The 54,744-nt window shown below is 65.6% G+C and carries 56 protein-coding genes (2 of these 56 running past the window's edge); 36 read left to right on the top strand and 20 right to left on the bottom strand.

All coding sequences use genetic code 11. The annotated features are described in order from the left end of the window. The 3 genes in view from L0C59_RS01760 to L0C59_RS01750 are tightly spaced (at most 42 nt apart) and all read right to left on the bottom strand, a layout consistent with a single transcriptional unit that may run on beyond the window. On the bottom strand, window positions 1-848 hold the 5' portion of the coding sequence (locus L0C59_RS01760) for a menaquinone biosynthesis decarboxylase (protein ID WP_243089523.1). It extends 940 nt beyond the left edge of the window; the window shows 848 of its 1,788 coding nt (coding positions 1-848); the start codon lies at window positions 846-848; its stop codon lies off the left edge, out of view. Between the two features lie 42 nt (window positions 849-890). Further along, the gene (locus tag L0C59_RS01755; RefSeq protein ID WP_243089448.1) at window positions 891-1,220 is read right to left on the bottom strand and encodes a YraN family protein; all 330 of its coding nucleotides are present in this window, start codon (window positions 1,218-1,220) and stop codon (window positions 891-893) included. 24 nt (window positions 1,221-1,244) lie between these two features. After that, window positions 1,245-2,597, bottom strand: a complete 1,353-nt coding sequence (locus L0C59_RS01750; protein WP_243089446.1) for a PASTA domain-containing protein — start codon at window positions 2,595-2,597, stop codon at window positions 1,245-1,247. A 60-nt stretch (window positions 2,598-2,657) separates the two neighbouring features. Here L0C59_RS01750 and L0C59_RS01745 point away from each other — a divergent pair, with 60 nt between their 5' ends. Next, entirely contained in the window at window positions 2,658-3,200 is a 543-nt protein-coding gene (locus L0C59_RS01745) for an NAD(P)/FAD-dependent oxidoreductase (RefSeq protein ID WP_243089445.1), read from the top strand. Window positions 3,201-3,291: 91 nt separating this feature from the next. Here the strand turns inward: L0C59_RS01745 and L0C59_RS01740 are convergent, their stop codons facing one another. Together L0C59_RS01740 and L0C59_RS01735 are read right to left on the bottom strand one after the other, a co-directional pair. Beyond that, window positions 3,292-4,062, bottom strand: a complete 771-nt coding sequence (locus L0C59_RS01740) for an SDR family NAD(P)-dependent oxidoreductase (RefSeq protein WP_243089444.1) — start codon at window positions 4,060-4,062, stop codon at window positions 3,292-3,294. A 4-nt stretch (window positions 4,063-4,066) separates the two neighbouring features. Further along, window positions 4,067-5,194 (bottom strand): alanyl-tRNA editing protein, encoded by a 1,128-nt coding sequence (locus L0C59_RS01735; protein ID WP_243089443.1) that lies wholly within the window; start codon window positions 5,192-5,194, stop codon window positions 4,067-4,069. A gap of 19 nt (window positions 5,195-5,213) precedes the next feature. Here L0C59_RS01735 and L0C59_RS11085 point away from each other — a divergent pair, with 19 nt between their 5' ends. The 3 genes from L0C59_RS11085 to L0C59_RS01725 are packed head-to-tail and all read left to right on the top strand — an operon-like array spanning window position 5,214 to window position 7,216. Further along, window positions 5,214-5,339: a hypothetical protein gene (locus L0C59_RS11085; protein WP_279232400.1), complete on the top strand. Its 126-nt coding sequence runs from the start codon at window positions 5,214-5,216 to the stop codon at window positions 5,337-5,339. Next, on the top strand, window positions 5,336-6,067 hold the full coding sequence (locus L0C59_RS01730; protein WP_243089442.1) for a pseudouridine synthase: 732 nt from the start codon (window positions 5,336-5,338) through the stop codon (window positions 6,065-6,067). Before L0C59_RS11085 ends, L0C59_RS01730 begins: the two co-directional genes overlap by 4 nt. Before the next feature lie 9 nt (window positions 6,068-6,076). Then, the gene (locus tag L0C59_RS01725) at window positions 6,077-7,216 is read left to right on the top strand and encodes a VanW family protein (RefSeq protein ID WP_243089440.1); all 1,140 of its coding nucleotides are present in this window, start codon (window positions 6,077-6,079) and stop codon (window positions 7,214-7,216) included. On the opposite strand, the gene L0C59_RS01720 is transcribed toward L0C59_RS01725, so the two are convergent. From L0C59_RS01720 to L0C59_RS01705, 4 genes are all read right to left on the bottom strand, one after another. After that, window positions 7,158-7,418 (bottom strand): cupin domain-containing protein, encoded by a 261-nt coding sequence (locus L0C59_RS01720; protein ID WP_243089439.1) that lies wholly within the window; start codon window positions 7,416-7,418, stop codon window positions 7,158-7,160. The two genes, L0C59_RS01725 and L0C59_RS01720, sit on opposite strands and share 59 nt — an antisense overlap. After that, a complete protein-coding gene (topA, locus tag L0C59_RS01715; RefSeq protein ID WP_243089522.1) occupies window positions 7,418-9,919 on the bottom strand; it encodes a type I DNA topoisomerase in 2,502 nt (833 codons plus the stop codon). Before topA ends, L0C59_RS01720 begins: the two co-directional genes overlap by 1 nt. Before the next feature lie 297 nt (window positions 9,920-10,216). Next, window positions 10,217-11,527, bottom strand: coding sequence for an acetyl-CoA hydrolase/transferase family protein (locus L0C59_RS01710; RefSeq protein ID WP_243089436.1), 1,311 nt, complete (start codon window positions 11,525-11,527; stop codon window positions 10,217-10,219). Beyond that, window positions 11,524-12,582 (bottom strand): 3-hydroxyacyl-CoA dehydrogenase NAD-binding domain-containing protein, encoded by a 1,059-nt coding sequence (locus L0C59_RS01705; RefSeq protein WP_243089434.1) that lies wholly within the window; start codon window positions 12,580-12,582, stop codon window positions 11,524-11,526. Before L0C59_RS01705 ends, L0C59_RS01710 begins: the two co-directional genes overlap by 4 nt. A gap of 87 nt (window positions 12,583-12,669) precedes the next feature. Here L0C59_RS01705 and L0C59_RS01700 point away from each other — a divergent pair, with 87 nt between their 5' ends. From L0C59_RS01700 to L0C59_RS01685, 4 genes are read left to right on the top strand one after another with little or no spacing between them, the layout of a single operon-like run. Then, on the top strand, window positions 12,670-13,146 hold the full coding sequence (locus tag L0C59_RS01700; RefSeq protein ID WP_243089432.1) for a DUF456 family protein: 477 nt from the start codon (window positions 12,670-12,672) through the stop codon (window positions 13,144-13,146). A 44-nt stretch (window positions 13,147-13,190) separates the two neighbouring features. Then, on the top strand, window positions 13,191-13,445 hold the full coding sequence (locus L0C59_RS01695) for a glutaredoxin family protein (protein ID WP_243089431.1): 255 nt from the start codon (window positions 13,191-13,193) through the stop codon (window positions 13,443-13,445). 8 nt (window positions 13,446-13,453) lie between these two features. Then, complete coding sequence (gene lgt / locus L0C59_RS01690) at window positions 13,454-14,275, top strand: prolipoprotein diacylglyceryl transferase (RefSeq protein ID WP_243089521.1); 822 nt, start codon at window positions 13,454-13,456, stop codon at window positions 14,273-14,275. 9 nt (window positions 14,276-14,284) lie between these two features. Continuing rightward, a complete protein-coding gene (locus L0C59_RS01685) occupies window positions 14,285-15,355 on the top strand; it encodes a cystathionine beta-lyase (protein WP_243089430.1) in 1,071 nt (356 codons plus the stop codon). A 39-nt stretch (window positions 15,356-15,394) separates the two neighbouring features. Here the strand turns inward: L0C59_RS01685 and L0C59_RS01680 are convergent, their stop codons facing one another. Continuing rightward, a complete protein-coding gene (locus tag L0C59_RS01680) occupies window positions 15,395-15,859 on the bottom strand; it encodes an Hsp20/alpha crystallin family protein (protein WP_243089429.1) in 465 nt (154 codons plus the stop codon). Window positions 15,860-15,957: 98 nt separating this feature from the next. Here L0C59_RS01680 and L0C59_RS01675 point away from each other — a divergent pair, with 98 nt between their 5' ends. Genes L0C59_RS01675 through L0C59_RS01665 form a run of 3 tightly spaced genes read left to right on the top strand, consistent with a single transcriptional unit; the run spans window position 15,958 to window position 18,025 of the window. Beyond that, on the top strand, window positions 15,958-16,650 hold the full coding sequence (locus L0C59_RS01675) for a sulfurtransferase (RefSeq protein WP_243089428.1): 693 nt from the start codon (window positions 15,958-15,960) through the stop codon (window positions 16,648-16,650). Beyond that, on the top strand, window positions 16,647-17,282 hold the full coding sequence (locus L0C59_RS01670; RefSeq protein WP_243089427.1) for an MBL fold metallo-hydrolase: 636 nt from the start codon (window positions 16,647-16,649) through the stop codon (window positions 17,280-17,282). The genes L0C59_RS01675 and L0C59_RS01670 overlap by 4 nt, the downstream gene beginning before the upstream one ends. Then, entirely contained in the window at window positions 17,270-18,025 is a 756-nt protein-coding gene (locus tag L0C59_RS01665) for a zinc ribbon domain-containing protein (protein WP_243089426.1), read from the top strand. The genes L0C59_RS01670 and L0C59_RS01665 overlap by 13 nt, the downstream gene beginning before the upstream one ends. On the opposite strand, the gene L0C59_RS01660 is transcribed toward L0C59_RS01665, so the two are convergent. Further along, entirely contained in the window at window positions 18,022-18,450 is a 429-nt protein-coding gene (locus L0C59_RS01660) for an OsmC family protein (protein ID WP_243089424.1), read from the bottom strand. The genes L0C59_RS01665 and L0C59_RS01660 overlap by 4 nt on opposite strands. Before the next feature lie 116 nt (window positions 18,451-18,566). Here L0C59_RS01660 and L0C59_RS01655 point away from each other — a divergent pair, with 116 nt between their 5' ends. From L0C59_RS01655 to truA, 5 genes are all read left to right on the top strand, one after another. Further along, window positions 18,567-19,343, top strand: a complete 777-nt coding sequence (locus L0C59_RS01655) for an alkaline phosphatase family protein (protein WP_243089520.1) — start codon at window positions 18,567-18,569, stop codon at window positions 19,341-19,343. Window positions 19,344-19,427: 84 nt separating this feature from the next. Continuing rightward, window positions 19,428-20,423, top strand: a complete 996-nt coding sequence (locus L0C59_RS01650) for an iron ABC transporter substrate-binding protein (RefSeq protein ID WP_243089422.1) — start codon at window positions 19,428-19,430, stop codon at window positions 20,421-20,423. 48 nt (window positions 20,424-20,471) lie between these two features. After that, window positions 20,472-22,025, top strand: coding sequence for an ABC transporter permease (locus tag L0C59_RS01645; RefSeq protein ID WP_243089519.1), 1,554 nt, complete (start codon window positions 20,472-20,474; stop codon window positions 22,023-22,025). Then, window positions 22,004-23,056: an ABC transporter ATP-binding protein gene (locus L0C59_RS01640; RefSeq protein WP_243089420.1), complete on the top strand. Its 1,053-nt coding sequence runs from the start codon at window positions 22,004-22,006 to the stop codon at window positions 23,054-23,056. The genes L0C59_RS01645 and L0C59_RS01640 overlap by 22 nt, the downstream gene beginning before the upstream one ends. A 9-nt stretch (window positions 23,057-23,065) precedes the next feature. Continuing rightward, window positions 23,066-23,830, top strand: a complete 765-nt coding sequence (truA, locus tag L0C59_RS01635) for a tRNA pseudouridine(38-40) synthase TruA (protein WP_243089419.1) — start codon at window positions 23,066-23,068, stop codon at window positions 23,828-23,830. A 110-nt stretch (window positions 23,831-23,940) separates the two neighbouring features. Here the strand turns inward: truA and L0C59_RS01630 are convergent, their stop codons facing one another. The 4 genes from L0C59_RS01630 to erpA form a co-directional block, all read right to left on the bottom strand. Next, on the bottom strand, window positions 23,941-25,128 hold the full coding sequence (locus L0C59_RS01630; RefSeq protein WP_243089417.1) for an ABC transporter permease: 1,188 nt from the start codon (window positions 25,126-25,128) through the stop codon (window positions 23,941-23,943). 9 nt (window positions 25,129-25,137) lie between these two features. Beyond that, window positions 25,138-26,148, bottom strand: a complete 1,011-nt coding sequence (locus L0C59_RS01625) for an ABC transporter permease (protein ID WP_243089415.1) — start codon at window positions 26,146-26,148, stop codon at window positions 25,138-25,140. Between the two features lie 75 nt (window positions 26,149-26,223). Continuing rightward, the gene (locus tag L0C59_RS01620) at window positions 26,224-28,092 is read right to left on the bottom strand and encodes a peptide ABC transporter substrate-binding protein (RefSeq protein ID WP_243089413.1); all 1,869 of its coding nucleotides are present in this window, start codon (window positions 28,090-28,092) and stop codon (window positions 26,224-26,226) included. A gap of 132 nt (window positions 28,093-28,224) precedes the next feature. After that, entirely contained in the window at window positions 28,225-28,605 is a 381-nt protein-coding gene (erpA, locus tag L0C59_RS01615; protein WP_243089411.1) for an iron-sulfur cluster insertion protein ErpA, read from the bottom strand. An 81-nt stretch (window positions 28,606-28,686) separates the two neighbouring features. On the opposite strand from erpA, the gene L0C59_RS01610 reads away from it, so the two are divergent. From L0C59_RS01610 to L0C59_RS01585, 6 genes are all read left to right on the top strand, one after another. Then, on the top strand, window positions 28,687-29,817 hold the full coding sequence (locus tag L0C59_RS01610) for a M24 family metallopeptidase (protein WP_243089408.1): 1,131 nt from the start codon (window positions 28,687-28,689) through the stop codon (window positions 29,815-29,817). A gap of 83 nt (window positions 29,818-29,900) precedes the next feature. Continuing rightward, the gene (locus L0C59_RS01605; RefSeq protein ID WP_243089407.1) at window positions 29,901-30,833 is read left to right on the top strand and encodes a ribose-phosphate diphosphokinase; all 933 of its coding nucleotides are present in this window, start codon (window positions 29,901-29,903) and stop codon (window positions 30,831-30,833) included. Window positions 30,834-30,844: 11 nt separating this feature from the next. Further along, window positions 30,845-31,561 (top strand): alpha/beta hydrolase, encoded by a 717-nt coding sequence (locus tag L0C59_RS01600; protein ID WP_243089406.1) that lies wholly within the window; start codon window positions 30,845-30,847, stop codon window positions 31,559-31,561. Beyond that, entirely contained in the window at window positions 31,542-32,111 is a 570-nt protein-coding gene (locus L0C59_RS01595) for a DUF72 domain-containing protein (RefSeq protein ID WP_243089405.1), read from the top strand. The genes L0C59_RS01600 and L0C59_RS01595 overlap by 20 nt, the downstream gene beginning before the upstream one ends. After that, window positions 32,108-34,000 carry a biosynthetic arginine decarboxylase gene (speA, locus tag L0C59_RS01590; RefSeq protein ID WP_243089404.1) on the top strand — a complete coding sequence of 631 codons (1,893 nt, stop codon included), beginning with the start codon at window positions 32,108-32,110 and terminating at the stop codon, window positions 33,998-34,000. Before L0C59_RS01595 ends, speA begins: the two co-directional genes overlap by 4 nt. A 46-nt stretch (window positions 34,001-34,046) precedes the next feature. Further along, window positions 34,047-35,123, top strand: a complete 1,077-nt coding sequence (locus tag L0C59_RS01585) for a GGDEF domain-containing protein (RefSeq protein WP_243089403.1) — start codon at window positions 34,047-34,049, stop codon at window positions 35,121-35,123. Window positions 35,124-35,266: 143 nt separating this feature from the next. Here L0C59_RS01585 and metK read toward each other — a convergent pair whose 3' ends face one another. Continuing rightward, window positions 35,267-36,445: a methionine adenosyltransferase gene (metK, locus tag L0C59_RS01580; protein WP_243089518.1), complete on the bottom strand. Its 1,179-nt coding sequence runs from the start codon at window positions 36,443-36,445 to the stop codon at window positions 35,267-35,269. Window positions 36,446-36,530: 85 nt separating this feature from the next. On the opposite strand from metK, the gene murI reads away from it, so the two are divergent. From murI to L0C59_RS01530, 10 genes are all read left to right on the top strand, one after another. Continuing rightward, entirely contained in the window at window positions 36,531-37,304 is a 774-nt protein-coding gene (gene murI, locus L0C59_RS01575) for a glutamate racemase (protein WP_243089402.1), read from the top strand. Next, on the top strand, window positions 37,304-37,948 hold the full coding sequence (locus L0C59_RS01570; RefSeq protein ID WP_243089401.1) for an LOG family protein: 645 nt from the start codon (window positions 37,304-37,306) through the stop codon (window positions 37,946-37,948). Before murI ends, L0C59_RS01570 begins: the two co-directional genes overlap by 1 nt. A 5-nt stretch (window positions 37,949-37,953) precedes the next feature. After that, window positions 37,954-38,565, top strand: a complete 612-nt coding sequence (rdgB, locus tag L0C59_RS01565) for an RdgB/HAM1 family non-canonical purine NTP pyrophosphatase (protein ID WP_243089400.1) — start codon at window positions 37,954-37,956, stop codon at window positions 38,563-38,565. A 12-nt stretch (window positions 38,566-38,577) separates the two neighbouring features. Then, window positions 38,578-39,609: a hypothetical protein gene (locus L0C59_RS01560; RefSeq protein WP_243089399.1), complete on the top strand. Its 1,032-nt coding sequence runs from the start codon at window positions 38,578-38,580 to the stop codon at window positions 39,607-39,609. Window positions 39,610-39,707: 98 nt separating this feature from the next. After that, window positions 39,708-40,904: a sugar ABC transporter substrate-binding protein gene (locus L0C59_RS01555; RefSeq protein ID WP_243089398.1), complete on the top strand. Its 1,197-nt coding sequence runs from the start codon at window positions 39,708-39,710 to the stop codon at window positions 40,902-40,904. 144 nt (window positions 40,905-41,048) lie between these two features. Continuing rightward, window positions 41,049-42,377 (top strand): ABC transporter permease subunit, encoded by a 1,329-nt coding sequence (locus L0C59_RS01550; protein WP_243089397.1) that lies wholly within the window; start codon window positions 41,049-41,051, stop codon window positions 42,375-42,377. Window position 42,378: 1 nt separating this feature from the next. Then, on the top strand, window positions 42,379-43,698 hold the full coding sequence (locus L0C59_RS01545) for a sugar ABC transporter permease (protein ID WP_243089396.1): 1,320 nt from the start codon (window positions 42,379-42,381) through the stop codon (window positions 43,696-43,698). A gap of 4 nt (window positions 43,699-43,702) precedes the next feature. Then, a complete protein-coding gene (locus L0C59_RS01540; RefSeq protein WP_243089395.1) occupies window positions 43,703-45,415 on the top strand; it encodes a glycoside hydrolase family 13 protein in 1,713 nt (570 codons plus the stop codon). An 8-nt stretch (window positions 45,416-45,423) separates the two neighbouring features. Then, complete coding sequence (locus L0C59_RS01535) at window positions 45,424-45,777, top strand: hypothetical protein (protein WP_243089394.1); 354 nt, start codon at window positions 45,424-45,426, stop codon at window positions 45,775-45,777. A 25-nt stretch (window positions 45,778-45,802) separates the two neighbouring features. After that, window positions 45,803-48,043: an endonuclease MutS2 gene (locus tag L0C59_RS01530; RefSeq protein WP_243089393.1), complete on the top strand. Its 2,241-nt coding sequence runs from the start codon at window positions 45,803-45,805 to the stop codon at window positions 48,041-48,043. On the opposite strand, the gene L0C59_RS01525 is transcribed toward L0C59_RS01530, so the two are convergent. Continuing rightward, window positions 48,040-48,441: an acyl-CoA thioesterase gene (locus L0C59_RS01525; RefSeq protein WP_243089392.1), complete on the bottom strand. Its 402-nt coding sequence runs from the start codon at window positions 48,439-48,441 to the stop codon at window positions 48,040-48,042. The two genes, L0C59_RS01530 and L0C59_RS01525, sit on opposite strands and share 4 nt — an antisense overlap. A 49-nt stretch (window positions 48,442-48,490) precedes the next feature. Between L0C59_RS01525 and L0C59_RS01520 the strand changes: the two genes are divergently transcribed. Then, on the top strand, window positions 48,491-50,179 hold the full coding sequence (locus tag L0C59_RS01520) for a M3 family oligoendopeptidase (RefSeq protein WP_243089391.1): 1,689 nt from the start codon (window positions 48,491-48,493) through the stop codon (window positions 50,177-50,179). Window positions 50,180-50,237: 58 nt separating this feature from the next. After that, complete coding sequence (locus tag L0C59_RS01515) at window positions 50,238-50,690, top strand: arsenate reductase ArsC (protein ID WP_243089390.1); 453 nt, start codon at window positions 50,238-50,240, stop codon at window positions 50,688-50,690. Here L0C59_RS01515 and ubiE read toward each other — a convergent pair. Next, window positions 50,679-51,386: a bifunctional demethylmenaquinone methyltransferase/2-methoxy-6-polyprenyl-1,4-benzoquinol methylase UbiE gene (gene ubiE / locus L0C59_RS01510; protein WP_341474721.1), complete on the bottom strand. Its 708-nt coding sequence runs from the start codon at window positions 51,384-51,386 to the stop codon at window positions 50,679-50,681. The two genes, L0C59_RS01515 and ubiE, sit on opposite strands and share 12 nt — an antisense overlap. A gap of 60 nt (window positions 51,387-51,446) precedes the next feature. On the opposite strand from ubiE, the gene L0C59_RS01505 reads away from it, so the two are divergent. Continuing rightward, on the top strand, window positions 51,447-53,279 hold the full coding sequence (locus L0C59_RS01505; RefSeq protein WP_243089389.1) for an ABC transporter permease: 1,833 nt from the start codon (window positions 51,447-51,449) through the stop codon (window positions 53,277-53,279). Then, window positions 53,276-54,199 (top strand): ABC transporter permease, encoded by a 924-nt coding sequence (locus L0C59_RS01500; protein WP_243089388.1) that lies wholly within the window; start codon window positions 53,276-53,278, stop codon window positions 54,197-54,199. Before L0C59_RS01505 ends, L0C59_RS01500 begins: the two co-directional genes overlap by 4 nt. Here the strand turns inward: L0C59_RS01500 and L0C59_RS01495 are convergent. Together L0C59_RS01495 and L0C59_RS01490 are read right to left on the bottom strand one after the other, a co-directional pair. Further along, on the bottom strand, window positions 54,187-54,462 hold the full coding sequence (locus tag L0C59_RS01495; RefSeq protein WP_243089387.1) for a hypothetical protein: 276 nt from the start codon (window positions 54,460-54,462) through the stop codon (window positions 54,187-54,189). The two genes, L0C59_RS01500 and L0C59_RS01495, sit on opposite strands and share 13 nt — an antisense overlap. Window positions 54,463-54,466: 4 nt before the next feature. Continuing rightward, a protein-coding gene (locus L0C59_RS01490; protein ID WP_243089386.1) for a PSP1 domain-containing protein crosses the window boundary here: on the bottom strand, window positions 54,467-54,744 show its final stretch. It continues 511 nt past the right edge of the window; only the last 278 of its 789 coding nucleotides appear in the window; its start codon lies off the right edge, out of view; it ends in the stop codon at window positions 54,467-54,469.

Here is a 54,744-nt window from a genome sequence, read left to right as displayed (position 1 = left end):
AAGGGACCCTCCTCCACCAGGGGCTCCTCGGGGTCGATGTATCCCTCCAGTACGAACTCCGCCTCGGCGGGCACGGGAAGGTCCACGGTGACGCCCCGGACCAGCTCCACGGGAGCCCCCCGCAGGAACCCCGCCAAGTGGAACTCGCTCACCCCTGGAAGAGGGGGTAAGGGGGCGGTGGCGGCGTAGGTGAGGATGGGATCCCCCCCCAAGGCCACAGCCACCTCCAGCCTTTTCCCCAGCTTCCTGGCCTTTTCCAGGTGCTGGCGGCCCACCTTGTGGAGCTGCCAGTGCATGGCCGTGCTCCTTTTGTCCAGAACCTGCATGCGGTACATGCCCACATTGAGCTCCCCGGTCTCCGGGTCCTTGGTGACCACCAGGGGCAGGGTGAGGAAGGGCCCGCCGTCCAAGGGCCAGCACTTCAGCACGGGCAAGCGGGCGAGGTCCACCTCCTCCCCCTTCAGGACCACCTCCTGCACCCGGGCCCTCCCCACCCACCTGGGAAAGAACCCCCTAAGAAGGGGAAGCTTGGGAAGAAGGCCCATGAGGGCGGAGAACCCTCCCCTTCCCGGCTTCAACTCCAGCAAGCGGGCCACCTTCTCGGAAAGCTCGTCCAGGTCCCCAACCCCCAGGGCGAAGGCGGTACGCTCCCGGGTACCGAAGAGGCCGATGGCCACGGGGAAGTCCTTACCCACCACCCTTTCGAAAAGGAGGGCTGGACCCCCCGTCTTCACCATGCGGTCGGCGATCTCCGTGATCTCCAGCTCGCTGGAAACGGGTACCCTAATCCGCTTGAGCTCCCCTCGCCGCTCCAGGGCTTGGAGGTAGGCCTCGAGGTTCCTAAACACCCTCAAGCTTACCCAAAGGGCCAAAGGCGAGGGGATTTCCCCCTACACTTCCAACACCAGGTGCTCTATCCGGTGGACCCTGGGGGTCCCATGGACCAGGATGGCCTCGAGCCTCACCGGAAGATCGTCCCGGCCCAGGAGGTAACGGGCGCTTTGCAAAAGGCGCCCCACCTTTCTGGGGGTCAAGGCCTCCAAGGGGGTGCCGTAAGCCCCTGAGCTCCTTTGCTTGACCTCCACCAGCACGTAAACCCCGTCCTTTTCCAGAAATAGATCCACCTCCCCAAAGGGGGTGCGGCGGTTGCGGCCAAGAAGCCGGTAGCCCCGCCCAAGGAGATAGGCGAGCGCCAGTTCCTCAGCCCAGCCCCCCTTCACGCCCTCCCCCCAACCGGGAAAACCTCAGGGGGCCCACTCCTGGAAAAGCTCCCCGTCCAGGTAAAGGCGGAAGCGGGCCTCCCCCACCACCTCATAGGTACCCGAAACCCTCAGGCCCCCACGGCCTTCCCCCTCGTAGACCAGGTGCTCCCCCCGGTCGTCCACCAGCACCAAGCGCACCTGGCGCCCCTCTGCCTCTTGGGGAAGATCCAGGGCCAGGGTCACGGAGGGGGCCTCGGGCTTAGGGGCAGGCAAAGGGCCTAGAGCCCCCACCAGCACCTCCCCCCTCGCCGCCACCCTCAGGCGTACCCCGCCTCCTGGGGGCATGGGGGTGCCGGGGGCAGGTTCTTGGGCCAACACCGTGCCGGAGGGAGCCCCGGAGGGCACCTCCTCCACCTGGACCTGCAGGCCCATGGCGTTCAGGAGGAAAAGCGCCTCCTTTTGGCCTAGGCCCGTGAGCTGGGGAAGGGGCACCGTGGGGCCAAGGGAGGCCCCTTGGGAAACGAGAAGCCACACCGAAGCCCCAGGGGGCAAGGGGGTTCCAGGGGGTGGATCGCTGGCCAGCACCGTGCCCATAGGCTCAGGGCTTTCCGTCTGAGCCACCCCGGCTAGGCGGTAGCCCAGCTCGGAGAGCCTGGCCTCGGCCTCCTCCTGGCGAAGTCCCTTGAGCTCGGGCAAGGGGTTCAGCCGGGCTTGGTTCAGGGTAAGGCGCACGGCGCGCCCCACCCTAAGGCGGGTTCCCGGTGGAGGCTCCTGGGCCAGCACCACCTCCTTGGGCTTGGTAGGATCGTTCCCCTCCACCACCTCCAGCCTAAGCTCCGTATCCTTCAGGAGGAGAAAGGCCTCCCGGGCGGTCTTGCCCACCAGGTTCGGCACGGGGTACTCGGGGGGATTGAAGTAGCGGTAAATCCCTTGGGAGAAAAGCCATAGCCCCAGGAGGGAGAGGAGAAGGCCCGGGGCTGCCCCCAGAAGAAAGCCCGGCCGAGGACGGGAAGGGGCCCGGGCCAAGGCCCGCCGGGCAGACCCCAGGGGCCAGGGGGACAGGTAGGCCACCCCTTCCTCCGCCATGGCCAGATGCTCTGGGCCAAATCCCAAGGGGGCCAGGGCCTCGAGGGCAGCCCGGGGCGGAGCCTTCCGGGCCAGGGGACGTTCCGGAAAAAAGGCGTAGTAGCGGCCGGGCTTGGCGGAAACCACCGCCTCCACAAGCCCAAGCTCCTCTAGACGTTTGATGGCCGCCCGGTACCGGTAAAAGCGCTCCTTGTCCTCAGGGGTGCGCACCTGGAAGGCGAAAACCACCCCACCCTCCACCCGATAAAGGGTGATCCCCTCCCTCTCCTCGAGGGTCTCCAGCACCGGGTAGCGGTCGTCCAAGAGCATGCGCCGCCGATTATACCTTGCCCTCTCCCCTCCCTTCCCAACCCCTATACTCTAAAAGGTATGTGGGACGTTCTCGTGGTGGGCGGCGGCCCCTCGGGTCTTTCCGCGGCCCTTTTCCTCGCCAGGGCCGGGCTTAAGGTCCTGGTGCTGGACGGAGGCCATTCCAAAGTCGCCCAGGTGAGCCGGGTCCCCAACTACCCCGGCCTCCTGGACGAGCCCCCAGGCGAAGAGCTTCTGGAAAGGCTAAAGGAGCACGCCCGCCGTTACGGAGCGGAGATTCGCAGGGGCGTGGTCAAGGGGGTGCGGGACCTGGGAGGGGTCTTTGAGGTGGAAACCGAGGAGGGCACGGTGGAAGCGGAAAGGCTCCTCCTCTGCACCCACAAAGACCCCACCCTGCCCTCCCTCCTGGGCCTGACCCGAAAGGGCCTCTACATCGACACCGACGAGATGGGGCGCACCAACTACCCCCGGGTCTACGCCGCCGGGGTGGCCCGGGGCAAGGTGCCGGGCCACGCCATCGTGAGCGCAGGGGATGGGGCCTACGTGGCCGTACACCTCATCTCGGATCTGCGGGGAGAACCCTACAAGGACCACGCCACGTGAGGCCCCTTTTCCCCATCCCCTCCCCGTAAGGGTTTAAGGAGATTGGGCGGGCCAGGGGTTGGCCGAAAACCCCCACCCTGTCAAGGTGGGGCTAGACGGGCCTCCCCGCCATCATGAAGCTGGCCGTCATCCCCCCGTCCACCACCAAAATGGCCCCGGTGATGAAGCTGGCCTTCTCCGAAGCCAGGAAAATCACCGCCTCCGCCACCTCCTCGGGCTGGCCCAGCCTTCTCAGGGCGTGGAGGTCCTCCCAGTCCCGGCGGGTCCTCTCCGGGTCCTCGGAAAGGGCGATGGCCTCCAGCACCGCCTCCGTGGCGATGGCCCCCGGGGCCACGGCGTTCACCCGGATGCCCAAGGGGGCCAGGTCCAAGGCCAAGGAACGGGTGAGGTTGACAAGCCCCCCCTTGGAAGCGTTGTAGGCCGCATTCTCCTGCTCGGCGAAAAGCCCCTGGACGCTGGCCACGTTCACGATGGCCCCCCCACCCACCTTGGCCATCTCCCGGGCCGCCAGGGCGGAGAGGTGCATGGGAGCGGTGAGGTTCACCTCCAGGACCCTGCGCCACTGGGGAAGCTTCACGGTGAGGGCCGAGCCTGGCGCACTAATGGCGGCGTTGTTCACCAGGACATCCACCCGGCCCAAGGCCCGGCTCGCCTCCTCCAGGAAGCGCACCCGGTCCCTTTCCTCAGCCAGGTCCGCCTGGACGAAGAAACCCCCGATCTCCTCCGCCACCTCCTGCCCCTCAGGATGCAGATCGCAAAGGGCCACCAGGGCCCCTTCCCGGGCAAAACCCCGGGCGATGGCCCGGCCGATGCCCCGGGCCGCCCCCGTGACCAAGACCCCCTTCCCCTCAAAAAGCCCCATGCCCTTAGGGTACGACGCCCGGGTCCAGGGCCTCGGCCACCCTTTCCTTGGGCAGGCTTCCCTGGACCACCTCCCTTCCCCCGCCCTTGGCCCCTAGGGCTCTAAGCCTTGCCAACACCTCCTGCCGGCCAGGGCCCAGGGTGGCGAAGCGGCCCTCAGGGGAAAGCAGCAAAAAGGTCCTCTCGCTCCAGGAAAGAAGCCTCTTGGCCAGGTCCCCCAGGACGGGGGCCGGCACCAGGAGCACCCTCTCCTCGAGGGCCCGGGGCAGGAGGGCCTCCACCAAAGCCTCCTTGAGCCCCAGGTTCTCGCCCTTTAGGGCGTACACCTCCTCCTGAAGCCGGCGCACCGGTTTCTCCAGCTCCAGGGGACTGGTGGAGAAGGAAAGGGCCAGGCGGGAAAGGAGGGCGTGCTTGGCATGGTAGTCCTCCAAAGCCTCCCACCCCGCCATGAAGTACACCCGGCTTCCCCCCTTATACCGCTCCCACTTCAGGACCTTGATGGGCCCCGCCTGGGCGCTGGTCTTGAGGTGGGTGCCCCCGCAGGCCGCCAGGTCAAAGTCCCCGATCCGCACCAGGCGCACCTGGCCCTGCACCTTGGGAGGCCGCCTTAGGGGGTAGTGGGCCAGCTCCTCCTGGGAGACAAAGAAGGCCTCAATGGGGTAGTCCGCGTACACGGCGAAGTTGGCCAAGGCCTCCGCTTCCTGGATCTTGGCCTCCTCCACCTCCTCCTCGAGGTCCACGGTGGAAACCGGGCCATCCAGGCTCACGGCGACCGTGTGGTACCCCCCGGCCCGCAAAAGGGCCTGGGAGAGGATGTGCTGGGCGGTGTGGCGCTGCATGTGGCGAAAGCGCCGGCTCCAGTCAATCTCCCCCTCCACCTCCCATCCCTCGGGGATGGGGGCATCCAGGCGGTGCACCACGTCCCCGAAGGCCTTGGCCTCCTCAAAGGCGTGGAGGACCCGCACCTGGCCAAACTCCCCCTTCAGCACCCCCGTGTCCGCCGGCTGTCCCCCGGACTCCGGGTAAAAGAGGGTCTCGGAGAGCACGGCGTAGTGCCCCTTTTCATCGCTCCAGGCCCGCACCACCCGGGCCCGGAAGCGGGTGGCGTAGCTGTCCTCCTGGTAAAGCCTCATGCCCTCTAGAATAAAGAGGATGGCGCCCCTGGACTGGGAGGAATGGGTAAGATGTCAGGCCCTGATCCGCCTCATCCAGGCCCTGAAGGAAGCGGGGCATGAGATCCAGGCCTTGGGGTGGTTGGAAGGGGCCATGGAGCCATGAAGGGGGAAAGGCTGGACAGGCTCCTGGCCCGTCTGGGCCTGGGAAGCCGCAAGGAGGTGGCCCGCGTGGTGCGAAGCGGCCAGGTGCGGGTGGCGGGGCAGGTGGTCCGGGACCCTGCCTTCCACGTGCCCCCAGGGGCGCGCCTCGAGGTGAACGGCCAACCCCTGGCGGTGCGGTGCCATCACCATGTCCTCTTGCACAAGCCTGCGGGATACGTGACCAGCCGCAAGGAGGGCCCCTCGGTCTTTACCCTCCTCGAGGGCTTTCCCACCCGGGACCTCTCCCCCGTAGGCCGCCTGGACAAGGACACGGAGGGGCTCCTCCTCTTCACCACTGACGGCGAGCTCCTCCACCGCCTCACCCATCCCCGTCACAAGGTGGAAAAGCGCTACCTGGTCCACCTGGAGCACCCCGCCACAGGGGAAGACCAAAAGGCCTTTGGCGAGGGCCTGGTTCTGGAGGGCACCAGGCTTCTTCCCGCAGAGCTCTCCTGGGACCAAAACCCCACCCGGGTGGAGCTGGTCCTGAGGGAAGGGCGCTTTCACCAGGTGAAGCGCATGTTCCAGGCCCGGGGCAACCGGGTCCTCTACCTGAAGCGGCTCTCCCTGGGCCCCCTCACCCTGGGGGACCTCCCCGTAGGCCAGGCCCGTTACCTCTCCCCAGAGGAGGAGGAAGCCCTGTACCGGGCGGTGGGGATTTTCACAGACCTTTTACGGGGTAGGTGGTAGATTGCCTCCATGCTTCGGCGATTCGCCTGGACGCTGGCCCTGGGTCTCGCCCTGGCCCAGAATAGCGCCCATGTGGATTCCTCCCCCCTCACCGCCATTCTGGTCCTGGAGGAGGATGCCATTGAAGACGGCCGGCTTTTGAGCTATGTGGGCAGCCAGTCCTACCCCGTGGCCTCGGAGAAGGAGCTGAGAAGCCTGATCAGGAAGCTCGCCCGCGAGCCCCGAAAGCCCCGCTTCATCTTCCAGGATGGGCGCTGGCGGGGGGTGGAGAAAAAGGGACTCGCCTTTGACGAGGCGGAGGTCCTGGCCGCCTACCGCGAGGCCCTGGCGAGGGGGCGCAAAAGCTTCCGCCTGCCCGTCCGCCATATCCCCCCAACCCCCAGCCTGAAAGACCTGTATGCCTTGGGTATCCGGGAACACCTGGCCACGGGGGAAACCGACTTCCGGGGTTCCAGCCGGGAGCGCACCCACAACCTGCTTCTGGCCTCCAGCAAGCTGGATGGCCTCCTCATCCCCCCGGGCACCTTCTCCTTTAACCAGGTCCTGGGGCCGGTCACCGAGGAGGAGGGGTACAAGGAAGCCTTCGTCATCGTGGGGGACCGCACGGAGGAGGGCGTGGGGGGCGGGGTCTGCCAGGTTTCCACCACCTTGTTCCGGGCCTTTTTCCTCGCCGGGCTACCCATAAAGGAGCGCCATGCCCACAGCTACCAGGTGGCCTACTACAAGCCCCCCGGCCTGGATGCCGCGGTGATCCAACCCTACAAGGACCTCAAGGCGGTGAACGACACCCCGGGGCATATCCTGGTGCAGCGCTCCGTGGTGGGCACCCAGCTCCGCTTCCACCTCTTCGGCACCAAGGACCGGGAGGTGCGCTGGGAAGGCCCCTTCATCTCCGATAGGAAACCCCCCTTGCCTCCCCGGGAGATCCCGGACCCCTCCTTGCCCCCCGGGGTGCGCAAGCAGGTGGACTTCGCCGCCGAGGGGGCCCGGGTGGAGGTGAGGCGCACCGTGCGCTACCAGGACGGACGGGCGCTGGAAGACCAGGTGGTGAGCCTCTACCGGCCCTGGGGTGCCGTATACCTGGTGGGGCCTACCCCACCTCCAGAAGCACCGCCCGCTCCACCGGGACAAGGCGGTGGGGCTCCGTGAGCCGGGCCGCCTCCCCCCTTTTCAGGTGAAGGTAGCGGCCCTCGGGCAGGTCAATGACCAGCTCCCCTTCCAGCACCAGGTAAAAACCCCCTTCCCCTCGCCCCTCCTCCCGGGTTAGCGGATAGGCGCGCACAGCCATCCCCGGCACCTCCACCCTTCCCTCCCGGGCCAGGCGCAAGAGGTGAAGCTTGAAGCTTGGCATCAGGTAACCGCCTCCTTCCTGGCGCGGCCCTTTTTCATACGAAGTTTAAAGAGAGCCCGCCGGGCCAGCTTGGCCGCCTCCGGGGAGAGGGGTTCCCCAAGGGCCAAGGCCTCCGCCGCCTGGCGCTCCTCCGGGGCGAGTTCCCCAAGGAAGGGCCTGAGCTCCTCCCAGTCCTTAGGGGGTTTAGGTGGGGATGCCTCCTGCCCCTTGGTCCTTGCCCCGGTGCGGCCCACCCCTGGGGCCTTGCGGCGGGGAGACCCCCTGGCCTTGGACCTCGAGGCCTCCCGGGTAGGGGCCTTGGGGGACGGGAGGAGCTTAGGGTCATGGGCCGGGCAGGCAGGGTTGAGGCAGGCCCCTTCCCCCTTTTTCACGGAGGGCCAGCCACAAGAGGGACAGCTCTGGTCCATAAGGGGGTAGAAGGAAAGGAAATCGCAGGCGTTGTTCTCGCACTTGTAGTAGGGCTTGCCCCGGCGGCTTCGCTTCTCCAAGACCCGGCCCCCGCACTTGGGGCAGGCATGGCCCGTGGGCTGGCCGTCGTCCCGGGTGTAGTCGCACTGGGGATAGCCCGAGCAGGCGATAAAGCTCCCGTACCGCCCCTCTTTGCGCACCAGGGGCCTTCCGCACTTGGGGCAAGCCTCCCCGATGGGCTCGGCCTCCTTCTTCCTCTCCAAGGGTTCGGTGTAGGTGCACTCCGGGTAGCCCGTACATCCCAGAAACTGCCCGTAGCGGCTTACCTTGAGCTCCAAAGGCCTCCCGCACCGGGGGCAGGTCTTCTTGGGCACCTGGGAAAGCTCTCCCAGAAAGGGCTCGTAAAACTCCCACACCACCTTGGGCCAGGGGGCCTTTCCCTCCTCCACCTGGTCCAGGCGGTCCTCCATGCGGGCGGTGAACTCATAGGCCACCACCTGGGGGAAGCGCTCCTTGAGGTAGTGGGTCACCTGGCGGCCCAGGGGGGTGGGCGACAGGGTGCGCCCCTTGCGTACCACATACCCCCGCTTTTCCAAGGTTTCCAGGGTGGGGGCATAGGTGGAAGGACGCCCGATGCCCAGCTCCTCCATGGTCTTCACCAGGGTGGCGTCCGTGTACCGGGGTGGGGGCTCGGTGAAGTGCTGCTGGGCCTTGACCTCTAAGAGCTCGGCCCTGGTGCCCTCCGCCACCGGGGGCAAGGGGGTTTCCCCCTCCGCTTCCTGACCCTCCTGCGCCATCCCACCCTGGGGCCCCTTATCCCCAAGGGAACCGCCCTCATCCCCCCGCCCCCAGGCCTTGAGGTACCCCTCAAACAGGAGCACCGAGCCCGAGGCACGGAAGGTGAAGCGGGGCTTCTCCCCCTCATCCTTAAGGAGCACCACCGTCTGGTGGTAAAGGGCATCCCGCATCTGGCTGGCCACGAAGCGCCGCCAGATGAGGTCGTAAAGGCGGTATTCCTCCTCGGAAAGGTACTTCCTCACGCCATCGGGAGTGCGCCGCACATCGGTGGGCCGGATGGCCTCGTGGGCGTCCTGCACCCCCTCCTTGCGGTTTCGGTAAACCCGGGGGCTTTCCGGCAGGTACTCGGGCCCAAAGTGCATCCGGACCACTTCCCGGGCCGCCTGGAGGGCCTCCGGGGAAACCCGCACGGAGTCGGTGCGCATGTAGGTGATGAGGCCCACCGTCCCCTCGGGAAGGTCCACGCCCTCGTAAAGGCGCTGGGCGATGCGCATGGTGCGGCTTGCGGTGTAGCCCAGGCGGCTGCTGGCCGCCTGCTGCAGGGTGGAGGTGGTGAAGGGGGGCGGGGGGGATTTGCGGCGCTCCCTGGTCTCCACCTGGACCACCCGGTAGGGCCTCCCCCTGGCCTCCTCGGCCAAGGCCTTCGCCTGGGCCTCGCGTGCCAAGTGAAGCTTTCCTTCCTTCTCCCCCTGGCCAGCCCATAGGCGCCTGCCCTCCACCTCGAGGAGGCTTGCGGAAAGGGCCCGGTCTTGGCCCAGGGTGAAAACCCCCTCCAAGGTCCAGTACTCCTCCGGGCGGAAGGCCTCGATCTCCTCCTCCCGCTCCACCAAAAGCCTTAGGGCCACGCTCTGCACCCGGCCAGCGGAAAGGGCCCGCTTGCGAAACTCCAGGGAAAGAAGGGGGGAAAGGTTATAGCCCACCAAGCGGTCCAGGACCCTCCGGGCCTGCTGGGCATCCACCAGGTTCTGGTCTATGGGCCTCGGGTTTTGTACCGCCTGCCGCACCACCTTGGGGGTGATCTCGTGAAACTCCACCCTCAGAGGCTCCCGGGGATCCCGCCCCAAAAGCCTCGCCACATGCCAGCCGATGGCCTCCCCCTCCCGGTCGGGGTCGGTGGCGATGAGGAGGCGCTTGCCCTTTGCCGCCCGCTTGAGCTCTTCCACCACGGACTTCTTGTCCTTTTTTATCTCATAGGTGGGAGCAAAGTCCCGCCCCACATCCACCCCAAGCTCCCGTTCCGGAAGGTCGGCCACGTGCCCCAGGCTGGCCCTAACCTCGTAACCGGGACCCAGCATCTTCTGGATGCTCCTGGCCTTGGCGGGGGATTCCACCACCACCAGGGTGGGAGCCCATGAGTGTTCCCTTTGGGGAGTTGGTTCCCCTGCAGGCGCATCGAGGTGGTCAACCGCAGGACCCTTTTGACGGCGGGGGTTTTTCCCTTGAGCCCCATGGGGCCGGTCTCCGCTCGGCATCGCCCCCTATTTAGGGACCATATCCCCCCGCTTGTCAAGGGCACCGCTCTCCCAAAAGAACCCTTGACAGCCAGAAAAGCCTCCTGCCTGCCCGAATCCCCACGTCCCCTCCCGGGGCCTTCAGGTCTTCACATCTAGGCCCGGGTAAGCCCGGGGTAACAACCTCCTCTCCCAGGCAGCCTTTAGAAGCTCCTCGCGGAAATCGGGGTGGGCAATGTTGATAAGGGCCATGGCCCTTTCCCTCAGGGAACGGCCAAAGAGCTCGGCCACGCCCCACTCGGTGACCACGTAGTGCACGTCGGCCCGGGTGGTAACCACCCCTGCACCCGGTTTCAGGTAGGGGACGATGCGGCTATGCCCCTTGGCGGTGGAGGGCAGGGCGATGATGGGCTTGCCCCCCTCGCTTCTCGCCGCCCCCCGGATGAAATCCAGCTGGCCGCCAAAGCCCGAGTAGATGCGGGTGCCGATGGAGTCCGCCACCACCTGGCCGGTGAGGTCCACCTCGATGGCAGAGTTGATGGCCACCATCCTGCGGTTTTGGGCCACCACGAAGGGGTCGTTCACGTAATCGGCGGGGTGGAGCTCAAAGAGGGGGTTGTCGTGGACGAAACGGTAAAGCCTTTCCGAGCCCAGGACAAAGGTGCCGATCACCTTGCCGGGGTGGAGGGTCTTCTTGGCCCCGGTGATGAGGCCCTTTTCAAAGGCCTCCAACACCCCATCCGAGATCATCTCCGTGTGGACCCCAAGGTCGCGCCTTCCCTCCAGGCTGGCCAAAACGGCATCGGGGATGGCCCCGATGCCCATCTGCAAGGTGGCCCCATCCTCGATGAGGCTCGCCACGTGCTCCCCGATCCTCCGCTCCACCTCGCCAAAGCCCTCCCGCCTCAGCTCGGGCAGGGGCCAGTCCAGCTCCACGATGGCGGTGAAGCGGGAGACGTGGACGAAGGTGTCTCCCAGGGTCCTGGGCATCCTGGGGTTCACCATGGCGATCACCAGGGGGGCCGCCTCGAGGGCCGCCTTGGTGGCGATCACCTCCACCCCCAAGGAGCAGAAGCCATGCTCATCGGGCGGGGAAACCTGGACGATGGCGGCATCCAGGGGAAGGATGCGCCGTTTAAAAAGCCAGGGCACCTGGTGGAGCAGGATGGGTACGTAGTCGGCCCGGCCCTGGTTCACCGCCTCCCGGTCGGTGGGCCCCACGAAGAGGGAGCGGCGCCGGAAGTGCCCCTCCATCTCCGGGGAGGCAAAGGGATCCTCCCCCATCTGCAGAAGGTGGACGAGCTCCACATTCTCCAGCTCGTCCTTGCGGGCGGCCAGGGCCTTGAGAAGGGGGGTGGGGGTAGCGGCGTTTCCGGAGACGAAGACCCGCATGCCGGATCGGATGAGGGTGACGGCATCCTCAGGGGAAGTCAGCTTCTTGCGGTAGCTCATTCCAGGTGCCCTCCTTTCTGGCCCAGGAGGAGGTAGGCCCCTTGCCGGAGCTCTGGCACCTTCAAGGGGTCCTCCTCCACCTCTAGGAGAAAGGGCAGAAGGGTGGCGGTAAGGGCGTGGCTGCTGGTGCGGGGCACCAGGGCAGGCACGTTGGGAAGGCAGAAGTGGGTGATACCCATCTCCTGGTACACCCCCACCCGGCTGGTTTCCGCGATCCCTCCCTGGTCGATGGCGAAGTCCAGGAGGACCGCCCCCGGGCGCATGCGGGAGAGGAGAGCCCGGCTCAGGAGGAGGGGGGCCCTTTCCCCAGGCACCGCCACCGCCCCCACCAGGACATCGGCGAAGGCGGCGTACCGTTCCAGCCGGCTTTGGGTGATGAGGGCGGTGACCGCCCCTTTGGCCTCCTTGGAGGCTTCCTCCAGGGCAGAAAGCTCCTTGTCCAAGAGGTAGACCGAGGCCCCCGTCCCCAAAAAGGAGCGGGCCGCCGCCCTCCCCAAAACCCCTGCCCCCAGGATGACCACATCCCCAGGGGGAATCCCGGGCAGGCCCGAAAGGAGCACCCCGGGGCCGAAGGGGGCCTCCAAAAGCCTTCCCGCAATCTGGGGGGCCAGGCGGCCTGCGATCTCGCTCATGGCCTTGAGCACGGGGCGCCTTCCCTCCGCCCCGATGAGTTCGTACCCAATGGCGGTTAGGCCCTTTTCCGCCATGGCCTCCACCAAAGGGGACTCCGCCACCGCCAGGTGCAAAAAGGCCATCACCGTGGCCCCGGGGCGGAGGAGGGCCACCTCCTCGAGGGTGGGCCTTCCCACCTTCAAGACCACCTCCCCCCGGCCAAAGGCCTCCTCCCGGCTCACCAGCCGGGCTCCGGCCTCCTCATATAGGGCGTCGGGAAACCCGGCCCGCTCCCCTGCCCCCCGCTCCACATAAACCCGGTGGCCCCGGTTCACCAGCTCCCGCACCCCCTGGGGGGTGAGGGCCACCCGGCCCTCCCGCACCTCCCCGAAGGGGGGTTGGGTTTTTACCACGCCTTGCTCCTTGGGTAGGCCAAAGTCCATACCCGCCTCCTCGCATTGAGCTTAAGGCCAAGCCCCAGGAGGGATGTCCCTTTCCCTTCTCATCCAGGCAGATCCTAGGCTTAACCCATGGATGCCTTCGCCGACTGGCTCTTTGTGGTCCTATGGGGGGCGGGGGTGCTCCTTACCCTCGTGCCTTTCATTCCCGCCACCCTTTTGATCCTGGCCGCCGCCCTCCTCCACGAGGCCCTGGTGGGCTTCCGGGAACTTTCCTTGGGCCTGTGGCTGGCCCTAGGGGTCCTGGCCCTCCTGGCCATGACCCTGGACAACCTGGCCACCCTTCTTGGGGCGAAAAGGTACGGGGCGGGACGGGCAGGGCTTTGGGGGGCCTTCTTGGGCGGGCTCCTAGGCCTCTTCCTGGGGGTGGTGGGGGTTCTGGTTCTGCCCTTTTTGCTGGCCTGGCTCTTTGAGTACCTTTCGGGGAGGAAGCCCGAGGAGGCCCTCAAGGCAGCCTGGGGCACCCTGGTGGGGCTCATGGGGGGCGTGGTGGCCAAGGCGATCCTCCACGTGGCCATGGGGATCCTGGTGATCCGGGCCATCTTCTGATGCCACCCCCACCTGGCAAGGCCAGTTGGGGCCTCGGCCAGGGTATGCTTTTCCCCATGGACCTGGTCTTCGTCACCCGCAAGGGGTGCGGCCTTTGCGAAAAGGCGGAAAGGGCCCTTTGGACTTTGGGAATACCCTATGTGCGCCGGGATGTGGACCAAGACCCAAAGCTCTTCCGCCTCTACACCTTCCGGGTACCTGTGCTTCTTTTGGGGGATAGGGTGCTTTTGGAGGGCCTCTTTGACGAGAGGTCGCTGATGGAGTTGGTGCAGAAGCTCCAAAGAGGGGGTGAGGCATGAACCCCACCATGATCCAGATCGGCCCCTTGCGCATCCAGTGGTATGGCTTTCTCCTGACCCTGGCCATCTTCATCGGCTTTGAGCTGGCCAAGCGCCGGCTTAAGGCCTGGGGGTTGGATGCGGAGCGGTTTGAGGTGGTGGCCTTCTGGGCCGTCATCTTCGGGGTGGTGGGGGCCAGGCTGGGCTACGTCCTCACCTCCCCCGGTCCTTTCGTGCAAAATCCCGTGGAGATCCTGTACATCCGGCACGGGGGCCTCTCCTTCCACGGGGCCATTTTGGGCGGGGCCCTGGTCTTCCTCTACTTTCACAGGCGAAGGGGCTATCCCCTCTGGCCCTACCTGGACGCCGCCACCCCGGGGGTGGCCCTGGGCATCATCGCCGGGAGGATCGGGAACCTGATGAATGGCTCGGATACCGTGGGGCGCCTTACCTCCTTGCCCATCGGCTTCACCTGGCCAGAGTGGGCTAAGGGCTTCCCGGGCATCTGCCCCGGCATTGAGGACATCTCCCAGGTGTACCGGTGCGCGGAGCTCCTCCGGGGCCCCGTGCACCTCACCCAGATCTACGGGGCCCTGGTGGGCCTCATCCTCCTGCCCCTCTCCTATTACTGGCTTCGCAAGAAGCCCTTTTTCGGGTACGCCTTCTGGAACTTCCTCCTGTGGTACAGCGTGCTCCGCTCGGTCCTCGAGGAGCCCTTCCGGCTAAACCCCCTCTGGCTTCCCGTGTACCGCAACCACGAGCTGGGCATCGGCCTTTTCACCGCCACCCAGGTGGTGAGCCTGCCCCTCATCCTCCTTTCCTGGTACATGCTAAGGCGCCTGGGCCGGTAAGATAAGCCCATGGTGCTTCCCCCCCGCAAGGACTCGCTGAAGTGGGGCACCTATCCCGAGGACGTCCTGCCCCTTTGGGTGGCGGACATGGACTTCCCCGTGGCCGAGCCCATCCGGCGGGCCATTGGGGAGAGGGCCGAGGGCTTTTTGGGCTACCCGCCCCGGGAGGGGGACCCGGAGCTCAAGGCCCTCATCCTGGAAAGGACGGGTTTGGAAGGCGAGGTGGCCTTCATGCCCGGGGTGGTGGTGGGGCTATTCGGGGCGGTGGCCGCCTTCACCGCCCCTGGCCAAGGGGTCCTGACCCAGGTCCCCGTATACCCCCCGTTTCTGGCCGCCATCCGCCAGCAAAGGCGCACGGTTCTGGCGAATCCCCTAAGGGAAACAGAGGAGGGGTACCGGCTGGACCTCGAGGGCCTGGAGCGCCTGGCGTACGCCAGCAGGCTCCTCCTCTTCTGCCATCCGCAAAACCCCACGGGAAGGGTCTTTGGGGAGGAGGAGCTTTCCGCCCTGGCCGCCATCGCCCGCAAGCACGACCTCATCGTGGTCTCCGATGAGCTTCACGCCCCCCTGACCTACGAGAGGACCCACGTGCCCCTGGCCCGCCTCCTCCCCGAGCGCACCCTCACCCTGCTGGGCCCAGGAAAGGCCTACAACCTGGCTGGGCTCCCCCTAGGGGCCGTGGTGGGGCCTAAGCCCCTGGTGGAGACCCTTAGGCGCCACCTGCCCCACACCTTCCCCAACGTCTTGGCCATGGCCGCCTGGAAGGCTGCCCTGCTGGAGGCGGGGCCTTGGCTGGAGGAGACCCTCGCCCGGTTCAAGGCCAACCGCGACCGGGTGGCGGCTTGGGCCAAGGAGGTGGGCCTGGGACACTTTGCCCCGGAGGGCACCTACCTGGCCTGGCTCAAAACCCCCCTTCCCCAGGCAGCCTCCTTCTTCCTCAAGGAGGCCCGGGTGGCCCTAAACCCCGGGGAGAACTTCGGGGAAGGGTACGACCGCTACGTGCGCCTCAACTTCGCCACCTACCCCGAGGTGCTGGAAGAGGCCCTGAGGCGCCTGGCCGAGGCCCTAAGGAGGGCCTAAACCCCCGGGAAACCTCCCGGGGGAATGGGGCCTAAGGGCTTACTGAACCACCTCGATGGGGATCCGCTTGGCCCGGGCCTCGGCCACCTTGGGCAGGGTGAGGCGCAGGATCCCGTGGCGGAACTCCGCCTTGGCCTGGGAGGCATCCACCTCCACGGGGAGGCTGAAGGTGCGCACGAAGGAGCCGTGGGGGATCTCCTGCAGGTAGTAGCGGCGCACCTTAGCCTCCTCGGCGGGCTTCACCTGGCCCCGTACGGTGAGCTTGCTGCCCTCGAGGCTCACCTCCAGGTCCTCAGGAGCCAGGCCCGGCGCCGCCATCTCCAGGACCAGGGCCTCGTCGGTCTCGTAGAGGTCCGCAGGGGCCACAAAGGTGGCCGCGGGCCGGGCAAAGTCGCCCAAGACCTCCTCAAAGAGCCGGTTGGCCTCCTCCAGGAGGGAGAAAGGACCCCAGGTACGGAAGGGGGTAATCTCCGTGGGACGCACTTCCCTACGAACCAGGGCCATACCCATCACCTCCATCCTCACCCATATCACCTGCGCCTTATTTTGTCAAGTATCCTTATCCTCTGACGCCTACCCCTGCGCCCCTTATAATCAAGGGCATGGAGATCCCTCCCGAAGCCGTCTTGGTGGACACCAGGCCCAGGTCTGCCTACGAGGCAGGCCACCTGCCAGGCGCCCGCCACCTGGACCTCTCGGCCCCCCGGCTTCGCCTGCGGGAAGAGGCGGAACTTAGGGCCCTGGAGGCTGGCCTCAGCGAGCTTTTCGGGGAACTCGGGCTCAAAAGCCCCGTAATCCTCTACGACGAGGGCCTCACCAGCCGCCTTTGCCGCACCGCCTTCTTCCTGGGCCTTGGGGGGCTTGAGGTGGAACTTTGGACCGAGGGCTGGGAAGCCCACGCCACCGAGCGGGAGGAGCCCAAGCCCAAGCGTTCGGACACCTTAGCCCGCCTCCGGCGGGACTGGCTCCTCACCGCGGACGAGGCGGCCCGGCACCCCCTTCTTTTGGATGTGCGAAGCCCCGAGGAGCACCAGGGCAAGCTCCACCCCCCCTGCTGCCCCAAGGGAGGGCGGATCCCGGGAAGCCGGAACGCCCCCCTGGAGCTCTTCCTGGAGCCGGATGGGGTGCTGAAGCGGCTAGGCCTGGAGCCGGGACAGGAGGTGGGGGTCTACTGTCACTCCGGGGCCCGGAGTGCCGTGGCTTTCTTCGTGCTGAGAAGCCTGGGGGTCAAGGCCAGGAACTACCTGGGCTCCATGCACGAGTGGCTAGGGGAGGGCCTTCCCACCGAGCCATGAGGGTCTACCGCCTGAGCGTGGGCCCTCTCCAGGAAAACACCTACCTGGTGGAGGGAAGGGAAGGGGTGGTGCTCATAGACCCCGGGGACGAGGCGGAGAGGATCCTGGCCCTTTTGGCGTCCACGGGGTCCATGCCCCGGGCCATCCTCCTCACCCACGCCCACTTCGACCACGTGGGGGCGGTGGCCCCCCTGGTGGAGGCCCTGTCCTTGCCGGTCTTCCTCCACCCCCTGGACCTTCCCCTCTACCGGCAGGCGGCGGAGGTGGCCCGCATGTGGGGCCTCATCATCCCCGACCCTCCCCTCCCGGTGGAGCCTTTGGAGGAAGGGCAGGTCCTCTTCGGCCTCAGCGTGTGGCACCTTCCTGGCCACAGCCCGGGCCATGTGGCCTTCATCCATCCCGGCGAGGCCGGACAACCCCCTAAAGTCCTTTCCGGGGACCTTCTCTTCCGAGGGAGCATCGGCCGCTACGATCTTCCCGGGGCAAGCCGGGAGGACCTTTTCCGCTCCCTAAAGCGCCTCCTCACCCTGCCCCAGGGGACGGAGGTCTATCCGGGGCATGGGCCCCCCACCACCCTGGCCCTCGAGGCCAAGACCAACCCCTTCCTTCTGGGGTTAGAATGGGAAACGTGAACGGGGCGGATGTTCCCCACAGGGGACAGCTTGAGGCGCTTAAGGCTCTTTACCACCTGCAGGAAAAGGACCTGGAGATAGACCGATTGCAAAAGGAGGCGGAAACCCTCCCCCAGGACCTGGTTTCCGTGAAGGCCCAGGTGGAGGCCCTGGAAGACCGGCTTGCCGACCTCCTGGAGCGCCAGGCAGAGCTCCGCAAGGAGTACCACCGCCACAGCCTGGACATCGAGGACCTCACCGCCAAGGAAAAGCAGGCGGAGGCCGAGCAGCGCCAGGCCCAAAGCGCCCGCGAGCAGACCCAGTACGAGAACCGCATCCAGCAGATCAAGGACCGCATCAGGGAACTCCTGGAGCTTTCCACCCCCATCATGGAGGCCATGGAGAACCTGGAAAGCGAGATCCAGGAGGTGGAAGCCGAGCTCGCCGCCTTAAAGCCCCGCCTGGAGGAGCTCCTGGAAGCCAACCGGGTAAGGGTGGAAGCCCTAAAGGCCGAGATCGCCCTCAGGCTGGAGGAACGCTCCCTCATGGCCCAGGCCATCCCTGTCCCTGTCCTGAAGGAGTACGAGGCCATCCGCCGGGCCCGCAAGGGCACCGGCATCGCCCGCATGCACCGCCAAGGCCAGGTCTTCCGTTGCGAGGGGTGCAACGTGGTGCTGCCCACCCACGTGGCGCAAAAGGTGGTGCAGGGGCAGCTGGTGCGCTGCCCCTCCTGCGGCCGGCTCCTCTGGAAAGGGGAGGGTTAGACGAGGCGGGCCTTTAGGGCAATCTCCTTCACCGCCCCCAGGGCCCGGGAAACCGGGCACCCCTCCTTGGCCGCCTGGGCGATCTCCTGGAACTTCTCCGGGGTGATCCCCGGCACCTCCGCCTCGGTGACCAGGTCAATCCGGGTGATGGTGGCCTTCCCCTCCACCATCTCCAGGTGCACATGGGCCTCGGTGGAAACCCGCTTAGGGGGGAAGCCCTCCCGCTCCAAAGAGGCCGCCAAGGCCATGGAAAAGCACCCCGCGTGGGCGGCAGCGATGAGCTCCTCGGGGTTGGTCCCCGGCCCCTCCTCAAAGCGGGAAGGGAAGGAATAGGGCCCCTCAAAGACCTGGCTTTGCAGTTTCATAAGGCCCTGGCCGTTACGCAAACCACCTTCCCACACCGCACTGGCCTTTCTAACCGGCATAGGCTTACCTCCAGGGCCAGGATACCTGGAACCTTGGGGAAGCTGCGGTGAGGAAAGGCACTTTTCCCCCTCCCCTCCGGTTTGACGAAAAGGGGCGGGAAGCAGAGACTATGGGCGTGCTCTTCCTCTTCGTGGACGGCCTGGGCCTGGGAGAGGCCTTGGAGGAGCTCTTCCCCTTCCTCTTGGAACTTTCCCCCAAGGCCTTGGACGCCACCTTAGGGGTGGAGGGCCTGCCCCAGTCGGGGACGGGCCAGACCACCCTCCTCACCGGGGTCAATGCCGCTAAGCTTCTAGGCTACCATCAAGGGCCTTTTCCCAGCCCCAGGCTCAGGCCCCTTCTCCGGCAAGGCCTTTACGCCTGGGCTAGGGAGGAGGGTCTGAACGTGCTCCACGCCAACGCCTACCGCCCGGAGTACCTGAAGCGGGCCACGGGGGGAAGAAGGCTTATGCTTTCCGCCTTTGCCCAAGCAGCCCTCTTGGCAGGCCTTCCCCTTCTGCCCTTAGGCCACCCCCTGGCCCTCCCCCCCGCCTTCTGGGAGGACCCTTTGGGGGTAGGGGCCAAAACGGCGGCTCTGGCCCGAGGGTTTGACCTGGTGGTCCTGGAGTACTGGGCGTTGGACCTGGCCGCCCACCGCCTTCCGGATACCCTTCCCGAGCGTTTCCGCGAGCTTTCCCTGTTCCTGAAGGGTTTCCTGGAGGAAGGCGGCACCCTCCTCCTCACCTCCGACCACGGGAACGCCGAGGAACCCTGGCATCCCAACCACACCCGAAACCCCGTACCCCTAGTCCATACCGGGGAAACCCCCTTCTGGCCGCAGGACCTGGCAGGCGTCTTCCCCTGGTTGCAAGTGATTATCACTTCTAAACTTAGGAAATCCGACCGGAATACTTGACTTTAACCCCCCCTTGGGGTAAAGTCCCCAGGCAGAGGGCGCCCTCACCTGGGGAAACCCCTGGGGATGCGGGAAGGAGGCGAGATGCAACTTAGAAGGTTCCTGACCCTTATCGGCCTTGCGGCTTTAGGACTGGCCTTTGCCCAGCAGCAGACCCTAACCCTCTACTCCGGGCGGGGGCAGAGCCTGGTGGAACCCTTGGTGAGGCAGTTCCAGGCGGAAACCGGTATCCGGGTCCAGGTGCGCTACGGCACCGACGCCCAGATCCTGGCGGCCTTGCAGGAGGAAGGAAGCCGTTCCCCGGCGGATGTCTTCTGGGCCAACACCGCGGGCGCCCTGGGCCAGGCGGCAAGCAAAGGGCTCTTGAGGCCCTTGGGGGATACCCTGCTTAGGCAACCCCTGGCCTTCGTGCCCGCCTCCAAGGCCTGGGTGCCGGTAACCGTGCGCCTGAGGGTCCTGGCCTATAACCCCCAAAGGCTTAAGCCGGAAGAGCTTCCCGCAAGCATCCTGGACCTCCCCCGCTTCGCCCAGGAAAAGGGCCTTGTAGGCCGGGTGGGCTGGACCCCCACCTACTCCAGCTTCCAGGACATGGTGGCGGGGATGATCGCCCTCCATGGGGAAAGCAGGACCCGGGAGTGGCTTTCCGCCATGAAGGCCCTAAACCCCAAGAGCTACGCCTCTAACCCGGCCATGCTGGACGCCATCCGCGCTGGGGAGATCGACCTCGGCTCCACCAACCACTACTACGTGGTGCGCTTCCGCCGGGCCGGGTACAACCTGGGGCTCCACTACTTCAGGGACGGGGATGCGGGTAACCTGGCCTTGGTCACGGGGGCAGGCATCCTCAAGACCTCCAAGAACCTGGTGGCCGCAAACCGCTTCCTCACCTACCTGCTTTCCCCCAAGGGACAGCAGTACTTCGCGGGTGCCGTGGGGGAATACCCCTTGGTGAAGGGAGTGGTGGCCGATGCCCAACTTTTGCCCCTCGAGGAGGCCCTGGGGAAAAGCCCCAAGCTGGACTTTGAGAAGCTCCCCCTGGACCAGGCCCTAAGGCTCCTGAGGGAACTGGGGATTCTCTAGGACCACCCCCCTCCCCCCAGACACCATGGGCGAGTGCCGAAGCCGGAGATGACCAGGGCAAGAAGGCTCCAGCAACTTCCTGGGCTCCTGCCCTTCCTGGTGCCCGCCCTCCTCACGGGGGGCGGGGTGGCCCTTCCCCTCCTCTACCTGGCCTTAAGGGCCCTGGAAGCGGATCCCGAAACCTTGAGGGACATCCTCCTCCGCCCCAAGAACCTGGAGCTGGTCAGGAACACCCTTTCCCTCCTCCTGGGGGTTCTCCTCCTCACCACCCTCCTCGCCCTGCCCCTGGCCTTCCTCACCACCCGCACCGACCTTAGGGGAAAGCGCCTCTTCTCCATCCTCCTCACCCTGCCCCTGGCCATCCCCGGCTACGTGGGCGCCTACGTGATCCTTTCGGCCACGGGGCCCGGGGGGATCCTCCCCTTGCCCCGCCTCGAGGGGTACTGGGGGGCCCTTCTCGTCCTCTCCCTCATCACCTACCCCTACCTCTTCCTGGGCTTGCGGGCCGCCTTTTTGGGGCTGGACCCCAGCCTGGAAGAGGCCGCCCGCACCCTGGGCTTGAGGCCTTTAAGGGCCTTTCTCCAGGTGGTCTTTCCCCAGCTCCTCCCCGCCCTCCTTTCGGGATACCTGGTGGTGGGCCTCCACGTCCTGGGGGACTTCGGCACCGTGAGCCTTCTGCGCTACGAGACCTTCTCCTACGCCATCTACCTCCAGTACAGCGCCGCCTTTGACCGGGTGTACGCCGCCTGGCTGGCCCTTTTCCTCCTCCTCTTCACCGGGGGGCTTCTTCTTCTGGAAGGAGCCTTCCTCCGCCGCCTCAGCCTGGCCCGCACGGGAAAGGGGAGCGGGAAAAGGGCCAGGCCCCTAAGCCTAGGCAGGTTCACCCCCTGGGCTTACCTCCTGCTCCTCCTCCCCGTCCTCCTGGCCCTGGTCCTTCCCCTCTATGCCCTTTTCCACCTGGCAAGCCGCTTTCCCCGAGAAAACCTCACGGGGCTTTGGGAAGCCCTCTCCCACTCCGCCATGGCCGCCATCCCCGCCTCCCTCCTGGCGGTGGGCATGGCCCTGCCCATCGCCTACCTGGCGGTGCGCTACCCCTCGCCTGCCTCCCGCTTCCTGGAGAGGCTGGCCTATTTGGGCTACGCCATCCCCCCCTTGGCCTTCGCCCTGGCCTGGATCTTCTTCAGCCTGAAGGGCCTTCCCCTCCTCTACGGCACCCTGCCCCTCCTCATCCTGGTCTTGGCCTTCCACTTCCTGGCCGAGGGCCTGGGGCCGGTGCGGGGGGCGCTTTACCAGGTGCCACGGCGCCTCGAGGAGGCGGCCAGGACCCTGGGGGACACCCCGGCGCGGGCCTTCTTCCGCGTGACCTTCCCCCTCCTCTGGCGGGGAGCGGTGGCGGGAGGGGCTTTGGCCTTTATCGGGGCGGTGAAGGAGCTCCCCATCACCCTCCTCCTCGCCCCCATGGGGTACAGCACCCTTTCCACCCGGGTTTTCAGCTACACTCAGGAAGCCATGTTCGCCGAGGCCGCCCCCTTCGCCCTGGCCATCGCCCTCCTCTCGGCGGCCTTCGTGGGGGTGTTGCTTTGGAGCGAGCGCCGCTTTTAGTCCTGGAAGGCATCGTCAAGCGCTTCGGGGGACACGAGGTGCTTAAGGGGATCGACCTCGAGGTCTTTCCCGGGGAGATCCTGGCCCTTCTGGGGCCCTCGGGCTGTGGCAAGACCACCCTCCTCAGGGTGGTGGCCGGGCTGGAAAACCCGGAGGCAGGGCGGATTTTCCTAGAGGGCAAGGAGATCACCCCCCTGCCCCCGGAAAACCGGGGCATCGGCTTTGTCTTCCAGGACTACGCCCTTTTCCCCCACCTCACCGCCTTGGGCAACGTGGCCTTCGGCCTTAAGGGGAAAGACCGCTACGAGAAGGCCAAACAGGCCCTGGAGCGGGTGGGCATGACCCTTTTCCAGGACCGCAAGCCCGGGGAGCTTTCCGGGGGGCAACAGCAACGCATCGCCCTGGCCCGGGCCCTGGCCCCGGGGCCGAAGCTGGTCCTCTTGGACGAGCCCTTTTCCAGCCTGGATGCCGGCCTCAAGGCCAGCACCCGGGAGGAGGTGCGCAAGATCCTCAAGGAAACAGGCACCACCGCCCTCTTGGTCACCCACGACCAGGAAGAGGCCCTCTCCTTCGCCGACCGCCTAGGGGTGATGCGGGGAGGAAGGCTGGAGCAGGTGGGTACCCCGGAGGAGGTCTATCTGAGGCCCAAGACCCCCTTCGTGGCCCAGTTTCTGGGCCGCACCAACCTGCTTTCGGGGGAGGGGTTTGGCCGGTATGCGGAGACCTGCCTGGGCCCTGTGCCCCTGGCCGAGCCTGCCCACGGGCCCCTTCTCCTCTCCCTGCGCCCCGAGGCCCTAAGGCTTCTTCCCCCCGAAGCCCCGGAGGGTACCCTGGGCCAGGTGTTGGCCCGGGAGTTCAAGGGGCACGACCTCACCTACCGGGTGCGCCTCTTCTCCCCGGAGAAGGAGATCCTGGTGCAGGAAGGACCGGAAAGCCCCTTCCGCGTGGGGGACCGGGTGCGGCTTAAGGTGGTGGGAAAGGGCGTGGCCCTCGAGGGGCATCCCTCCAGGGCCCCCGTGGGTGCGGACTAAGCTTAAAGCGTGCGCCGCATCCTGATCCTTGCCGAGTACGACGGAACCCATTTCGCTGGGCTTCAGCGCCAGCGACCGGGCCTGCGCACCGTGCAGGGGGAGCTGGAAAGGGTGTTGCCGGAAATCGGGGCCCTGCCCAAGGCGGTGGCCGCGGGCCGCACGGACGCTGGGGTGCACGCCCTGGCCATGCCCTTCCACCTTGACCTCCTGAGCCGGATCCCCGCGGAAAGGATCCCCGAGGCCCTAAACCGCCTCCTCCCCGAGGACCTGAAGGTGATCGCCGCCAAGGAGGTGGCTCCAGACTTCCATGCCCGCAAGGACGCCCTTTGGCGGGCCTACCATTACCGCATCCTCCTGAGGCCCTACCCCTCCCCCCTCCTCCGCCACCGGGCCCTTTGGGTTCGCCACACCTTGGACCTCGAGGCCATACGGGAGGCCCTGGCCCTCCTTCCGGGCCGGCACAGCTTCCTGGGCTTCTCTAAGGAAGAGGTGCGGGCAGGGGAAAGGGAGCTTTATGAGGCCCGCATGGAGGAGGTGGAAGGGGAGCTCGGCCCGGAGCTTCGCTTCTACTTCCGGGGGCAAAGCTTCTTGAGGGGCCAGGTGCGGGGCATGGTGGGGACCCTCCTGGAGGTGGGTCTGGGCAAGCGCCCCCCGGAAAGCATCCGGCTCATCCTGCAAAGCCAGGACCGGAGCCAAGCGGGCCCCTCGGCGCCGCCCCAGGGGTTGTATTTCCTCGAGGCCGCCTATCCCCCAGAAAAGCTAACCCCTAGCTAATCTCCTCCCGGAAATCCCCACCCCCAAGAGGGCTGGAAACCGCCGAGAAAGCCAGGATGGGGCGGTGTTGCCAGGGCCCCCACCTTGGCCAATGCCAAGGTAGGGTGGTACTAGAGGCGGCTCCTCGGGTCCAAAGCATCCCGAAGCCCATCCCCCAGGTAGTTAAAGGCCAAGACGGTGATGAAGATCATGAACCCCGGGGGCAGGGCCAGCCAGGGCGCGGTGAAGATGTACTCCTGGGCATTGGTGAGCATGTTGCCCCAGGTGGCCACCGGGGGCTGGATGCCAAAGCCCAGGAAGGAAAGGGCCGCTTCCACCAAAATGGCCCCGCCGATCTGCAAGGTGGCCTGCACGATCAAGGGCGCCAAGGTGTTGGGCACCAGGTGCCGGAACATGATCCGGGCATCGCTGGCCCCCAGGGCCTGGGCAGCGGTGGCATAGTCCTGCTCCCTCAGGGAAAGGATGTTACCCCGCACCAGCCGGGCCGTGCCCAGCCAGCCGAAGAGCACCAGGATGGTGATGATGATGAAAACGCTGGCCGCATCGCCGAAGACTCCCTGGGCCCACTGCCCCACCTTTACCCCGGGGTCGCGCAACAAGGCGGAGAGCACCAGAAGAAGGGGCAGGGTGGGAATGGTGAGCATGAAGTCGATGAGGCGGCTTATGGCCACGTCCAGATCCAGGCGGATCTGCCCCTTAAGCCCATACCAGGCTGCCCAGAGGACCAGGGCCAAGGTAAGGCCAAAGCCCAGATAGCTTCCCACGCTTCCCGCCCGAATACCCTCCTCAGCCAAGGTCCAGGCGATGGAAAGGGCCAGGTACAAGACCCCGTAGTAGAGGAACCAGGAGAACACCCGCCACAGGGCAAAGCTCCAAGGGTAAAACCCCTCCCGCTCCCGCCTTAAGGGGCCCAGGTAGAACCGCAAGGGCCGGCCCGAGAAGTACCCTGCCAGGGTGCCCATGATGGTACCCAGGATGACGCTGGAAAAGGCCACGGCAAAGCCCACCAAAAGGGAGATGCGGGAACCGTAGATGATGCGGGAGAGCACATCCCGGCCCAGGTCATCGGTGCCCAAAAGGTGCTCCCGGGAAGGGGGATTGAAGTAGTACTGGCCCACGTCCTCGCCCGTGGGCTGGGCGGTGGGGTCGTAAGGGGCGATCCAGGGGGCAAAGATGGCCATGAGGATCAGGAGAAGGATGACCACCAACCCCGCCATGGCCATCTTGTGCCGCCTGAAGCGGCGCCAGAAAAGGCCGAAGAAGGTCCGGGGCTTGGCTTTCAAAACTTGTGTCGCCATGATGCACCTCTAGCTGTAGCGGATGCGGGGGTCCACCACCGCATAGGCCAGGTCCGCCAGCAGGTTGAAAAGCGCCGTCATCAAGGCCAAGAAGGCCAAGGCCGCCATGGCCACGTTGTAGTCCTTCTCCACCAGGGCGTCAAAGATGGCCCGCCCCATGCCGGGGTAACTGAAGATGGTCTCGGTGATGGTGGCCCCGCCCAATACCCCGGGGATGGCCAGGCCCACCAGGGTCACGATGGGGATAAGAGCGTTCCTAAGGGCGTGCTTGTAGAGCACCACCCGCTCGGCCAAGCCCTTGGCCCGGGCGGTGCGGATGTAGTCCTGGGAAAGCACCTCCAGCAAGGAGGCCCGCATGAACCGGGTCCACTCCGCCATCTGCAAGGAGGAAAGGGCGATGACCGGCAGGATGAGGTGCCAGGCCCACTGGGCAAAGAAGTAGGCCAGGCTGATACTCCCCGAGCGCACATCCTCCCAAAGCACCCCGGGCACCCCCCCGGTGGGGAAACGGGGGAAGCCGGGGATGTGGTCGGGTAACCAGATGGCGAAAAGGTAGAGGAGAAGGATGCCCAGGAAGAAGACGGGCATGGAGAACCCCACGAAGGACAGGAAGGTGATGAGGTAATCCGCCAAGGAATACTGGCGCACCGCAGAGAAGACCCCCACTGGGATGGCCACCACCAAGGCCAGGGTCAGGGCCAGTCCGGAGAGGATCAGGGTCTTGGGCAAGCGCTGGGCAAAGATGTACTCCGCGGCCGGGATGCCGTAGGTGCGGCTATAACCAAGGTCCCCCCGCACCGCCCGGGAGAGCCACTTGAAGTAGCGGATGTGGAGGGGCTGGTCCAGGCCGTAGGCCCGCTTCAAGGCCTCAAACTGCTCAGCGGTCATGCGGGGGTTCTGCCGCTTCAGTTCTTCCAAAGGATCCCCTGGCTGCAGGGCCAGCAGGGCGTAGATCACCACGCTGGCGGCAAGAAGCAAGGGGATCATCTGCAAAAGCCTGCGCACCGTGTAGGCAAACACCTTTGTACCTCCTGTTTTTTGACTCAAAAAGCCCGCTGGGCTTTTAGCCCAGCGGGCACCACTATACCACCCAGGCTACTTGACGGAAAGGGCGTACTTCGCCTGGTCCCACTTCTTCACGGCGCCGCGGCTTTCCCAGCCGATCTCCCAGGCGTTCCAGCCGGGGTAGCCGAAGCCGCCCGCATAGGCGCTGGCCACGTAGTTGACCAGGCCCTTACGCACCACGTAGGGGTTGGCGCGGAAGTAAAGGGGCAGAGCGGGAAGCTCCTCCGCCCAGATCTCCTGAGCCTTCCAGAAGAGCTGCTTCCGCTTGGCCTCGTCGAACTCCAAGACCCCCTGGCTGGTCAGGCGGTCGAACTCGTCGTTCCGCCAGCCGCCGATGTTCTGACCCTGGTAGTTGTTCTCCTTGGTGGGCACCATGATGGCCCCGGTGTTCAGGTTCTTGTACTGGAAGAGGGAGCCATCCTCCGCCAGGCTGGAAACCCAGGCGAACTCAAACATCCCGGTCCACTTGCACTCGCTGGCCCGCTGGATGTAGTCGTCGGAGAAGACCACGGCGCTGGGGGCGTTGTTGATCTTGACGGCGATGCCGATCTTCTTCAGGTCCTCGGCGAAGAACTGCTGGGTGCGCTCGCGGATGGCGTTGCCCGCGGTGGTCACGTACTCGATCTCGAAGCGAACGGTGCGCCCGCCCACGGTGCGCTGGAGGATGCCATCCGGACCCTTCCTCCACCCCATCTGCGCCAGGAGGGCCTCGGCCTTCTTCAGGTCAAAGGGGTACTTCTGAACGTTGGGGTTGAAGAGGGGGTTGACGGGAGCAATCCAGGTGTGGGCCACGGGCTGGAGCCCGTCAAAGAAGGCCTTCACCAGCCCTTCCCGGTTCAGGGCATGAAGGATAGCCTGACGGGTCCGCACATCGTCCAGGCCCAGGTCCTTCACCTGCTGGCAGTTGCTGAACTTGTTGATGTCAATGTGCTCCCAGATGGCTCCGGGCACGAACCAGATGTCAAAGCGGCCGGGGGCCCGGGAGGTGAGCTGCCGGCTGCGGCCCTGGTCAAAGGTGAGGGAAACGCTGGAGGTGGCGTCGATGGAACCGCCGATCACCGCCACCAGGAGGGAGTTGGTGTTTTGGATGAAGCGGTAGACCACCTTCTGCACGTACTTGCTCTCCCCACCCTCGGGCTTGATGGGGAAGTTCGGGTTCCGCTCCATCTCGATGGAGTTCCCCGGCACCCAGCGCTTTAGCTTGAAGGCCCCGGAGTAGACCATGGCCCCCCGGTTCAGGGCCTGAGGGGTGGAGAACTTGAGGAAGAAGTTGCGGTAGAGCTCATTGAGCTTCTCCGCATCCTTGTCAGGGTCCAGGTTGCGGGCCGCCGCCTTCACCTTTTCCCACTCCGCCCCCATGATGTGCTTGGGAGCGTAGCCCATGGGGGAGCCATAGGTGTCGTAGTAGTAGGCGGGCTCAAAGATGACGGTGAAGTTGCGGGCGTCCTTGACCCTGAGGTTAACCCGCTCCCAGTAGTCCGGGTTCAGGAGGGGCATGCCCTTGGCCTTGCCCACCTCAAAGTAGAACTGCACGTCCTCGGTGGTGATGGGCTTGCCGTCGGACCAGCGGGCATCGGGGCGGATGGTGAGGTCCATCTCCAACCGTTTCTTGCCTCCCCCGATGTCCGTCACCCGCAGGCGCCCGTTCTGCTGGGTGGGCACCTCGGTGGCCAGGACGGGGAAGTTCTGGCTATCCGCGTTAAAGCCGATAAAGGGCGCAAAGAGGTAGCCTTCTATCTCGCTCTTGATGGCCTGGTTGGAGATGATGCTGAGGAAGTCCCCCGCCAGCACCCTGGGCTCCTGGGAAGCCCCAATGACCAGGCTGTTGTCCTGGGGGCCTGCCAGGGCCAGACCCAAGGCGGTTAAACCGAGTACAGCCAGTTTGCCTACTTTTCTCATACGGCCTCCTTTCGTGGTCGCGGCACTATCCTTAGTGGCCGAGGCTATTATACGGCGCCTCCCATGAAGGTCAATGGGAAGAAGGTTAAAGGGGCCCAAGATTAGGGCCCCGAAGGGCACTCCAAACGGGAATCAGTGGCCGCAGGTGCGGGCCTCCCCCTCTTGGTCCTTGGTGCGGAAGGAGTGGCCGCAGCCGCAGGTGCCCGCGGCGTTCGGGTTGTGGACGGTGAACCCGCCACCCATGAGGCTCTCCACCCAGTCGATCTCCGATCCCACCAGGTAGGGCAGGGACATGGGGTCCACCACCAGGCGCACCCCGTGCATCTCCACCCAGGTGTCCCCCGGAAGCTCCCTCTCGTCCACGGCCATGCCGTACTGGAAACCCGAGCACCCCCCGGACTTGATGTAGACCCGGATGGCGGCGTGCTCCTTGCCGTAGCGGGCCAGGATCTCCTTGGCCTTTTCCGCCGCCATGGGGGTAATGCGGATTACCGCCTCCTGCGTCTCCAGCATCTTCCAAACCTCCCTACCCCCTAACGTAGCACGTCAGGGGTACGGAAAGGTGAGGTGGGTTCCAAGGGGTAGCATGGGAACGTGGAGCTCGCCCGCGTGCAGGAAGTCCTCAGGGAAGAGAGGCTGGACGCTTGGCTCCTCCTCTCCTTTGGCCGGAGCAATCCCTTGGCCCTCCAGGTCCTTTCCCTCACCCCCCTTCACCTAACCCGCCGCTTCGCCTACCTCATCCCCCAGGAAGGGGAACCCACCCTCCTCTGCCACGCCATAGAGGAAAGCCTCTTCCCCCCTCTCCCCGGGAAAAGGCGCACCTACCACACCTGGCGGGGGTACCTGGAAGCCCTTTCGGGGCTTTTGGAAGGGAAAAGGCGCATCGCCTTGGAGTACGTGCCAGGGGGGCTCATCCCCTACCTGTCCCGGGTGGACGGGGGCAGTTTGGACCTCCTTAGGGGGATGGGCCTCGAGCTCGCCTCCTCCTGGCCTTTGCTCCTCCTCTTCCAAACCTGGGGAGAGGAAAAGCTAAAGAGCCACCGCCGGGCGGTGGAGGGCTTGGTGGCCGCCAGGGACCGGGCCATAGCCTTCCTGCGCCAAAACCCTAGGTCCACGGAACAGGCGGTGCAGGCCATCTTGGTTCAAGCCCTGGAGGAACGGGGCCTGGTATTCGACCACCCCCCCATGGTGGCCTTCGGCCAAAACGCCGCCAATCCCCACCATGCGCCCACGGGAAAGGCCCTCGAGGAGGGGGAAGTGGTGCTCCTGGACCTCTGGGCCAAGGAAGAAGGAGGGGTCTACGCCGACATCACCTGGATGGCTGGCCTAAGGCCCCTCGAGGCTGCCCACCGGGCCTTCCAAGCGGTGGCCAGGGCGCGGGACGAGGCCATCCGCTTCGTGGCCGAAGCCTACGGAAAGGGGCGCTACCCCAGGGGCTTTGAGGTGGACCAGGTGGCCCGGAAGTTTCTGGAGGCCGAAGGCTTTGGCCCCTACATCCGCCACCGCACGGGGCATAACCTGGGGGAGGAGGTCCACGGCTCAGGTCCCCACCTGGATGACCTGGAAACCCACGACTTCCGCCCCTTGGTGCCGGGGCTGGCCTTCACCGTGGAACCCGGGCTTTACCTGCCTGGCTTCGGGGTGCGCACCGAGGTCAACGTCTACCTGCACCCCACGGGTCCGGAGGTCACCACGCCCTTGCAGGAGGGCCTTACCCTCCTCTAGATAGCCCCTTCGGGGCTGGCCTGAGTAACCCCCTCGAGGCCAGCTCGGGTATACCCCTCTCCCATGGTATCTTGGGGAACGGCATGGACCGCCCCCTCCTGATCTTCTCCGGCCAGTCCAACAAACCCCTGGCCCAAGCCATCGCCGAAGCCTTAGGCCTGCCCTTGGGCAAAAGCACCACCCAGCGCTTCGCCAACGACAACCTCTTCGTGCGCTTTGAGGAAAGCCTGAGGGAAGGGGACGTCTTCATCGTCCAGTCCCTGACCCCTCCGGTGCAGGACCACCTCATGGAACTCCTCATGATGGTGGACGCCGCCAAGGGAGCCAGCGCCGCTCGGGTCACGGCGGTCATCCCCTACTTCTCCTATGCCCGCAGCGACAAGAAGGACGCCCCCCGCATCTCCATCGCCGCCCGGCTCATCGCCGACCTCCTTCAGACCGCCGGGGCCGACCGGGTCCTCACCATGACCCTGCACTCCCCCCAGGTCCACGGCTTCTTCAAGGTACCCGTGGATCACCTTTCCGCCGAGCCCGTCATCGCCAACCACTTCGCCACCCGGGTGGACCTGGAAAACGCCGTGGTGGTGGCCCCGGATGCCGGCGACCTGAAAAGGGCCAGCTCCCTGGCCCGGCGCCTCCGCCTTCCCCTGGCCTTCATCGACAAGGAACGGGTCTCCGACACCGAGGTGCGGGTCAGGATGCTGGTGGGGGAGGTGAAGGGGAAAACCGCCCTGATCGTGGACGACGAGATCTCCACCGCCGGAAGCCTGGTGGAGGCGGTGGAGGCCCTGTTGCAGGCGGGGGCCAAGGAAGTCTACGCCGCCGCCACCCACGGGGTCTATGTGGGCCCGGCCCTGGAGCGCATCGCCCAAAGCCCGGTCAAGGAGGTGGCCGCCACCGACACCTGCCCCCCCAAGGAAGGCCCCAAGCTCAAGACCCTCCCCGTGGCCCCCATCTTCGCCGAGGCCATCTGGCGCATCCACCGGGGTGAGTCGGTGTCCAGCCTTTTCACCTGAGGGGAAGCAGGATGCGGAAAGAAACCCTCACCCTGGCAGGGCAAAGCGTGCTGGCCCACATCCCTGAGCGCCCAAGGGCCCTGCTCCTCGCCCTTCACGGGCTTCAGGGCTCCAGGGAACATATCCTTTCCCTCCTCCCAGGGTATGCGGAAAAAGGCTTCCTTCTCCTGGCCTTTGACGCTCCAAGGCACGGGGGACGGGGAGGCCCGCCCCCCTCCTCCAAAAGCCCTAGGTATGTGGAGGAGGTTTACCAGATAGCCCTGGCCTTCGCCGAGGAGGCCAAGGGCGTGGCCCAGGAGGCCAAGGCGCGCTTCGGCCTACCCCTTTTCCTGGCGGGAGGAAGCATGGGGGCCTTTGTGGTGCATTGGCTTCTTTCCCAGGGTTTCCGGGCGGAAGGGGCCTTGGCCTTCATCGGTAGCGGCTTCCCCATGAAGCTTCCCCAGGGTCAGGAGGTGCGGGATACCCGGGTCCTGGCCCTTTACGAAACCCCCCCTGCCCAAAGGGGGGAAGCCTATGGGGGTGTACCCCTTTTTCACCTCCACGGCACCAAGGACCTGATCGTGCCCCTTTCCCGCATGGAGCAAACCGTGGGGGCCTTAAGGCCCCATTACCCTGAAGGCCGCCTGGCCCGGTTTGTGGAGGAAGGGGCCGGGCACACCATCACCCCCTTGATGGGCCGGATGGGGCTGGCCTTTTTGGAGGCATGGCTTGATCCTGGAAGGCCTTAAGGGGTATAGGGGCTATCCTGGGGGCTTCAAGGCCTACGCCAAAGACTTCCCCACGGTGGAGCTCTCCTGGTGGCACCGGGTAGGGGACAGGAGGACCATAAGCCGCTTGAGGGCCTTATCCCCGGCGGGATTCCGCTTCAGCGTCTTTGGCCACAAGCACTTTTCCTTCCAACCCTCAGGGGAGGAGAAGCGTACCTTAAGGCGTTTCTTAAGGCGGTTTAGGCTCTTCGGGGAGAAAAGGGGGGCGGTGCGGATTGCGGTTCCCCCGAGCGTGGACCCCACCCAACTGGCCCGCTGGCTGGACCTTTTGGAGGAGGTCCTAAAAGAGGTGGGGCCGGTACCCCTGGCCTTTCAAGCCGAGGGGGCCTTGCATCCGCTTCTCAAAGAACGGGGCTACGCCCTGGTAAACCAAGCGGGAGGCCCCTTCCTCTACCTGGTGGACCCGGGGGAGATCCCCGGGGAGGGCGAGGGGTACCTTTACCGGAGCCCCACCCCTTCCCAAGCTGCCCCTTCCGCCCTACACTCAAGGGCGGAGGTTGAACGGGATTGAAAACCGCCAGGCGCTTTTCCCCCAAGGAAGCTGAGGAAATCTACCTGGTGCCCTACTGGGGGGCAGGGTTCTTCCGGGTGGGGCGGGACGGGGAGCTGGAGGTAACCCCCTTGGGTCCAGAGGGGCCTGCCGCTTCCCTTTTGGAGATCGTGGAAGCCCTTAGGGACGAGGGGCGGCCTTTGCCCCTGGTGCTCCGCTTCCCCCAGATCCTCGAGGCCCGGGTGCGGGAGCTAAACGAGGCCTTTCAGAGAGCCATGGAAAAGTACGGCTACGGGGGTGGCTACCGCGGGGTCTACCCCGTGAAGGTAAACCAGCGCCGGCTGGTGCTGGAGACCGTGGCCAAGGCGGGGAGGCCCTACCACTATGGCCTCGAGGCGGGGAGCAAGGCGGAGCTGGCCCTGATCCTGGCCCAGGACCTCTCCCCGGAAGCCCTCATCACCACCAACGGCTTCAAGGACGACGACTTCATCCGCCTGGCCCTGATGGGAAGGAAGCTTTCCCGGAACGTGGTCATCACCCTGGAGAAGTTCGCCGAGCTCCCCCGGGTGATCCGCATCTCCAAGGAGCTGGGGGTGCGGCCCAGGCTGGGCATCCGCTACAAGCTGAAGGCCAAAGGGGCCGGTCAGTGGGAAGCCAGCGGCGGGGAAAACGCCAAGTTCGGCCTCACCACCCCGGAGATCATCCGGGCGGTGGAGATCCTGAAGGAAGAGGGGCTCCTGGACACCCTGGTGATGGTCCACGCCCACATCGGTAGCCAGGTGACGGATATCCGCAAGATCAAGGCGGCGGTGCGGGAGGCGGCCCAGACCTATGTCCAGCTCCGGAAGCTTGGGGCTCCCCTCCAGTACCTGAACCTGGGCGGGGGCCTGGCCGTGGACTACGACGGCTCCAAGACCAACTTCTACGCCTCCGCCAACTACACGCTTCCCGAGTACGCCGAGGACCTGGTCTACGTGACCAAGGAGGTGGTGGAGGCCCAGGGGGAGCCCCACCCCACCCTGGTCACGGAGTCGGGCCGGGCGGTGACCGCCTACCATGAGGTCTTGGTCCTGGAGGTCATCGACGTCATCACCCCCCCGGGGGAGGCCCGGCCTTCTGCCCCGCCCGCGGAGGCCCACCCCCTGGTCAAGGAGCTTTGGGAGAGCCTGGAAAACCTCTCCCCCAAGAACTTCCGCGAGGTCTACCACGACGCCTTCGCGGACAAGGAAACCCTGCAGACCCTTTACGACCTGGGGCTGGTGTCCCTAAGGGACCGCGCCCTGGCGGAGGAGATCTTCTACCACATCGCCCGGCGGGTCTATGCCATCGTGCGGGAGCTTCCCTACGCTCCCGACGAGTTTGAGGACCTGGAGAAGCTCTTGGCCGACAAGCTAGTCTGTAACTTCTCCATCTTTCAAAGCCTTCCCGACGCCTGGGCCATCCACCAGCTCTTCCCCATCGTCCCCCTAAGCCGCCTCCACGAACCCCCCACCCGCCAGGCCACCCTGGTGGACATCTCCTGCGACTCCGACGGCAAGATAGACCGCTTCATCGACCTGCACGACGTGCGCCAGAGCCTCCCCGTCCACCCCATCCGCCCGGGGGAGGACTACTACCTAGGGGTCTTCTTGGTGGGAGCCTACCAGGACGTGTTGGGCAGCAACCATAACCTCTTCGGCCAGGTGGGGGAGGCCCATGTGGTGGTGGATGAGGAAGGGTTTGCCATAGAGCGTTTCGTTGCCGGGGAGACCGCCGAAAAAGTGATTGAGAAGATGGGCTTTACCGCCCGGGAGCTCTCCCTGGGCGTGGAGCGGCTGGTGCGGCAAAGCCGCCTCTCCCCCGTGGAGAAGGGGGCTTTCCTGGAGCGGTACGTGCGGGAGCTTCAGGGCTACACCTACCTGGAGGACTGAAGGCCCGTTAAGGGTCCGTTAAGGGGGGCCAGGGCATCCTGGGGTCATGGCCCGGGTGGGAATCCCCTATACTGGAGGTAGCTTGTACCCTACCCTCGAGCTTCTGGATCCCCTGCATCCCTTGAGGCGCAAGACGGCCCTGTGGCTTTTGCCCCTGGGAGCCCTCCTGGCCCTGGTGGCCTTGGCCACCTCGAGGGCCGTGGGACTGGACCCGGTGGACCGCCTCTTCCTTCCCCTCTTGGCCTTGAGCTTTGCCCTCCTAGCCTTAGCCCTATGGCGCTTTCCCCACACCAGCACCTGGGTTCTTCCCCTGGTCCATGGGCTGGTGGCCACGTACCTCCTGGCCACCTTAGCCTACCAGCTCCTATTCAAGCCCAATCCCCTGGGCCTATCCCCGGCCGCGCACTGGGTCCCCTTCGTGTACCTCAGCAGCTTTCTCTTCTTCCAAACCCAGCAGGCGGTGCGCCTGGCCCTTCTCTACCTCCTCACCCTCTTCCTCCTCTCCCTCATGGGGGCCTTCCGCGGCCACTTCCATGCGGAGCACCTCAACGCCCTGGCCCAGTTCTTCGGGGCCAACCTGGCCTACGTGGGCCTGCTCTACATGCTGGTCCGGGTTAAGGAGGGTTACCTCGAGGCCCAGATGGATGCCTACACCGACCCCCTCACCGGCCTCAGAAACCGGCGCTACCTGGATCTCGTTTTGGAAAGAGAGCTCTTTCGCGTCCGGCGCTATGGCCGGCCCCTCTCCCTCATGATCCTGGACCTGGACCACTTCAAGCAGGTGAATGACCGCTACGGCCACCCTGTGGGGGACCGGGTGCTCGAAACCCTGGCCCACTGCCTAGAAGGCCAACTTCGGCAAAGCGACCGGGCGGTGCGCCTAGGGGGGGAGGAGTTCGCCATCCTCCTGGCGGAAACCCCCCTGGCCCAAGCCGTGCGCCTGGCGGGACGCGTGCGCCAGGCGGTGGCTGCCCTGAAGGTTCCCCCGGTGGCAGGGCTTTCCGTGAGCATCGGCGTGGCCGAGGCCCGCCCTGAAGACTCCCCCCTTTCCCTCCTCAAACGGGCCGACGAAGCCCTTTACCAAGCCAAACGCCGGGGAAGAAACCGGGTGGAAGTGGGCTAGTCCCCTTACGAAAATCCCCGCCTGGGCTTTCGTCGAGCTGGGGTAGCCTCTCGCGAGGCCGCACTCCCCCGGGGGTCCAAAACCTGGCCCGGAAACAGGTCTTGCCGGAATCCCCACCCTGGCTACGCCAGGGTGGGGTGGCCTTAAAGGCCCGCTTCCCTCCTTAGGGCCTCCACCCGGTCGGTTTCCTCCCAGGGGAAGCCCGCGCGGCCGAAGTGGCCGTAGGCGCTGGTGGGGGTGTAGATGGGACGGAGGAGGTCCAGCTCCTCGATGATGGCCAAGGGCCTTGGGTCAAAGACCCGCCTTACGATCTCCGTAAGCTTCTCGTCAGGCAAAGCCCCGGTGCCGAAGGTTTCCACCCGCAGGGAAACGGGCCTGGCCTTGCCGATGGCGTAGGCCAGCTCCACCAGGGCCCGCCGGGCAAGCCCCGCCGCCACCAGGTTCTTGGCCATGTAGCGGGCATAGTAGCTGGCGGAGCGGTCCACCTTGGTGGGGTCCTTGCCGCTGAAGGCCCCGCCCCCGTGGGGCACCGCTCCCCCATAGGTGTCCACGATGATCTTGCGCCCGGTGAGCCCGGTGTCCGCATGGGGCCCCCCCAGGATGAAGCGGCCCGAGGGGTTGATGAGGTACTCCGTCTCCCCTTCCTTCAGGTACTCAGGGGGAACGGCCTGGCGCACCACCTCCCGGATCAGGTCCTCGCGAAGCTGGTCCTGCTCCACCTCCGGGGAGTGCTGGGCGGAGACCACCACCGTTTTCACGTAAAGGGGCCTGTCCCCCTCGTAGACCACGGTGACCTGGGCCTTGCCGTCGGGGCGCAGATAGGGAAGAAGCCCCGTCTTGCGCACCTCCGCCAGGCGCATGGTGAGGCGGTGGGCCAGGGTGATGGGCAGGGGCATGAGCTCCGGGGTTTCGTCGGTGGCGTAGCCGAACATGAGGCCCTGATCTCCCGCGCCGGTGCGGTCCAGGGGATCCGTGGACTTGAGCACCCGCCACTCGTAGGAGAGGTTGACCCCGCCGGCGATGTCCGGGGACTGCTCGTCAATGGCGGTGAGGACCGCGCAGGTATCCGCGTCAAAGCCGTACTTGGCCCGGGTGTAGCCCACCTCCCTCACCGTCTTGCGCACCAGGCCGGGAATATCCACATACCCCTCGGTGGAGATCTCCCCCGCCACGAACACCAGCCCGGTGGTGACTAGGGTCTCCGCCGCTACCCGGGCCTTCTTATCTTGGGCGATCAGGGCGTCCAGGATGGCGTCGGAGATCCGGTCCGCCAGCTTATCCGGGTGCCCTTCCGTGACCGACTCGGACGTGACCAGCCTCAACTTGCGCACCTCCCTTGCCCCCCCACCGGGGCAACCCTGATAGTATAGCACCCCCCTTTTTCCGTCCAGGGTATGATGGCGCCTCATGAAGGACCCTAGGCGGCCCATCGGCGTATTTGACTCGGGGGTAGGGGGGCTTACGGTGCTTTCCGCCTTGCGCCGGGCCCTACCCCAGGAGGATTTTTTCTATTTCGGCGACACCGCCCGGGTACCCTACGGCAGCAAACCCCTTTCCATGGTGCGACGCTTTGCCTGGGAGATCGCGGGGTTTTTGCTCCGGCAAGGGGTCAAGGCCATCGTGGTGGCCTGCAACACGGCAAGCTCCGCGGCCCTTCCAGATCTGGCCGAGGATCTTTCGGTGCCCGTCTTCGGGGTGCTGGAACCCGTGGCCAAGGCCGCCCAGGGGTACGGCAAGGTGGGCCTCATCGGCACCCAGGCCACGGTGGAAAGCCGGGCCTACGAGCGCTACGTGGAGGTTTCCTGGGCCAGGGCCTGCCCCCTCTTCGTGCCCCTAGTGGAGGAAGGGCTCTGGGATGACCCCGTGGCCCTCTTGGTGGCCCGGCACTACCTGGAAGACGCCCCCCAGGACCTCGAGGCCCTGATCCTGGGCTGCACCCACTACCCCTTCCTGAAGGGCACCTTGGCCAAGGTCCTGCCCGGGGTGAGGCTCATCGACTCCGCCGAGGCCACGGCAGAGGCGGTGGCCAGAGGCCTGAAGGAGGAAGGGCTCCTAAACCCCGAGGGCCGAGGGCGAGTGGTGCACTTCGTCACGGGGGACCCGGAAAGCTACCGCAACCTGGCAGAGCGCCTGGGGGTAAGGGTGGAGGAGCTAAGGCAGGTCAGCCTGGAGGAGCTGTGATGCCCAAGAAGCCCTTGATAGACCAGCTTCACCACGAGGATGCCTGGCGGCTTTTCCGCATCCTGGCGGAGTTCGTGGAGGGATTTGAAACGCTTTCAGAGATAGAGGTGCCCCTGGTTTCCGTCTTCGGCTCGGCCCGCTTCGGGGAAGGCCATCCCGCCTATACCCTGGGCTACCGGTTAGGGAGGACCCTGGCGGAAGCCGGCTTCGGGGTGGTGACGGGCGGCGGGGGTGGGGTCATGGAGGCGGTCAACCGAGGGGCCTATGAGGCAGGGGGGGTGAGCGTGGGCCTGAACATCGAGCTCCCCCACGAGCAAAAGCCCAACCCTTACCAAACCCACACCCTCACCTTGCGCTATTTCTTCGTGCGCAAGGTCCTTTTCGTGCGCTACGCCCACGCCTTCATCTTCCTGCCCGGAGGGTTCGGCACCCTGGATGAGCTCTCAGAGGTCCTGGTCCTCATCCAGACGGAGAAGGTCCACCCCTTCCCCGTCTTCGCCCTGGACCGGAGGTACTGGCAAGGGCTTCTAAGCTGGCTGGAATCCCTAAAAGACCAAGGGGCCATCGATCCCCAAGACCTTGCCCTCCTTACCCCACTGGATTCCCCGGAAGAGGTGGTCCGGTCCCTTAAGGGAGTATCCTAAGGGGGATGCGCCTGGTATTGGCCACGGGCAACCCCGGAAAGGTGCGGGAGCTTAAGGAGGGCCTGGCCCCCTTGGGCTGGACCCTTCTTTCCCTGGCCGATTTTCCCCTGCGCCTGCCCAAGGAGGAGGGTTCCACCTTCCTGGAAAACGCCCTCCTCAAGGCCGCCTACGTGGCCAAAGCCACGGGGCTTCCCGCCCTGGCGGACGACTCGGGCCTCGAGGTGCCCGCCTTAGGGGGGGAACCCGGGGTCTACTCCGCCCGCTACGGGGGAAGGGAAACCGACCGGGAGCGGAACGTCTACCTCCTGGAGAGGATGCGCCACCTAACAGGGGAGGGGCGCAAGGCCCGCTTCCTGGCGGTGTTAGTCCTGGCCTACCCCGACGGGCATGTGGAAGCTTACCAGGGACAGGTGGAGGGGTACATCCTCGAGGCCCCTCGGGGGGAAGGGGGCTTCGGGTACGACCCCCTCTTTTACGTGCCCGAGGCGGGTAAGACCTTCGCGGAGATGACCCTGGAGGAAAAGGCCCGGTACTCCCACCGGGGAAAGGCCATAAAGGCCCTGCTCAAAGCCTACGAGCATGGACCTCCCCCCCGGGAGATCTCCAAGTTAGAATAAGTCTGGTCTTCCATGAACCTCCTTTCGCCCCACATCGCCCTTTACCGCCTTTACGACCTGGCGGACGAGATCGACCTCTCCCGCCTGGCCACCCCCAGGCTTCGCCTTTCCCGCCCCCGGCTGGGGGCGGTGCGCTTTGAAAACCCCCCGGCGCAGGTGGAGCTTGGGGTGAGGAGCGTGGAGGGGATCTCCGGCCTTCTCACCGCCCGGCTCTACGAGTTCGGGGTGGCCTCCCTTTCCTTCCGGGTGCACCTGGGGGAGAAGGTGCCCTGGGAAGCCTTTCTGGAAAAGGCCCTGGCCCTTCCCGAGCTTCCCTTCTGGGAAGGGTTTTTCCTGGCGGAGCTTTTGGCCCTCGAGCCCTATCTAAAAGGAGCCCTCCTCCACCCCGAGGAAAAACGCCTGAGCGAGGAGTTCACCGTCTACCATGCTCTGGGGATAGAAGGGGAAAAGGCCCACGCCCCCGCCGTGGACCTCACCCCCCTCTGGATGGGGGCCAGGGAGGAGTTCGCCCCCGAGGTCAGGCGGGAGATGGAGCGTTACCGCTACAGCTACTCCACCGAGGACCTGGCCCTTTTGGGGTTTGACCGGGTCTTCATCCTGGACTCGGAGGGCATCTGGGACGTGGCCGACCTGGTGGAGTTCGTGCACGCCCAGCTCCTGGAGCTCACCTACTACGACGGGGTCCTCACCCAGGAGCTGGAGGCCGTGCCCCAGGTGCTCAGGCACCGGGGCCTTTGGGGCTACGGCAAGCTCCAGCGCTTAAGGCGGCACCTCATGGCCCGCCATGCGGAGATCGCGGACGTGCGGGCCCGGATGGAGGGGGCCTTGCGCATCACCGAGGACCTCTTCTACGCCAAGATCTACCGGGCCGCCTTGGAGCTCTATGGGGCCCACGAGCTGGAGCGGAGCTTGGAGGAGAAGCTTCGGGTCCTCGAGGCCACCTACGAGATGGTCACCGAGGAAGTAGTGCATCTAAGAAGCCAGGCGGTGGAGGTGGGGATCCTGGCCCTCATCGCCTTTGAGGTGGCGCGGGCCCTTTACTAGCGGGGGACTTGTGTCCCGGGAAAGTGGGGGTATACTCAGCCTGCAGGGCGCGGAAAAAAGCCAAAGCGGAAACGTTACCACGCGCCCGGAGGTGGGATATGAAACGAGCACTGGCAGCACTGGCCCTCGGCCTTTCCCTGGCCCTTGCCCAGGGGAAGATCACGGTATGGACCCACTTCGGCGGCCCTGAGCTGGAGTGGCTCAAGGCCCAAGCCCAGGCCTACGAGAAGACCTCCGGCACCAAGGTGGAGGTGGTGGAGGTCCCCTTCGGGGACATCAAGCAGAAGTTCATCCTGGGGGCACCCCAGGGGCAGGCGGCAGACCTTTTGGTCTCCATCCCCCACGACTGGCTGGGGGAGATGGCCCAGGCGGGGGTGCTGGAGCCCATGGGCAAGTACGTGACGCAAAGCTACCTCTCGGATCTCCAAAGCGTGGCGGTGGAGGCCTTCACCTTCGGGGGCAAGCTCATGGGCCTTCCCGCCTTTGCCGAGAGCGTGGCCCTCATCTACAACAAGAAGTACGTCAAAGAACCCCCCAAGACCTGGGAGGAGTTCCTGTCCCTGGCCCAGAGGCTCACCACCGGCTCCACCTTTGGCTTCCTCTATAACATCGGCGACCCCTACTTCAACTTCGGCTTCTTCCGGGCCTTCGGGGCGGAAAACGTCTTCGCCAAGGACGCCAAGGGGAACCTGGACCCCTCCAAGCTCCTGATCGGCGGGGAAGTGGGGGAAAAGGCCTTAGGGTTCATCAAGGACCTCCGCTTCCGCTACAACCTGGTGCCCGAAGGGGTGGACTACGGGGTGGCGGACGGGGCCTTCAAGGATGGGGCCTTGGCCATGATCATCAACGGCCCCTGGGCCCTGGGGGACTACAAAAAGGCCAAGATCGACTTCGGCATCGCCCCCTTCCCCACCCCGCCCGGGGCCAAGAACCCCTGGGGTCCCTTCCTGGGGGTGCAGGGGGTGGTGGTGAACGCCTACTCCAAGAACAAGACCGCTGCGGTTAACTTCGCCAAGACCCTGGTCACCGGCAAGAACCTGGTTTCCTTCAACCAGGCGGGGGGTCGCATCCCCGTGTCCAAGAGCGCCGCCAAGACCCTGGAGAAGGATCCGGTGGTGGCGGGCTTTTCCAAGGTCTTCGCCCAGGGCACCCCCATGCCCAACATCCCCGAGATGGGCAAGGTCTGGGGCCCCTGGGCCAACGCCATCAGCCTGGCCATCCAGCGGCCCGACTCCAACATGAAGAAGATCGTGGAGGACATGGTGGCCGAGATCCGGAAGGCCATCGGCAGGTAGTATGGCCCGGCCGGAACGGGGGCCCCGGAACCAACCTTCCCCAAGCCCCTCCCGGGGTCACCTGAGATAGCGGAAAACAGGATGCATGGGTATATCCGCCCCCCACGGGACCTCCTTCCCCCGTGGGGGGCGTATCTTTAAGCCATGAAGCACCCCCCTGGCCTCAAGGGTTTCCTCCTGGCCCTATCCCTCCTTTTGGGCCTACTAATCCTTTCCGCAGCGGTGGGCATCCTGGGGTACCTGGCCCTCGAGGCCTACCTGGCCCCTCCAGGCTGGACCATCCTGGTCCTGGCCCTCCTGGTGCTGGTGCCGGGGGCCCTCCTGATGGGACGCCTTTTTCCCTGGCTTACCGACTGGTACTACTTCCTCCCCGCCCTTTCCTTTCTCTTGGTCTTCACCCTCTACCCCATCGCCCTCACGGTTTACCTGGCCTTCACCGACTACTCGGGGGCCCGAAGCGGCTTCCCCGATCGCTCCACGGAAACCCGGGTGGTGGCGCACCAAGGGCCGCGGCTCCTTCTGGAGGAAGCGGTGGAGGAAGCCCTTCGCTGCAGTCCCTGCGCAGGGGAAACCGTGGAGGTGTACGCCGAGGGGCACCGCCTCCGGGCCAGGATCCTCGAGGCTGAGGGAAACGCCTTGGTCCTGGACCGCACCCCGCCCTTCCAAGCCGCCTTCGTGGCCAAGGTGAACGCCTTCCGCTTCGTGGGCCTTAAAAACTTCGCCTTCATCCTCTCCCAGGCCAGCAAGGCCCTCTTCCCCGTCTTCGCCTGGAACGTGGCCTTCGCCTTAACCACCGTGCTCCTCAATGCCCTTTTGGGCTTGGTGTTGGGCCTTGTCCTCAACAACAAAGCCTTAAAGCTAAGGAACTTCTACCGCACGGTGCTCATCGTTTCCTGGGCGTTGCCGGGGGTGATCACCGTGCAGGTCTTTGTGGCCCTTCTCAACTACAACTTTGGGGCCATCAACCGCCTTCTTGGGGTTTTGGGCATCTACCCCATTCCCTGGCTCAACGACCCCGACTGGGCCAAGGTGGCCATCCTCCTGGTGAACCTCTGGCTGGGCTTCCCCTACATGATGACCGCCACCTTGGGAGCCCTTTCCACCATCCCCGATGAGCTCTATGAGGCCGCTAAGGTGGATGGAGCCACCCCCTGGCAGGCCCTATGGGGCATCACCCTGCCCCTTCTGGAAAAGCCCATGGTACCCATCCTCCTCTCCTCCTTTGCCTTCAACTTCAACAACTTCTACATCATCTACCTCCTCACCGGTGGGGGGCCTGCCCAGGAAGGCCGCTTGGCCACAGCCCAGGCCACGGACATCCTCATCTCCTGGGCCTACAAAACCGCCTTCAGCGCGGAGGGGCAGTCCGCCTACGGCCTAGGGGCGGCCATCAGCCTTCTCATCTTCGCCATCACCGTGGCCATCAGCCTGGTGAACTTCCGCATCACCGGAGCCCTGAGGGAGGTGAGGTAGGATGCGGCGGCTTCTTTTCCTTCTCCTTTTTGGCCTTGGCCTCTATGGAGCCTACTGGTTCGCGGCCCACCGGCTCTTTGACGAGGGCTCCTACCGCAAACAGGTGGCCTTCGGCAGCGTCTTCGTGCCCTATGGCTGGGCCTATGCCCTGGGCATCCTTTTGGGCCTAGTCCTCCTCGTCCTCCTCTATAGCCTGGTCTATACCGCGCTTTTGAACCGCCTCCAGGGGCGCAAGCGAAGCCCCTGGCCCCTTTTCCGGCAGGGGGTAACCCACCTTTTCCTCTGGGTCCTGATCCTGCTGGTCTACTACCCCGTGGTGCAGGTGGTGGCCGCCAGCTTTGACCCCACCAACAACCTCTTCAGCTTCCGCAGGCCGGACACGGGGTTTCTCCTCTTGGACGCCAAGGTTATCCCCTACGTGCCCAATCCCTCCCTGGAAAACTACGCCAAGCTGGTGGAGGGGGTGGTGCTTTACCCCTACCAGGTGGGCCTTCTCCTCCTTGGGGGGCTCGCCCTTTTGGCCGTGGCCTTCATCGGCCTCCTGAGGCGGCTTTCCACCCCGGGGGACTGGATGGACCTCTGGCAAGGGAGGGCTCTGCTCCTCCTGGCCCTGAGCGTATTCGCCCTGGCCCTTACCCTTTCCCCCAAGCAGTTCACCGGAAAGGGGACGGAGGCCAAGTTCCTGCTGTGGGTGCGCAACACCTTCCTCATCTCCGGGCTCACGGGCCTTTTGGCCGTTTTGCTCACCGCCACCGCTGGCTACGCCTTCGCCCGCTTCCGCCATCTTCCCGGCCGCTACCCCATGCTCCTCTTCTTCATCTTCGTGCAGATGTTCCCCGGATTTCTGGCCTTGGTGGCCATCTACTACCTCCTTTCCCGCCTGGACCTTTTGAACACCTTCACCGGGCTCGTGCTGGCCTACTCCGGGGGGATCATCAGCTTCGGCACCTGGGTGTACAAGGGATACCTAGAAAGCATCAGCCCGAGCCTCGAGGAGGCGGCCATGGTGGACGGGGCCACCAAGTGGCAGGTCTTCACCAAAATCCTCCTCCCCCTTTCCGCCCCCATGTTCGTCTTCATCTTCCTCCTGCAGTTCGTGGGCACCTATTCCGAGTTTGTCCTGGCCAACCTGGTCCTCACGGGGGTGGAGAGCTGGAACGTGGGCGTGGGGCTTCGGAGTTTCACCACCGGCCAGTTCCAGACCAAGTGGGGGATCTTCGCCGCCGCCAGCGTCTTAGGCTCCCTGCCCATCCTCTTCCTCTTTTACGGCTTCCAACAGTACTTCGTCTCCGGGTACACCGCAGGGGCGGTGAAGGAGTAGACCCGTGGCCCACTACCACGACCTGGAGCACCTCCATCCCCCCCTGCCAGAGCTGGGGGAGGAGGTGAGCTTTTTCCTGGAAACCGAGGCGAAGGAGGGGCTTTTCCTCTACGAAAAGGACGGGGAGATCCACAAAAAACCCATGCACCGGGCCCAAGGAGGCCTAAGGGTGCGACTTGCCGTGCACACAAGCCCTTTTCGCTATTGCTTCCTCCTGCCCGAGGGCTATGTGGGAAGCCACGGCCTGGAAAAAACCCTCCCCCGCTACGACCGCTTCTTCCACCTCCTGGCGGGGCCCCTTCCCCCCTGGTGGGCCCTGGGCACGGTCTATTACCAGATCTTCCCCGATCGCTTCCGCCAGGGGCGGAAGGAACTCGCCCCCAAGGACGGGGAATGGCTTCTCATGGGCAAGCCCATCCGCAAAAAGGCCTGGAACGAACCCCCGGGCCCGGAAGGGGCTTGGGAGTTCTACGGGGGGGATCTTTGGGGCATTCTGGAGGCCCTCCCCTACCTGGAAAGCCTAGGGGTGGAAACCCTTTACCTGACGCCCATCTTCCAAAGCCCAAGCAGCCACCGCTACGACACGGAGGACTACCTTCGGGTGGACCCCCACCTGGGAGGAGAAGAGGCCCTGGAAGCCCTCTTCCAGGCCTTGGAAAAGAGGGGCATGCGCCTGGTGCTGGATGGCGTCTTCAACCATGTGGGGGCCACCCACCCTTGGTTTCAAAGGGCCCTAAAGGACCCCAAAAGCCCAGAGCGGGGCATGTTCAGCTTTAATCCCGATGGCTCCTACGCCGCCTTCTGGGGGATAAAGTCCATGCCCAAGCTGGACTATGCCTCCCCCCTCACCCAGGAGCGCCTCGTCTATGGCCGGCGGGCCCCCATCCGCTACTGGATGCGCCTGGCCCACGGCTTCAGGCTGGATGTGGCCCACTCCATCGGGGAAGGGGGGACGAACCGCAAGAATGCCCGCTGGCTTCGGGCCTTAGCCCGGGCCGCTAAGGAGGAAAGGCCCGAGGCCGTGGTCTTCGGGGAACTCTCCTACGACGCCACCCCCACCCTAAGGGCCCATACCCTGGATGGGGCCATGCACTATGCGGGCTTCGCCCACCCCGTGATGGAGTGGCTTTCCGGAAGGGATGTGCACGGACGCCACGTCCACCTGGATGCCCAGGAGGCCTGGGAGGTCCTCTGGGACCACTACCAGGCCCTGCCCGTGCAGCTTCGGCACAGCATGTACACCCTCCTCTCTTCCCACGACATCCCCCGCGCCCTTTGGCGGCTTAAGGGGGATGTGGGACGGTTCCAGCTGGCCTACGCCCTCCTCTTCGCCTTCCCGGGAAGCCCCGCCATCTACTACGGGGACGAGGTGGGCCTTTCCCAACCCAACCCCCACGCAAGGTGGCAAGGAGACCCCTACTGCCGGGCCCCCTTCCCCTGGGACGAAGGCGCATGGAACCACGAGGTCTTGAGCCTCATCCGCAGGCTGGCCCACCTCAAGCGCACCCACCCTGTCCTGCGCCTGGGAGGGCTTCTCCCCCTCGAGGCCGGCAAAGGGGTGTTGGCCTTCAAAAGGCGGTACCGGGGCCAGGAGGTCTGGGCCTTTTTCGCCCCCGGAGGGGCGAGAATCACCCTCCCTCGCGGCCTAGACCTCCTGGCTGAGAAGGAGGTGGAAGGGGAGATGGAGGCCTCGTACCTCCTCTTCCAGCCTTTATAATGGAGCCCATGCGGCTTAAGCGCTTGGCCCCCAAGGCGCGGCGGATGGGTAGACCGCAAGCCCAAACCCCGAAAACCCTCCAAACCGAGGGGAACCTCCTGGTGCGGCTGGAGGCCCTAAAGGGGGAAAACACCAAGGCCCCTGGCTTCTGGGAACGGGCCCGGGCCTTGCTCCGGGAGGCCAAGGCCCGCTGGGAAAACCTCTCCCCGGAGGAACGCCAGCGACTCCTTTCCCTTCTCATGTGGCTTCTTGCCCTCTTACCCCCGGGGCGGTTAGGCCGGGTGGGGCTCCTTTTGCAAAAGGCCTTGGGCCCTGGGGGCGAGGTGGCCTTCTCCCTGCTTCTTCGCCTGTTAAGGCGCTAGGGCTTTCCCGGTATACTAGGCTTTTGTGCGGGATGTCCTCGAGGTCCTGGAGTTCCCCAAGGTCCGCGCCCTCCTATCGGAAAGGGCCAAGACCCCCTTGGGGCGAAGGCTGGCCTTGGCCCTTGCCCCCCTCTCCCAGGAGGAGGCAGAAAGGCGCCACGGGCTAACCCAGGAAGCCCTGGCCTATCCCTACGCCCTTCCCGAGGCGGGCGCCCTCGAGGAGGCCTACCAAAGGGCCCTGGCGGGGGCTAGGCTTTCGGGCCTGGAACTCCTCAAGGGAGCCCAAGCCCTGGAGGGGGCCATAGCCCTCAAGGAGGAGCTCCTTCCCCTAGGGAACCTCCTGAGCCAGGTGGCGGCGGGCATCGGGGAGCACAGGACCTTCCTCGCCAAGGTGAGAAAGGCCCTGGACGAGGAAGGGGCCGTGCGGGACGAGGCAAGCCCTAGGCTTTTCGCCATCCGCCGGGAGCTAAAACCCCTGCGCCAGCAAATCCTGGAGAGGCTCTACGCCCTTTTGGACCGCCACCCCGAGGCGGTCCAGGATCGGTTCGTGACCCTGCGCCGCGAGCGCTACTGCATCCCGGTGAAGGCGGGTATGGCCCAGAAAATCCCCGGCATCCTCCTGGACGAGTCCGAGTCCGGGGCCACCCTTTTCCTAGAGCCCCTCTCCGTGGTGAAGCTGAATAACCGCCTCCAGGCCCTGCGCCTTCAGGAGGAGGAGGAGGTAAACCGCATCCTGCGGGAGCTTTCCGAGACCCTAGCGGGGGATGGGGAACTGCCCGGCACCCTCGAGGCCCTGGGCCTTCTGGACCTCATCCAGGCCCAGGCGGCCCTGGCCCGGGATCTGGGGCTTACCCGGCCCCGCTTCGGGGAGGCCTACCAGCTTTCCCAAGCCTTCCACCCCCTCATCCCCAATCCCGTCCCCAACTCCCTTTCCCTGGACGGGGAAAGGCGCCTCATCCTGGTCTCCGGCCCCAACATGGGGGGGAAGACCGCCCTCCTAAAAACCCTGGGCCTGGCGGTGCTCATGGCCCAGTCGGGGCTTTTCGTGGCCGCCAAGGGGGCCACCCTGGCCTGGCCTGACAGGGTCTTCGCCGACATCGGCGACGAGCAGTCCCTTCAGGAAAACCTCTCCACCTTCGCCGGGCACTTGAGAAGGCTAAAGGAGATGCTCCAAGACGCCACGGCCCGGAGCCTGGTCCTCATCGACGAGCTGGGCAGTGGCACCGACCCCGAGGAGGGAGCCGCCCTTTCCCAAGCCATCCTGGAAGCCCTCCTGGAAAAAGGGGTCAAGGGCTTGGTCACCACCCACCTCTCCCCCCTGAAGGCCTTCGCCCAGGGGCGAAGGGGCATCCAAAACGCCTCCATGCGCTTTGACCTGGAGGGCTTGCGCCCCACCTACGAGCTGGTCCTGGGGGTGCCAGGGCGGAGCTACGCCTTGGCCATCGCCAGGAGGCTTTCCCTGCCCGAGGCGGTGCTGAAGCGGGCGGAAAGCCTTCTGCCCCAAGGGGGAAGGCTGGAGGCCCTCCTGGAGGAGCTGGAGGCGGAAAGGTTGCGCCTAGAGGAGGAGCGAAGCCGGCTCCTTTCCCAGATGGCCCAGGTGGAGGCCCTAAGGAAACGCCTGGAGGAGCGGGAAGCCCGCTTTGAGGAGGAGCGGGCGCAAAGGCTCAAGGCCCTGGAGGAGGAGGTCCGTCAGAAGCTCCTCAAGGTGGAAGCGGAACTCAAGGCCCTCAAGGAAAAGGCCAAAACCCAGGGGAAAAAGGATGCCCTGAGGGAGCTTCTAGCCCTGAGGGAACGGTACACCAGGAGCACACCCACGGGTGCCGTGGAGGTGCCTAGGGGCCTCGAGGCGGGGCAGATGGTGGAGATCCCCTCCCTGAAGCGCCAGGGAAGGCTTCTGGAGCTGAGGGGAGAGGAGGCCTTGGTCCAGGTGGGCCCGGTGAAGATGACGGTGAAGGCCAGGGAACTCACCCCCCTCAAGGCCCAGGAAACCCCCAAGGCCCTCGGCCTAAAGCCGCGAAGGGAGGTAAAGGAGGTGGACCTCAGGGGGCTTACCGTGGAGGAAGCCCTCTTGGAGGTGGACCACGCCCTGGAGGAGGCCCGCTCCTTGGGCCTTCCCACCTTGCGCCTCCTCCACGGCAAGGGCACCGGGGCCCTTAGGCAGGCCATCCGCGAGGCCCTAAGGCGGGACAAAAGGGTGGAAACCTTCGCCGACGCCCCTCCCCACGAGGGGGGGCACGGGGTCACGGTGGTGGTGCTCAGGGGCTAGAAGGAACGGCCTTCCAGGGCCTCTATGCGCTCCCGGATGTGGGGAGGTAAAGGGGCAGGCCTGCCTCCTTCCAGCCAGACCTGGACCGTCTTGCCCCGGGCGGCCTCCTCCCCCTTTGCCAGGAGGAGGTACTCCATGTCAAAGCTGCTTCGCCCGATGCGCACCACCCTGACCCCCACCTCCACCGGGTCCTCGAGGAGGATGGGCCTCAGGAAATCCACCTCCGCCCGGGCCAGGATGAAGTGCCCCTTTCCCACCCAGTCCCTTTCCAATCTCTGGAAGTAGGCGGCGCGGGCCACCTCAAGGTAGGTGAGGTAGACGGCGTTGTTCACGTGCCCCAGGGCATCCAGGTCGCGGAAGCGCACCTGTATGGGTACGGATACGGGAAACCCCTCCACGGAGCCCAAGTATACCAGGGCTGACCCGCGGGTCAGGTATAGTGGGGCCATGGAGACCACGTGGGACCTAACCCCCCTTTTCCCCAGCCTGGAAAGCCCCGAGTTCCAGGCAGCCTGGGAAGGGGTAAGGAAGCGAATCGACCAGCTTAAGGAGCAGGTGGACCAAAAGGCCCCCCTAGGGGAGGTCCTGGCCTCCCTGGACGCCCTTCGGGAGGAATCCACCCCCCTTTGGGCCTACCTCTACGCCCGCTTCACCGCCGACACCGCCAACGAGGCCGCCTTGGCCAAGCTCTCCGAGCTGGAGGTGCTCTTCCTGGACTTCGCCCGCCTCAGGCCCCGCCTCACCCGCTACCTGGCCCTCCAGGACCCAGAGGAGGCCGGCCCTTACCGCCTCTTGGTGGAGGAGGCCCGGGAGGAAGCCCTGCACATGATGCCCGAGGGGGAAGAGGTGTTGGCGGCGGAGCTATCCCTCTCCGGGCGCCAGGCCTGGTCCAAGCTCCACGAGAACCTCACCAGCCAGATCACCGCGGTGGTGGACGGGGAGGAGATGCCCATCACCAAGGTGCGCAACCTCTACTTCCGCCCCGAGGAGGAGGTGCGCAAGAAGGCCTACCAGGCGGAGCTGAAGGCCTGGGAAGGCCACGAGGTGCCCCTGGCCTACGCCCTAAACGGGGTCAAGGGGGAGGCCTCTGTCCTGAACCAGAGGCGGGGCTACCGGGATGACCTCGAGCCCAGCCTACACCGAAACCGCATCACCCGAAAAGCCCTCATGGCCCTCCTGGAAGCGGTGCGGGAAAACCTGCCCCTCTTCCGCCGCTACCACCTCCTTAAGGCCAAGGCCCTGGGCAAGGAGAGGCTGGACTGGTGGGACCTCTTTGCCCCCCTGGGAAAGGGAAGGCCCTGGAGCCTGGAGGAGGCCCGGGACTTCATCCGGGAAGGGCTCGCCGCCCTGGTCCCGAACGCCGCTAAAGTGGCGGAAACCGCATTCCAAGAGCGCTGGATGGACCTCCTGCCCCGCAAGGGAAAGGTGGGCGGGGCCTACTGCATGCCGAGGGGTGGGGGCAAAAGCCTCATCCTGGCCAACTACGAGGAGAGCTTTGAATCCGTCTCCACCCTGGCCCACGAGCTGGGCCACGCCTACCACAACTTCGCCTTGGCCCAGGTTCCCCCCTCCTTAAGGGAGGTGCCCATGACCCTGGCGGAGACCGCCAGCATTATGAACGAGACCCTGGTGGTGGAGGCGGCCCTCAAGGAGGCCTCTGCCGAGGAGGGGCTTTTGATCCTGGACGCGTACCTGCAAGGGGCGGCCCAGGTGGTGGTGGACATCCATAGCCGCTTCCTCTTTGAGTCCTGGGTCTTTGAAAGGAGGAAGGCCCGGGAGCTTTCCCCAAGGGAGTTTAAGGAGCTCATGCTGAAGGCCCAGCAGGAGGCTTACGGGGAGGCCCTGGCCAGCCATCATCCCTACATGTGGGCGGTGAAGGGACACTATTATGGCGCCGACTTCTACAACTACCCCTACACCTTTGGCCTTCTCTTCGGCTTGGCCCTCTACCAGGAGGCCAAGGAGGACCCGGGCTTCGCCGAGCGGTACGAGGCGCTCCTGGCCTCCTCGGGCATGTACCGGGCCAAGGAGCTGGCGGCCCGCTACGGCTTTGACCTGGAAAGCCCGGCCTTTTGGCAAAAGGGCCTGAAGGTCCTGGCGGAGAAGGTGGCGGAGCTGGAAAGGAGGCTTTCCTAAAACCCAGGGCCAAGCCTCCTTAACCTTCCCCTGACCGAGAAGGGATAGGCTTTTGCAGATGCGCCTTCTCGTCCTTTGCACCCACAACTCCGCCCGCAGCCAGATGGCGGAGGGCTGGATCCGGCACTGGGCCAGGGAGATGGGGCTGGACCTCGAGGTCCACTCCGCCGGCACCGAGAAGACCTTCGTCAAGGAGGAGGCCAAAAGGGTGATGGCCGAGGTGGGGATTGACCTAAAGGGGCACTCCTCCAAGACCCTTCTGGAGGTGCCCGACCCGTGGAGGTTTGACCTGGTCCTCACCGTCTGCGACGCCGCACGGGGAGCCTGCCCCGCCTACCCCGCCAAGACGCAAAAGCGTCACGTCTCCTTCCCCGACCCTTCGGGAAAACCCCTGGAGGAGTGGCGCCGGGTGCGGGACGCCCTGGGGCGCATGGCCCGGTACCTGGTGGAAAACCTCAAGGCAGGGCGCATCCCCACCGATGCGGAGCTGAGGCGGGCCTCAGGCCTCTAGGTCCCCCACGTGGATGGCCGCCACCCCGAAGGTGAGGAGTTCGTAGCGGACCTTGAAGCCCGCTTCCTCCATCAGGGATTTCAGGGCCTCCGGTGGGGGAAAGGCCTCCACGCTTTCCGGAAGGTAGCGGTAGGCCCCAAAGCTCCCCGAGATCAGGCCTCCTAGGAAGGGAAGGATCCTCTGGAAGTAGATCCGGTAGACCAGACCAAAGGCCCCCCTGGGGGGGGGCGGAAACTCGAGGATGACCAGGCGGCCGCCCGGGGTGAGGATCCGCCGAAGCTCCAGAAGGGCCTTATGGTAATCGGTGAAGTTGCGGAAGCCAAAGGCGATGGTAACAGCCTCAAAACTCCCCTCGGGAAACGGCAGGGCCAGGGCATCCGCCTCCACAAACTCCACCGAAAGCCCCAAGGCCCGGGCCTTCCTTCGGGCGATCCCCAGCATGGGCGGGGCGAAGTCCGCCCCCACCACCTGGGCTTGGGGAGCCCGCTTCTTCAGCATGAGGGCCAGGTCCCCGGTGCCCGTGGCCAGGTCCAGGATGCGCCCGGGGTTTTTTTCCAAGGCCAGGGCCACCGCCCGCCTGCGCCAACGGAGGTCGCTCCCCAGGGAAAGGAGCCGGTTCAAAAGGTCGTAGCGCGGGGCGATCTCCGAAAACATGCGCCGCACCCGCTTTGCCTTTTCCTCCGGCGAAACCGCCACGGAAGGAGTCTAACACCTTCGGGGACTTTAGACCCCCGGGGCTCGGGTACAATCTTGGGCGTGTTGACGGACGAGAGGCGCCTGGGAGTCCTGGTGGCCTTGGGGGGAGGGGTTGTCCTCCTCCTCTGGTACCTGGCCCCTTGGGCGGTACCCCATCGCCTTTTCGGCGGCGAAGGCGTACTCCTAAGTCCCTTCGGCCACCACCTGCCCCAAGGAACCCTGCCCCCGGGCTACCGGGATGGCTGGCTCCTTTGGGCCTTCTATCCCTCCTTGGCCTGGCTGGCCCTCACCCTGGTCCTGGCCTGGACCCCAAAGGCCTCCCGGAAGCTCTACCCCATGGGGGCCTTGGGCCTCGGCCTCTTCCTCCTCACCTACCTCCTCTTCCAAGCCAGCGTGGCCCAGGTGATGGCCGGCGCGGAAAGGCCCATCCTCAGGCGCTACAGCTTGGGGCTTGGCAGCTACGCCACCTTGGCCTTTAGCCTTTACCTTCTCCTCCTGGCCCGGCTTTTCTCCCCGGGTGGCCTGGCCTTTTTGGTGCGCCGCCGGGGGGTGGTGGTACCCCTTTTCTCCCTCCTCCTGGCCTCCTTGCTGGGCGGGGTCATCGTGGCGGTGATGAAAAGGGCCCCAGGGGAGGCCCAGAGCCTGAGGGAGGCCTGGATGCTGAAGCTGGACCTCATCACCTACACCTACCAGCTCCTCTATAGCCCCTTGGTAAACCCCTCGGGTTTCCTGCAAAGCCTCCTTTTGGCCACGCCCTTGATCTTCACCGGCCTGGCTGTGGCCCTGGGCTTCCGCGGGGGGCTCTTCAACATCGGGGCCCCGGGGCAACTGATCCTGGGGGCCATCGCCGCCATGCTGGTGGGGGTGTACCTGCCCGGACCCCGCTGGCTGGTGCTACCCCTGGCCATCCTGGCCGCCGCCTTGGCTGGGGGGCTTTGGGGAGCCTTGCCCGGCTGGCTCAAGGCCCGCTTCGGGGCCCACGAGGTGATCAACACCATCATGCTGAACTACATTGCCGCAAGCCTCTTCCTCTTCCTCATCTCCGCCAACGAGTACAAGTTCTTCGGCCGCACCCTGTATCTGCCCTTCAAATACCCGGGCTACGAGGCCCGAAGCTACGAGATCCGACCCGAGGCCCGCATCCCCCACTGGACCGAGCTGGTGGCCCCAGGGGGGGAGCTCTCCTTCGCCCTGCCCTTGGCCCTCCTCCTGGGCCTTGGGGGCTACTTTCTCACCCGGAAAAGCCTGGGGCACCGGGTGCTCATGGGCCTTCTGGCGGGCACGGGGGGTTACCTGGTGGGCGGCCTTCTTCCCGGACCTACGGTGAGCTTCGGTCCCGACCTCACCTCAGTGCGGCTCAACGGGGCCTTCCTTTTGGCCCTTCTGGCCCTTTTGTTTTTCCACTTCTACGTCTTCCGCACCGTGGGAGGGTACGAGCTTAGGGCCATGGGCCTGGCCCCCAAGGCGGCGGAGTACGGGGGGGTGCTCTCTGGGCGGAAGGTGGTCCTCATCATGTTCCTGGCGGGGGCCTTGGCGGGCCTGGCCGCCACCCACTACGTGCTGGGGGGAGGGGTAGACGAGTACCGCCTGAAGCAATCCCTTCCCTACTCCGTGGGCTTTGACGGCATCGCCGTGGCCCTCATGGGCCAGAACACCCCCTTGGGGGTGGGCCTCGCCGCCTGGCTTTTCGGCATCCTCCTCACGGGGGGGTTGCAGGTGAACCTGCAGCTGGGCATCAGCCGGGAGCTGGTGGCGGTGCTTCAGGCCTTGATCGTCCTCTTCATCGCTGCAGGGGGCTTTTTGCCCCGCTACTTCACCGACCCCTTAAGGGCGGCGGAGGTGGAGCTGAGGGAAGAGGCGAAGAAGCGCGAGGAAGCGAAGGAGGCCCCATGAACCTGGACACCGCCTTTTGGATTGCCCTCTTCTTCTCCACCCTGCGCCAGACCACCCCCCTTTTGCTCACCGCCTTGGGGGGCATGTTCTCCGAAAGGAGCGGGGTGGTGAACATCGCCCTCGAGGGCATCATCCTCTTCGGGGCCCTCACCGCGGCGGTGGTGGTGGAAAGGGTGGAACACCTCCTAGGCCCAGGCCCCCATCCCTGGCTTCCCTGGCTTGGGGTCCTAAGCGCCATGCTGGTGGGCGGGCTGGTGGCCTGGGTGCACGCGGTGGTTTCCATCAAATACCGGGCCGATCAGATCATCAGCGCCACCGCCATCAACCTCCTGGCTTTAGGGGCCCCAAGCCTGGTCCTCACCTACTTCTACGGCAACGCCACCAACTCCAAGGAGGTGGCGAACCGCCTGCCCCTTTGGGGGCCCGAGGGCTTCGCCCTTTCCCCTTTGGTCTACCTGGCCTTCCTCCTGGTTCCCGTGGCCTGGTGGGTCCTCTTCAAGACCCCCTTGGGCCTGCGCCTGAGGGCCGTGGGCGAGCACCCCGAGGCCGCCGATACCCTGGGGATCAACGTGTACCGCATGCGCTACCTTGGGGTGGTGCTCTCCGGGATCCTGGCAGGGCTGGCCGGGGCCTATCTGGCCATCGGCTTCCTCAACCAGTTTGTCCGGGGAATGTCGGCGGGCATGGGCTTCATCTCCCTAGCGGCCATGATCTTCGGCAAATGGCATCCCTTGGGCATCCTTTTCTCCACCTTGCTCTTTGGCTTCGCCAGTGCCCTGGCCATCCAGCTCCAAGGGACGGAAATCCTGCCCGCCGTCTTGGTGCAGGCCTTCCCCTACGTGGTCACGGTACTGGTGCTGGCGGGCTTCATGGGCAAGAGCCGGCCCCCAGCGGCGGTGGGGAAGCCCTACGAGAAGTGAAGGACCTTGACCCAGCGTCCCAGGCGGTAGCGGAGGGTGAGGGCGCTTCCATCCGGGAAGCGGAGCTCCACCCGCCCCTTTCCCAAGGCAAAGCCCGCCAACTCCTCCGCCCCTAGTCCCTGGGCAAAGTGGGCGAAGCCATCGGAGCGCAGGTAGAGGAAGCCCTCCTCCCAAGGGGTGAGGAGGAAGATCTGGGCCTCGGTGCCCTGGCGGTTCAGCACCAGGCGGCGCACCTTCCGGGCGAAAACCTGGGCCCCGGTCATCCCCTCAGGCCAGCTCCTCCTTGGACACCTCCACCGCCTTGCCCTCCTCCAGGAGGAGTTCCACCGTCCCCTTTAAGGGGTTCACCTTCTGCACCTTGCCGCAGACCCCCTCTTTGGTACAGACCCGGGCGTTTTTGCGGGGGAGTTCCGCCAAAAGCTCCCGGTACACGGGATGCTCGTAGGCCAAGCAACAAAGGAGCCGGCCGCAGGGACCGGAGATCTTCTCGGGGTTTAAGGGAAGCCCCTGGTCGCGGGCCAGCTTGATGGAAACCTGGGCGAAAC

The organism is Thermus neutrinimicus, assembly GCF_022760955.1.
GTDB lineage: Bacteria > Deinococcota > Deinococci > Deinococcales > Thermaceae > Thermus > Thermus neutrinimicus.
The sequence above is the reverse complement of the archived record's forward strand: the minus strand, read 5'-3'. Positions and strand labels throughout refer to the sequence as shown.

Bases quoted from the DNA above. Each gene is read 5' to 3' on its own strand.
- L0C59_RS01735 (WP_243089443.1), bottom strand. From the start codon at position 5,194: ATGAGGCTTTACCAGGAGGACAGCTACGCCACCCGCTTCCGGGCCCGG.
- L0C59_RS01710 (WP_243089436.1), bottom strand. From the start codon at position 11,527: ATGAGCTACCGCAAGAAGCTGACTTCCCCTGAGGATGCCGTCACCCTC.
- L0C59_RS01520 (WP_243089391.1), top strand. From the start codon at position 48,491: ATGGAGACCACGTGGGACCTAACCCCCCTTTTCCCCAGCCTGGAAAGC.
- L0C59_RS01750 (WP_243089446.1), bottom strand. From the start codon at position 2,597: ATGCTCTTGGACGACCGCTACCCGGTGCTGGAGACCCTCGAGGAGAGG.
- L0C59_RS01555 (WP_243089398.1), top strand. From the start codon at position 39,708: ATGAAACGAGCACTGGCAGCACTGGCCCTCGGCCTTTCCCTGGCCCTT.
- L0C59_RS11085 (WP_279232400.1), top strand. From the start codon at position 5,214: ATGGCGCCCCTGGACTGGGAGGAATGGGTAAGATGTCAGGCCCTGATC.
- L0C59_RS01670 (WP_243089427.1), top strand. From the start codon at position 16,647: ATGAGGGTCTACCGCCTGAGCGTGGGCCCTCTCCAGGAAAACACCTAC.
- L0C59_RS01550 (WP_243089397.1), top strand. From the start codon at position 41,049: ATGAAGCACCCCCCTGGCCTCAAGGGTTTCCTCCTGGCCCTATCCCTC.
- erpA (WP_243089411.1), bottom strand. From the start codon at position 28,605: ATGCTGGAGACGCAGGAGGCGGTAATCCGCATTACCCCCATGGCGGCG.
- L0C59_RS01730 (WP_243089442.1), top strand. From the start codon at position 5,336: ATGAAGGGGGAAAGGCTGGACAGGCTCCTGGCCCGTCTGGGCCTGGGA.
- L0C59_RS01645 (WP_243089519.1), top strand. From the start codon at position 20,472: ATGACCAGGGCAAGAAGGCTCCAGCAACTTCCTGGGCTCCTGCCCTTC.
- L0C59_RS01660 (WP_243089424.1), bottom strand. From the start codon at position 18,450: ATGCCGGTTAGAAAGGCCAGTGCGGTGTGGGAAGGTGGTTTGCGTAAC.
- L0C59_RS01600 (WP_243089406.1), top strand. From the start codon at position 30,845: ATGCGGAAAGAAACCCTCACCCTGGCAGGGCAAAGCGTGCTGGCCCAC.
- L0C59_RS01675 (WP_243089428.1), top strand. From the start codon at position 15,958: ATGGAGATCCCTCCCGAAGCCGTCTTGGTGGACACCAGGCCCAGGTCT.
- L0C59_RS01630 (WP_243089417.1), bottom strand. From the start codon at position 25,128: ATGGCGACACAAGTTTTGAAAGCCAAGCCCCGGACCTTCTTCGGCCTT.
- murI (WP_243089402.1), top strand. From the start codon at position 36,531: ATGAAGGACCCTAGGCGGCCCATCGGCGTATTTGACTCGGGGGTAGGG.
- lgt (WP_243089521.1), top strand. From the start codon at position 13,454: ATGATCCAGATCGGCCCCTTGCGCATCCAGTGGTATGGCTTTCTCCTG.
- L0C59_RS01585 (WP_243089403.1), top strand. From the start codon at position 34,047: ATGGCCCGGGTGGGAATCCCCTATACTGGAGGTAGCTTGTACCCTACC.
- L0C59_RS01725 (WP_243089440.1), top strand. From the start codon at position 6,077: ATGCTTCGGCGATTCGCCTGGACGCTGGCCCTGGGTCTCGCCCTGGCC.
- L0C59_RS01495 (WP_243089387.1), bottom strand. From the start codon at position 54,462: ATGACCGGGGCCCAGGTTTTCGCCCGGAAGGTGCGCCGCCTGGTGCTG.
- L0C59_RS01545 (WP_243089396.1), top strand. From the start codon at position 42,379: ATGCGGCGGCTTCTTTTCCTTCTCCTTTTTGGCCTTGGCCTCTATGGA.
- L0C59_RS01695 (WP_243089431.1), top strand. From the start codon at position 13,191: ATGCTTTTCCCCATGGACCTGGTCTTCGTCACCCGCAAGGGGTGCGGC.
- L0C59_RS01560 (WP_243089399.1), top strand. From the start codon at position 38,578: ATGAACCTCCTTTCGCCCCACATCGCCCTTTACCGCCTTTACGACCTG.
- L0C59_RS01570 (WP_243089401.1), top strand. From the start codon at position 37,304: ATGCCCAAGAAGCCCTTGATAGACCAGCTTCACCACGAGGATGCCTGG.
- L0C59_RS01605 (WP_243089407.1), top strand. From the start codon at position 29,901: ATGGACCGCCCCCTCCTGATCTTCTCCGGCCAGTCCAACAAACCCCTG.
- L0C59_RS01535 (WP_243089394.1), top strand. From the start codon at position 45,424: ATGCGGCTTAAGCGCTTGGCCCCCAAGGCGCGGCGGATGGGTAGACCG.
- L0C59_RS01685 (WP_243089430.1), top strand. From the start codon at position 14,285: ATGGTGCTTCCCCCCCGCAAGGACTCGCTGAAGTGGGGCACCTATCCC.
- L0C59_RS01745 (WP_243089445.1), top strand. From the start codon at position 2,658: ATGTGGGACGTTCTCGTGGTGGGCGGCGGCCCCTCGGGTCTTTCCGCG.
- topA (WP_243089522.1), bottom strand. From the start codon at position 9,919: ATGCTGGGTCCCGGTTACGAGGTTAGGGCCAGCCTGGGGCACGTGGCC.
- L0C59_RS01515 (WP_243089390.1), top strand. From the start codon at position 50,238: ATGCGCCTTCTCGTCCTTTGCACCCACAACTCCGCCCGCAGCCAGATG.
- L0C59_RS01700 (WP_243089432.1), top strand. From the start codon at position 12,670: ATGGATGCCTTCGCCGACTGGCTCTTTGTGGTCCTATGGGGGGCGGGG.
- L0C59_RS01665 (WP_243089426.1), top strand. From the start codon at position 17,270: ATGGGAAACGTGAACGGGGCGGATGTTCCCCACAGGGGACAGCTTGAG.
- L0C59_RS01650 (WP_243089422.1), top strand. From the start codon at position 19,428: ATGCAACTTAGAAGGTTCCTGACCCTTATCGGCCTTGCGGCTTTAGGA.
- L0C59_RS01740 (WP_243089444.1), bottom strand. From the start codon at position 4,062: ATGGGGCTTTTTGAGGGGAAGGGGGTCTTGGTCACGGGGGCGGCCCGG.
- L0C59_RS01500 (WP_243089388.1), top strand. From the start codon at position 53,276: ATGAACCTGGACACCGCCTTTTGGATTGCCCTCTTCTTCTCCACCCTG.
- rdgB (WP_243089400.1), top strand. From the start codon at position 37,954: ATGCGCCTGGTATTGGCCACGGGCAACCCCGGAAAGGTGCGGGAGCTT.
- L0C59_RS01620 (WP_243089413.1), bottom strand. From the start codon at position 28,092: ATGAGAAAAGTAGGCAAACTGGCTGTACTCGGTTTAACCGCCTTGGGT.
- L0C59_RS01720 (WP_243089439.1), bottom strand. From the start codon at position 7,418: ATGCCAAGCTTCAAGCTTCACCTCTTGCGCCTGGCCCGGGAGGGAAGG.
- L0C59_RS01705 (WP_243089434.1), bottom strand. From the start codon at position 12,582: ATGGACTTTGGCCTACCCAAGGAGCAAGGCGTGGTAAAAACCCAACCC.
- L0C59_RS01680 (WP_243089429.1), bottom strand. From the start codon at position 15,859: ATGGCCCTGGTTCGTAGGGAAGTGCGTCCCACGGAGATTACCCCCTTC.